This is a genomic window from Pseudomonas sp. NBRC 111131 (assembly GCF_001320525.1).
GTDB classification, from domain to species: Bacteria; Pseudomonadota; Gammaproteobacteria; order Pseudomonadales; family Pseudomonadaceae; genus Aquipseudomonas; species Aquipseudomonas ceruminis.
Genome location: NZ_BCBH01000025.1, coordinates 1 through 57,671, shown reverse-complemented (window position 1 = coordinate 57,671; position 57,671 = coordinate 1). Strand labels below are relative to the sequence as shown.

General features: G+C 59.6%; 47 protein-coding genes, 1 tRNA gene and 2 pseudogenes (1 of these 50 running past the window's edge). 15 read left to right on the top strand and 35 right to left on the bottom strand.

Annotation, left to right across the window (positions count from 1 at the left end; translation table 11 throughout):
* The 7 genes from APH34_RS20460 to APH34_RS20430 form a co-directional block, all read left to right on the top strand.
* Positions 1–722, top strand: the 3' end of a protein-coding gene (locus tag APH34_RS20460; protein WP_054902700.1) for a TonB-dependent siderophore receptor. The gene continues 1,690 nt to the left of window position 1, outside the view; 722 of the gene's 2,412 nt are visible here — the last part of the coding sequence; its start codon lies off the left edge, out of view; the stop codon is at positions 720–722.
* A gap of 61 nt (positions 723–783) precedes the next feature.
* Positions 784–2,127, top strand: coding sequence for an LLM class flavin-dependent oxidoreductase (locus APH34_RS20455; RefSeq protein ID WP_054902699.1), 1,344 nt, complete (start codon positions 784–786; stop codon positions 2,125–2,127).
* Positions 2,124–3,062, top strand: a complete 939-nt coding sequence (locus APH34_RS20450) for a 5'/3'-nucleotidase SurE (RefSeq protein ID WP_054902698.1) — start codon at positions 2,124–2,126, stop codon at positions 3,060–3,062. The genes APH34_RS20455 and APH34_RS20450 overlap by 4 nt, the downstream gene beginning before the upstream one ends.
* Positions 3,059–4,063, top strand: coding sequence for an LLM class flavin-dependent oxidoreductase (locus APH34_RS20445; RefSeq protein ID WP_054902697.1), 1,005 nt, complete (start codon positions 3,059–3,061; stop codon positions 4,061–4,063). Before APH34_RS20450 ends, APH34_RS20445 begins: the two co-directional genes overlap by 4 nt.
* Entirely contained in the window at positions 4,060–5,091 is a 1,032-nt protein-coding gene (locus APH34_RS20440; protein WP_054902696.1) for an LLM class flavin-dependent oxidoreductase, read from the top strand. The genes APH34_RS20445 and APH34_RS20440 overlap by 4 nt, the downstream gene beginning before the upstream one ends.
* A gap of 39 nt (positions 5,092–5,130) precedes the next feature.
* Complete coding sequence (locus tag APH34_RS20435; protein ID WP_054902695.1) at positions 5,131–6,129, top strand: LLM class flavin-dependent oxidoreductase; 999 nt, start codon at positions 5,131–5,133, stop codon at positions 6,127–6,129.
* Entirely contained in the window at positions 6,119–7,267 is a 1,149-nt protein-coding gene (locus APH34_RS20430) for an LLM class flavin-dependent oxidoreductase (protein ID WP_054902694.1), read from the top strand. Before APH34_RS20435 ends, APH34_RS20430 begins: the two co-directional genes overlap by 11 nt.
* On the opposite strand, the gene APH34_RS20425 is transcribed toward APH34_RS20430, so the two are convergent.
* Genes APH34_RS20425 through APH34_RS20395 form a run of 7 tightly spaced genes read right to left on the bottom strand, consistent with a single transcriptional unit; the run spans position 7,262 to position 16,416 of the window.
* Positions 7,262–8,449 (bottom strand): OmpA family protein, encoded by a 1,188-nt coding sequence (locus APH34_RS20425; RefSeq protein ID WP_054902693.1) that lies wholly within the window; start codon positions 8,447–8,449, stop codon positions 7,262–7,264. The two genes, APH34_RS20430 and APH34_RS20425, sit on opposite strands and share 6 nt — an antisense overlap.
* 21 nt (positions 8,450–8,470) lie before the next feature.
* The gene (gene tssE / locus APH34_RS20420; RefSeq protein ID WP_054902692.1) at positions 8,471–8,911 is read right to left on the bottom strand and encodes a type VI secretion system baseplate subunit TssE; all 441 of its coding nucleotides are present in this window, start codon (positions 8,909–8,911) and stop codon (positions 8,471–8,473) included.
* Positions 8,912–8,915: 4 nt separating this feature from the next.
* A complete protein-coding gene (gene tssJ, locus APH34_RS20415; RefSeq protein ID WP_054902691.1) occupies positions 8,916–9,452 on the bottom strand; it encodes a type VI secretion system lipoprotein TssJ in 537 nt (178 codons plus the stop codon).
* The gene (tssG, locus tag APH34_RS20410) at positions 9,433–10,530 is read right to left on the bottom strand and encodes a type VI secretion system baseplate subunit TssG (protein WP_054902690.1); all 1,098 of its coding nucleotides are present in this window, start codon (positions 10,528–10,530) and stop codon (positions 9,433–9,435) included. Before tssG ends, tssJ begins: the two co-directional genes overlap by 20 nt.
* Positions 10,494–12,263, bottom strand: coding sequence for a type VI secretion system baseplate subunit TssF (tssF, locus tag APH34_RS20405; RefSeq protein WP_082422854.1), 1,770 nt, complete (start codon positions 12,261–12,263; stop codon positions 10,494–10,496). The genes tssG and tssF overlap by 37 nt, the downstream gene beginning before the upstream one ends.
* 23 nt (positions 12,264–12,286) lie before the next feature.
* A complete protein-coding gene (gene tssA, locus APH34_RS20400; RefSeq protein WP_054902689.1) occupies positions 12,287–13,873 on the bottom strand; it encodes a type VI secretion system protein TssA in 1,587 nt (528 codons plus the stop codon).
* On the bottom strand, positions 13,870–16,416 hold the full coding sequence (locus APH34_RS20395) for an ImcF-related family protein (RefSeq protein WP_236183033.1): 2,547 nt from the start codon (positions 16,414–16,416) through the stop codon (positions 13,870–13,872). The genes tssA and APH34_RS20395 overlap by 4 nt, the downstream gene beginning before the upstream one ends.
* 276 nt (positions 16,417–16,692) lie before the next feature.
* On the opposite strand from APH34_RS20395, the gene APH34_RS30045 reads away from it, so the two are divergent.
* On the top strand, positions 16,693–17,223 hold the full coding sequence (locus APH34_RS30045; RefSeq protein ID WP_256215782.1) for a hypothetical protein: 531 nt from the start codon (positions 16,693–16,695) through the stop codon (positions 17,221–17,223).
* On the opposite strand, the gene APH34_RS29305 is transcribed toward APH34_RS30045, so the two are convergent.
* From APH34_RS29305 to APH34_RS20310, 20 genes and pseudogenes are all read right to left on the bottom strand, one after another.
* On the bottom strand, positions 17,204–18,298 hold the full coding sequence (locus APH34_RS29305) for a hypothetical protein (protein WP_156358100.1): 1,095 nt from the start codon (positions 18,296–18,298) through the stop codon (positions 17,204–17,206). The genes APH34_RS30045 and APH34_RS29305 overlap by 20 nt on opposite strands.
* Positions 18,299–18,410: 112 nt before the next feature.
* On the bottom strand, positions 18,411–18,674 hold the full coding sequence (locus APH34_RS28840; protein ID WP_082422857.1) for a PAAR domain-containing protein: 264 nt from the start codon (positions 18,672–18,674) through the stop codon (positions 18,411–18,413).
* Positions 18,675–18,759: 85 nt separating this feature from the next.
* On the bottom strand, positions 18,760–19,776 hold the full coding sequence (locus APH34_RS20390; protein WP_082422853.1) for an SUMF1/EgtB/PvdO family nonheme iron enzyme: 1,017 nt from the start codon (positions 19,774–19,776) through the stop codon (positions 18,760–18,762).
* Between the two features lie 21 nt (positions 19,777–19,797).
* Positions 19,798–22,065, bottom strand: coding sequence for an ATPase (locus APH34_RS20385; RefSeq protein ID WP_156358099.1), 2,268 nt, complete (start codon positions 22,063–22,065; stop codon positions 19,798–19,800).
* A gap of 17 nt (positions 22,066–22,082) precedes the next feature.
* Positions 22,083–24,590, bottom strand: coding sequence for a type VI secretion system Vgr family protein (locus APH34_RS20380; RefSeq protein ID WP_054902686.1), 2,508 nt, complete (start codon positions 24,588–24,590; stop codon positions 22,083–22,085).
* 2 nt (positions 24,591–24,592) lie between these two features.
* On the bottom strand, positions 24,593–27,247 hold the full coding sequence (tssH, locus tag APH34_RS20375) for a type VI secretion system ATPase TssH (RefSeq protein ID WP_054902685.1): 2,655 nt from the start codon (positions 27,245–27,247) through the stop codon (positions 24,593–24,595).
* A 148-nt stretch (positions 27,248–27,395) separates the two neighbouring features.
* Positions 27,396–27,887 carry an Hcp family type VI secretion system effector gene (locus tag APH34_RS20370; protein ID WP_054902684.1) on the bottom strand — a complete coding sequence of 164 codons (492 nt, stop codon included), beginning with the start codon at positions 27,885–27,887 and terminating at the stop codon, positions 27,396–27,398.
* Between the two features lie 13 nt (positions 27,888–27,900).
* Positions 27,901–29,580: an OmpA family protein gene (locus tag APH34_RS20365; protein ID WP_232964099.1), complete on the bottom strand. Its 1,680-nt coding sequence runs from the start codon at positions 29,578–29,580 to the stop codon at positions 27,901–27,903.
* Between the two features lie 56 nt (positions 29,581–29,636).
* Entirely contained in the window at positions 29,637–30,317 is a 681-nt protein-coding gene (gene tssL, locus APH34_RS20360; protein ID WP_054902683.1) for a type VI secretion system protein TssL, short form, read from the bottom strand.
* Positions 30,314–31,669 carry a type VI secretion system baseplate subunit TssK gene (gene tssK / locus APH34_RS20355; protein WP_054902682.1) on the bottom strand — a complete coding sequence of 452 codons (1,356 nt, stop codon included), beginning with the start codon at positions 31,667–31,669 and terminating at the stop codon, positions 30,314–30,316. Before tssK ends, tssL begins: the two co-directional genes overlap by 4 nt.
* A gap of 20 nt (positions 31,670–31,689) precedes the next feature.
* Entirely contained in the window at positions 31,690–33,228 is a 1,539-nt protein-coding gene (gene tssC, locus APH34_RS20350; protein ID WP_054902681.1) for a type VI secretion system contractile sheath large subunit, read from the bottom strand.
* A gap of 34 nt (positions 33,229–33,262) precedes the next feature.
* Positions 33,263–33,766 (bottom strand): type VI secretion system contractile sheath small subunit, encoded by a 504-nt coding sequence (tssB, locus tag APH34_RS20345; RefSeq protein ID WP_054902680.1) that lies wholly within the window; start codon positions 33,764–33,766, stop codon positions 33,263–33,265.
* Positions 33,767–34,287: 521 nt separating this feature from the next.
* Positions 34,288–34,603: pseudogene (locus APH34_RS29300) on the bottom strand (IS3 family transposase); the annotation flags it as partial.
* A 372-nt stretch (positions 34,604–34,975) separates the two neighbouring features.
* Positions 34,976–35,051: transfer RNA gene (locus APH34_RS20340), tRNA-Gly, on the bottom strand.
* 63 nt (positions 35,052–35,114) lie between these two features.
* A complete protein-coding gene (gene pgsA, locus APH34_RS20335) occupies positions 35,115–35,675 on the bottom strand; it encodes a CDP-diacylglycerol--glycerol-3-phosphate 3-phosphatidyltransferase (RefSeq protein WP_054902679.1) in 561 nt (186 codons plus the stop codon).
* A 33-nt stretch (positions 35,676–35,708) separates the two neighbouring features.
* The gene (uvrC, locus tag APH34_RS20330) at positions 35,709–37,532 is read right to left on the bottom strand and encodes an excinuclease ABC subunit UvrC (protein WP_054902678.1); all 1,824 of its coding nucleotides are present in this window, start codon (positions 37,530–37,532) and stop codon (positions 35,709–35,711) included.
* A 5-nt stretch (positions 37,533–37,537) separates the two neighbouring features.
* The gene (uvrY, locus tag APH34_RS20325; RefSeq protein ID WP_054902677.1) at positions 37,538–38,176 is read right to left on the bottom strand and encodes a UvrY/SirA/GacA family response regulator transcription factor; all 639 of its coding nucleotides are present in this window, start codon (positions 38,174–38,176) and stop codon (positions 37,538–37,540) included.
* A 63-nt stretch (positions 38,177–38,239) separates the two neighbouring features.
* Positions 38,240–38,629, bottom strand: coding sequence for a helix-turn-helix domain-containing protein (locus tag APH34_RS20320; RefSeq protein ID WP_054902676.1), 390 nt, complete (start codon positions 38,627–38,629; stop codon positions 38,240–38,242).
* A 158-nt stretch (positions 38,630–38,787) separates the two neighbouring features.
* Entirely contained in the window at positions 38,788–39,219 is a 432-nt protein-coding gene (locus APH34_RS20315) for a GNAT family N-acetyltransferase (protein ID WP_054902675.1), read from the bottom strand.
* On the bottom strand, positions 39,209–39,595 hold the full coding sequence (locus APH34_RS20310) for a DUF488 domain-containing protein (RefSeq protein WP_054902674.1): 387 nt from the start codon (positions 39,593–39,595) through the stop codon (positions 39,209–39,211). The genes APH34_RS20315 and APH34_RS20310 overlap by 11 nt, the downstream gene beginning before the upstream one ends.
* Positions 39,596–39,722: 127 nt before the next feature.
* Here APH34_RS20310 and APH34_RS20305 point away from each other — a divergent pair, with 127 nt between their 5' ends.
* Positions 39,723–41,339: an inorganic phosphate transporter gene (locus APH34_RS20305; RefSeq protein ID WP_054902673.1), complete on the top strand. Its 1,617-nt coding sequence runs from the start codon at positions 39,723–39,725 to the stop codon at positions 41,337–41,339.
* A 47-nt stretch (positions 41,340–41,386) separates the two neighbouring features.
* Here APH34_RS20305 and APH34_RS20300 read toward each other — a convergent pair whose 3' ends face one another.
* The 3 genes from APH34_RS20300 to APH34_RS20290 all read right to left on the bottom strand — a co-directional run bounded on the left by APH34_RS20300 (position 41,387) and on the right by APH34_RS20290 (position 44,163).
* The gene (locus APH34_RS20300) at positions 41,387–42,082 is read right to left on the bottom strand and encodes a glutathione S-transferase N-terminal domain-containing protein (RefSeq protein ID WP_054902672.1); all 696 of its coding nucleotides are present in this window, start codon (positions 42,080–42,082) and stop codon (positions 41,387–41,389) included.
* A gap of 88 nt (positions 42,083–42,170) precedes the next feature.
* Positions 42,171–42,671: a PaaI family thioesterase gene (locus APH34_RS20295; protein ID WP_054902671.1), complete on the bottom strand. Its 501-nt coding sequence runs from the start codon at positions 42,669–42,671 to the stop codon at positions 42,171–42,173.
* 109 nt (positions 42,672–42,780) lie between these two features.
* On the bottom strand, positions 42,781–44,163 hold the full coding sequence (locus APH34_RS20290; RefSeq protein ID WP_054902670.1) for an amino acid permease: 1,383 nt from the start codon (positions 44,161–44,163) through the stop codon (positions 42,781–42,783).
* A 253-nt stretch (positions 44,164–44,416) separates the two neighbouring features.
* Here APH34_RS20290 and gcvA point away from each other — a divergent pair, with 253 nt between their 5' ends.
* Both gcvA and APH34_RS20280 read left to right on the top strand, forming a co-directional pair.
* Positions 44,417–45,313, top strand: coding sequence for a transcriptional regulator GcvA (gcvA, locus tag APH34_RS20285; protein WP_054902669.1), 897 nt, complete (start codon positions 44,417–44,419; stop codon positions 45,311–45,313).
* Positions 45,314–45,445: 132 nt separating this feature from the next.
* Positions 45,446–46,690, top strand: coding sequence for an aspartate aminotransferase family protein (locus APH34_RS20280; RefSeq protein ID WP_054902668.1), 1,245 nt, complete (start codon positions 45,446–45,448; stop codon positions 46,688–46,690).
* Between the two features lie 2 nt (positions 46,691–46,692).
* On the opposite strand, the gene APH34_RS20275 is transcribed toward APH34_RS20280, so the two are convergent.
* Positions 46,693–46,995, bottom strand: a complete 303-nt coding sequence (locus APH34_RS20275; RefSeq protein ID WP_054902667.1) for a hypothetical protein — start codon at positions 46,993–46,995, stop codon at positions 46,693–46,695.
* Between the two features lie 195 nt (positions 46,996–47,190).
* Here APH34_RS20275 and APH34_RS20270 point away from each other — a divergent pair, with 195 nt between their 5' ends.
* Together APH34_RS20270 and fusA are read left to right on the top strand one after the other, a co-directional pair.
* On the top strand, positions 47,191–47,616 hold the full coding sequence (locus APH34_RS20270; RefSeq protein WP_054902666.1) for a hypothetical protein: 426 nt from the start codon (positions 47,191–47,193) through the stop codon (positions 47,614–47,616).
* 73 nt (positions 47,617–47,689) lie between these two features.
* Positions 47,690–49,801 (top strand): elongation factor G, encoded by a 2,112-nt coding sequence (gene fusA / locus APH34_RS20265; RefSeq protein ID WP_054902665.1) that lies wholly within the window; start codon positions 47,690–47,692, stop codon positions 49,799–49,801.
* 32 nt (positions 49,802–49,833) lie between these two features.
* On the opposite strand, the gene APH34_RS20260 is transcribed toward fusA, so the two are convergent.
* The 3 genes from APH34_RS20260 to APH34_RS20250 form a co-directional block, all read right to left on the bottom strand.
* Positions 49,834–51,276: a SulP family inorganic anion transporter gene (locus tag APH34_RS20260; RefSeq protein WP_054902664.1), complete on the bottom strand. Its 1,443-nt coding sequence runs from the start codon at positions 51,274–51,276 to the stop codon at positions 49,834–49,836.
* An 87-nt stretch (positions 51,277–51,363) separates the two neighbouring features.
* On the bottom strand, positions 51,364–53,085 hold the full coding sequence (locus tag APH34_RS20255; RefSeq protein WP_054902663.1) for a S8/S53 family peptidase: 1,722 nt from the start codon (positions 53,083–53,085) through the stop codon (positions 51,364–51,366).
* Between the two features lie 52 nt (positions 53,086–53,137).
* The gene (locus APH34_RS20250) at positions 53,138–54,313 is read right to left on the bottom strand and encodes a hypothetical protein (protein WP_054902662.1); all 1,176 of its coding nucleotides are present in this window, start codon (positions 54,311–54,313) and stop codon (positions 53,138–53,140) included.
* A 141-nt stretch (positions 54,314–54,454) separates the two neighbouring features.
* On the opposite strand from APH34_RS20250, the gene APH34_RS20245 reads away from it, so the two are divergent.
* Both APH34_RS20245 and aceA read left to right on the top strand, forming a co-directional pair.
* Positions 54,455–55,189 (top strand): secretin N-terminal domain-containing protein, encoded by a 735-nt coding sequence (locus APH34_RS20245; protein WP_054902716.1) that lies wholly within the window; start codon positions 54,455–54,457, stop codon positions 55,187–55,189.
* A 493-nt stretch (positions 55,190–55,682) separates the two neighbouring features.
* The gene (gene aceA / locus APH34_RS20240; RefSeq protein ID WP_054902661.1) at positions 55,683–57,008 is read left to right on the top strand and encodes an isocitrate lyase; all 1,326 of its coding nucleotides are present in this window, start codon (positions 55,683–55,685) and stop codon (positions 57,006–57,008) included.
* A 124-nt stretch (positions 57,009–57,132) separates the two neighbouring features.
* Here aceA and APH34_RS20235 read toward each other — a convergent pair.
* A pseudogene (locus tag APH34_RS20235) lies at positions 57,133–57,363 on the bottom strand (DUF3077 domain-containing protein); the annotation flags it as partial.
* Positions 57,364–57,671: the final 308 nt, after the last annotated feature.

Sequence of the window (57,671 nt, the reverse complement as noted above, 5' to 3'; positions counted from 1 at the left end):
CCACCAACATCAGCGTCGGCCTGACCCTGCAACCGAGCGACAACACCTCGGTCACCCTCGACGCCTACCAGATCAAGATCAAGGACCGTATCGCCCAGACCGGTTACCTCGGCGGCACCCCGCAGATCGACGCCATCCTCGCCGCTGCGGGCTTGGCCACCAATCAGTCGGTGACCTACTTCACCAACGCCCTGGACACCACCACCCGTGGCATCGACCTGGTGGGCGATTACCGCCAGGACCTCCAGGCCTGGGGTGGCCTGCGCTATAGCCTGGGCTTCAACTGGAACACCACCCAGATCGATGACATCCATGCCTCCTCGGTTGCCCAGCAGGCCCTCGGCCCAACCGGCGGCTACGACCGCCAGCGCCAGGGCAACCTCAAGCACGGCCTGCCGGAATCCAAGCTGCTGCTGGGCGCCACCTGGACCTTCAAGCAACTGGAGCTGAGCCTGAACCTGACCCGCTACGGCGAGTACACCCAGTACGGCACGCTGCAAGCCTACGACCGCACCTTCTCGCCGGCCTGGATCACCGACCTCAACCTGGACTACCACCTGACCAAGGACCTGACCCTGACCGCCGGGGCCAACAACCTGTTCAACAAGTACCCGGAGCGCACCAACCTGCCGAGCAGTTCGGGTGCCTTCCCCTACGGCAACTTCTCGCCCTACGGCACCACGGGCGGCTACTGGTACACCGGCCTGACCTACAACTTCTGATCGCGGCCCTGCCCGCCGTGCGGTGGGCGGGGCATCAACCCAATCACGGGAGCCTGTACCCATGACCCGTCGCACCGACCAACTGAAGCTGGGGGCGTTTCTCGCCAACAGCGGACACCATGTCACCGCCTGGCGTCACCCGCTCGCCCAGGCCGATGCCAGCCTGGATTTCGACCATTTCAAAGCCATCGCCCGCAGTGCCGAACGGGGCCGGTTCGATGCACTGTTCGTCGCCGATGTGGTAGCGCTATGGGGGCATCACCTGGACGCACTGAGCCGCACTGCCCGCGGTGAGCACTTCGAGCCGTTGACATTGATGGCCGCGCTGGCAGCGGTCACCGACAACATCGGCCTGATCGCCACCGCCACTACCAGCTATAACGAGCCGTACCATATCGCCCGCAAGTTCGCCTCGCTCGATCACCTTTCCAAAGGCCGCGCCGCTTGGAACCTTGTCACCTCGGTGGTCTCCGACGAGGCCTGGAACTTCGGCAGGGAAACCCACATCGAGCACACTGACCGCTACCAGCGCGCCGAAGAGTTTCATGACGTGGTCAAGGGCCTGTGGGACAGCTGGGACGACGATGCCTTTGTCCGCAACAAAGCCAGCGGCCAGTATTTCGATCCGAACAAGCTCCACACCCTCAACCACCGTGGTGAACACTTCTCGGTCCGCGGGCCGCTGAACGTTGCGCGGCCGCCCCAAGGCCACCCGGTCCTGGTCCAAGCCGGTGCCTCGGAGTCCGGCAAAGCCCTGGCTGCGCGGGTCGCCGAGGTGATCTTCGCCGCCCATCATCAACTGCCGGCAGCGCAGGCGTTCTACCAGGACATCAAGGCGCGTGCCGCCGCGCTGGGCCGCGACCCCGACCACATCAAGATCCTGCCCGGTGTCACCCCGTTCATTGGCCAAACCCGCGAGCAGGCCCAGGCGCTATTCGAAGAGTTCCAGGCGCTGATAGATCCGGTTCTCGGCCTGCGCCTGCTGGCCGACACCCTGGGTGAGGACATCGACCTGTCCGGGTTCGACCTAGACGGCCCACTGCCCGATACCCCGCCCGGCCAGCGCGGCAGCCGCCGCGAGCAAGTGCTGGACCTGGCCCGAAACGAGAACCTGACGATTCGCCAGTTGTACTTGCGCCTGGCCGGTGGTAACCCGGTGATCGGCACCGCCGAAGACATCGCCGACAGTTTCGAAACCTGGTTTCAGGCACGTGCCTGCGATGGCTTCAATGTGTTCTTCCCGTATTTCCCAGGTTCCATCGATGTCTTCGTCGACAAGGTGATCCCGCTGTTGCAGGCACGTGGGCTGTTTCGCCACGAATACGAAGGCCGCACCCTGCGGGAAAACCTCGGCCTGCCACGGCCGACCAACCGCTTCAGCCGCCCGGCGCAGGTGCCGGCATGAAGAGGCTGCCCTGCCTGCTGCTGGCCCTGTGCGGCCTGGCCGCCAGCCCGGCCTTCGCCCTGAATATTCTGTTGAGCAACGACGACGGTTACCGCCATCCGAATATTCGCGCGCTGTACACCGCCCTGAAGGCCGCCGGGCATCACGTGAAGATCGCTGCGCCGCAAAGCGAACAGAGCGCTCGGGGTGGCGCTTTTCTCTATGGCCGCGAGGTCACCGTGGGCCGCGACAACGATCCCGCCTACCCGGACAGCTACTACATCAGTACCCACGAAACCGGCCTGTGCAGCAGCGAGGCCTGCGCCGGCCAGCAGGTTCAGATCGAGATCAGCGGCACGCCCGTCATGGCGCTGTTGATGGGTTTGAAAAAGATACTACCGGCGCCGGACCTGGTGATCGTTGGGCCGAACCCCGGCAACAACGTGGGCGCCATCAACGCAGCTTCCGGCACCTTCAACGCCGCCAGCGTCGCCGTCCGTTCGGGCTATCCGGCGCTGGCGGTGAGCACCGACCTCAAGGACAAGGACCCGCAGCGGATCGCTGCCCTCGTGGTCAAGCTGGTGGACGCCCTGGACCGCCATCGCCAGCCCGACGGCAAGCTGCTGCCGAGCGGGCTGGGGCTGAACGTCAACGTCCCCGCCGACAGCGCGATCAAGGGCGTGCGCCTGACGCGCATCGGTAGCTATGTCGGCTTCGACCCCCTGTACACCGACGACCTCGCGCCGCTCTTTCCCGCCCTCGCCGGCAAACCTGGCATCAGCTTTCAGTACAGCCCGCCAGCCACCTCGGCACAGCAGGATGATGAAGCGGTCTGGCTGGCCAGGGGGTATCTGACCATCAGCCCGTTCAACGGCCTGTTGGAGTCCACCGACCTCGCCGGGGCGGCGCAAGCGCTGACCGCTCTGCCCCTCATTCCACAGGAGAAGCAGCCATGAGTGGCGGATTTTCCCTCGGCTTTCTCAGCCGGGTGTACCAGCCCGAATACCACCCGCGGGTCTACCGTGAAACCATCGAATTGTTCCAGGCCGCCGAGGCGCTGGGCTTCGACAGCGGCTGGTTGGCCCAGCATCATTTTGCCAGTGAACAGGGGCGTTTACCGTCGCCGCTGGTGCTACTGTCGGCGGTCGCCCAGCGCACCCGACGCATCAGCCTGGGCACCGGGATCATCGTGTTGCCGCAGGAGCCAGCGCTTCGGCTGGCCGAAGACGCCGCCGTGCTCGACCTGCTGAGCAACGGGCGGCTGGAGCTGGGGCTGGGCGCAGGCTTCGACCCGGACACCTTCAGTGCCTTCGGCCGCGAGCACGAACAGCGCCACCGCGATTACGAAAACAACCTCAAACAGCTACAAACGGCCTTGGGCAACGGCCCCCTGAATGCCGAGGGGCTGCGCCTGCAGCCTCAGCCGGCCGGCCTTGGCGGGCGCCTGTGGGAAGCCACCTCGCGGGTGGAACTGGTCTCGGCCCGCGGCAACGGCCTGATCATGGCACCCAATCCACACCTGCCTGCGCACGCCGGAATCGAAGCAGTGCAACGCTATCGCGACGCCTGGACCGGCGACAACGGCACCCCGCCACGCATCGCCCGGGTGCAGGGCGTCTTCCCCCTGGCCCACAGCGATGCGCTGCGTCAGGACATTCACACCTACCTCAAGCGCCAGCAGCTTATCGGCGTCTATCAAGGCCCGCTGGACGGCGACTTCAATGAAACGCTGCACCGCCTCGGCGTCCTCCATGGCTCGGCGCAGGCCATCGTGGAGGGCCTCCAGGCCGGGCCGCAACTGGGCAGCCACGATCACCTGATCGTCCAGGTACAGACCGCCAGCACGCCACTGCGCGAGGCCATTCGCGCCCTGCAAGTCATCGCCGAACAGATTGCGCCGGCCCTCGGCTGGCGCCCCGGCGTTGCCCGTCCTACCAAGGAGCTGTCCCTGTCATGACTGCCGCCACTCCCCGCCCACCGTTCAAGCTGGGCTTTCTTACCCATGCCTTTGGGGAAGACCCGCATCAGGTCTACCAGGACCTGCTGGAGCAATTCGACGTTGCCCAAACCCTCGGCTTCGATGGGGGCTGGATCGCCCAGCATCACCTGAGCAACGGCTTTGGCCGCTTACCTTCGCCGCTGCTGGCACTTGCTGCAGTGGCCGAACGTACCCGGCATATCGAGCTGGGTACCGCCGTCACCGTACTGCCCTTCGAAGACCCGGTGCGGCTGGCCGAGGACGCCAGTGTGCTCGACCAGCTCAGCGGGGGGCGCGTGCAACTGGGGCTGGGCAGCGGCGGCGCCAACCTGGACAGTTTCAGCGCCTTCGCGCGTGATCCCGAACAGCGCCAGGCACGCTTTGCCGAAGATCAACAACGGTTGCAGGCGCTGCTCGGTGGCCAGGCACTGCGCACCGGCAGCGAACTGACCCTGCAGCCGCCAGCGCCCGGCCTGGCGCGACGGCTGTGGCACTCCCACGCCAGCCTGGAAGGTGCCCGTTATACTGCAAGCCAAGGCAACGGCTTTCTGCTCGGCACGGCGACCCATGACCCGCTGACCGTGCAGAAACCCTTGGCCGATGCGTACCTGGCCGCCTGGGACCACCCCACCGAGAAGCCCCGCATCGGCGTGGTCCGCGCGGTCTTCCCGGCCGTCGACCAGGCCACCGCCCAAGCCGAGCTGGCGGTGGATATCGAGCGCCATGTGCCGCGGCTGCAACGTGAGGGCCTGATTGACCAGGCCATCGACCTGCAAGAGCACCTGCGCCTGCTCAACGTCCATCACGGGCATCCCGACGAGGTCATCCACAGCCTGCGTAACGACCCTGCGTTACTACCCTATGCCGATTACCTGATCGTCGTGGTCCAGGCCGAAAGTTCCACCCAGGCCCAGGTGCTCGAGCGTTTGCAGATCATCGCCCAGCAAATCGCCCCGGCTTTGGGTTGGCAACCGCGGTCTACCCAGGCCAGGGCGACGGTGGGATGATGACCCGTCCTTCGTCTTTCTCTGTCCCGGAGCCCGCGCATGGCCCTTGAATTCAGTTGGCAGATGCCATTTTGCAGCCCGGTGCCAACGCCTGGGCAATGGATTCAACTGGCGCAGGCGGTGGAATATGCAGGCATCGACGGCCTGTGGATCCCGGGTGGCGCGCCCTGCGCCGACAGCCTCGGCGTGGCGGCTGCGCTGTGTGCCCATACCCGCCATGTGCAACTAACCGTCAGCGTGCCGGCAGAAGTAATGCTGCCGGCTGCACTGGCCAGCACGCTGCAGAGCCTGCAGTCCATCAGTGCCAACCGGATTCGCCTGCACCTGCCGGACAGCGAACAGCACAGCCTGCGCAAGACCTTCGGCGAATGGCTCAACCGCGATCAGCGCAGCGAGCGGATTGGCGAATACCTGGAGATCCTCGAGCGCCTGCTGAGCCCCAATGAAGGGGGGTTCAACTACAGCGGCCGTTACTTCCAGCTGGAGAACGCTGGCTTCGCCAAGCGCCCGCTGCCCGCGCCGACATTGATACTCGATGGCAGCCAGAATGCCGCGCTGATCGCCGCCCATGCTCACCTGTGCCTGCTGCCGTCCGCGCCACCGGGTTGGCTGGAACAGGAAATTTCCCGGCTCCGGGAGGGTTCCACCGGGCGCCTGGGCTTTGCCAGCTCATTCGGCCTGATCCAGGGTGACAGCGAAGAGCAGGCCTGGGACGCTGCCGCCCGGCAACTGGCGGCTGACCTCCAGGCCCAACCCTGCGGCGCGCCGATGCGCCGGTTGACGCGCAACCGGCATCCACTGCGGCAGTTTGAAATTCACCCAAATTTGCTGCAGCTGCGGCCCGGTCAGCCACTGTACCTGGTGGGCACCGCGCAGCAAATCGCCACGCGCCTGCAGGAACTGCACGGCGTGGGCATCGAACAGATCATCATCCAGGACCAGCCGGCCGTCAGTGAAGTGCTGCGCTTCGGCGAGCGTATCCTCCCCCTCCTGCATGGCCAGGGCTTGCGCAAGGAGGGCCAACGACATGGCCACTGAACCCCGCGGCCCGATCGAGCTGGACTGGTTTCTGCCCACCAATGGCGACGGCCGTCACCTGACCAGCAGCGGCCTGCCCAAGGTCGGGCTATTCCAGCAGGGCGAGCGCGAGCCCAACCTCGACTACCTGCGCCAGATCGTGCGCGCCGCCGAGCTGTCGGGCTTCGACGGCATCATGGTGCCCACCGCCAGCGGGTTCGAGGACCCCTGGCTGATCACCGCGGTGCTGGCCCAGGAAGTGCGCCGGTTGCGCTTTCTCCTGACCCTGCGCCCAGGGCTGGAACTGCCCGCCTGGAGCGCGCACCGCGCCGCCACCCTGCAACTGCTCAGCGACAACCGCCTGGACCTGCATGTGGTCAGTGGCTCCAGCCGCTTTGAACAGCGCTCACTTGGCGACTACCTGGAACATGACGAACGCTACGCCCGTACCGACGAATTCCTCGACGCCTTCCAGGCCATCTGGTCCGGTCGCCGACCGCCTCATCACGGGCGCTACTACCGCGGCGGCGGTGACCACCCCATCGACCCAAGGGCGCAGATGCCGGCCATCTATTTTGGTGGCGCCTCCGGTGCCGCAGAGCACGTCGGCGCCGCCCATGCCCAGACCTACCTGATGTGGTGCGAGCCGCCGGCGATGATTGCCGAGCGCATCCTGCGCATGCGCGAACTGGCAGCCACGCGGGGTCGCACCCTGCGCTTCGGATTGCGCGTGCATGTGTTTGCCGCCGCCACTGACGAGGCAGCCTGGAGCCATGTGGAGCGCTTGCTGGAGGAAATTCCCAAGGACGCCATCGACCGGGCGCAATCGCAACTGGCGGCTTATGAATCGGTAGGTCAGTCGCGCCAGACCGGGCTGGTCAAGGGCCGTGGACGCGGTGCACGGGAGCTGGAAGTGTCCGCCAACCTCTGGGCGGGCGTCGGCCTGGTCCGCGGCGGCGCAGGCACGGCACTGGTGGGAAGTTATGAGCAGGTGGCGGAGCGGATTGAGCAGTACCATCAAATTGGGGTGGACTGCTTCATCCTGTCCGGTTTTCCCCACCTGGAGGAAGCGATCCATCTCGGGGCAGAGTTGTTGCCATCGTTGCGGCGCCTGGGCGGACAGGTCTTGAGCCCGGCGGGTAACCGCTACCGCTCATAAGGCCCCGCCACCGTCTGGCGCAGCCCCGCCACCTCTCACCGAACGCCCCCCGGCCTCCAGCTCGCCACATGCAGTGCCTTGTGGCACCAGACGAATGTCCACACGACGATTCTCCGCCCGCCCATCGAAGGTGTCGTTGCTGCTGACCGGCTGGCTGGCCGCGACACCTTGAACAGCAAAACAACTGTCCGGGATGTTCCCCATGCGCTGCATCCAGTCGCGCACGGCTGAAGCACGGGCACGGGACAGGTCGAGATTCCTGGCCGCCTCACCCCGCGCATCCGCATGCCCGGAAATAACGATCAGCCAACCCGGTTGAGCCTTGATGCCAACCAGTGCGTTTATCAGCAGTTTGGTTGAACCGGGCTTCAGTTCGGCACTGCCCGGATCGAACAGATTCAGACTGTCGAGTTGGATCGGCTCAGGCGTGGGGGGTTCGTTGACTCGCCTGGATGCCCATTCTTGCCAGCCCAGCCACCCCACAAAGACACTGGTGACCGTCAGTGTCAGCAACCACGGCAACACCGCGCGCTTCTGCGCCGCTGGCTCGACGACAAAGGTGTACGTCGGTGGTGCTGAGACAACCGCAGCGATCGGAGGGCTAGGCGCTGGCTCGGGTGGTGATGCCCATGATTGCAACGGAAGCGGCATCGGCACGTCCCTGCTGCCCGACATCCGCTGCATCACGTTGCTAATCTGCTGTCGAAACACCTTCAGCGAAGCCAAGGGGGCTTGGCCAAGCCGCTCCAGACGGTGCTCCAGCCGCCCCAACTCAACGGTCAATTCCCTCAGCGTCGCCAGACTCGATCTGCCCCATTCCAGCATTCGAACCAGGGGATGCAGCTGAGCAAACAACCAGGCGATGAGATCCATCCGAGCTGAAGCCTGCAACGGCCACAAGCGCGGCCACTCGTTCGTGAGGGTAGAGAGAAGTGCCACCCCCTCGGTCAAACCAGCGAGCCCGGTACGGTAGCTACGCGCCAGGATAAAGGACACTGCCGTCTGCAGCTCCACCCCGTTCCGTTCGAAGAGCCTCAAGCACAACGCTTCAACTTTTGCCCAGTCAACGTCAGGACACGCGGGATGATCAAGCTTGGCCAACTCGCCGCGCAACACGTTGAACTCATCAAAACTGCCTGGGTCGCCTCCCAGGCGAATTCGCATTTCAAAAAGCGCCGTCATCTGGCCTCCTTGTCCGTAGGTCTATGGCTTGGTGAGATAGCCTTGCTGCTTCAGGTGACGCACAACCACCCTCCCGTCAGGTGCAAGCGTGGTCCCAAAGGTGGCCCGGCTACCGCCCTTGATGTGTACGTCGAGTGCGTATTCCAGATGGCCTGGCCGTCGCTGAGGCAGCAACCCGATGCGTACCTCTGCGAGCCGCGGCTCATACCTGCGCAAGGTGCCTACGATGTCGTTCATCAAATCATGGGCCGAGGCCGGCAACCCCTGTAGAACCGTGCCCATATCCGGCAAGCCATAGTCCGGAAGGTGGGCGAGTGTTCCGGCCCGGCTGTTTAGAATGCGCTGAAGATTGTCCAGCACCGAAAGCGTCAGCTGATCATCATCACTGACCCGATCCAGCTCCAACTCGCCGCTGAAATTCTGCAGCAGCGTTTCGTAAAGCGAAGGGCTTGGTTCGATCATGCGTTCAGTCCTCGCTGCGCGGGCGCAACATCAAGCGGTTGTCACCCAACTCGACGACCCTGGGCTGGTCCGGGTCGAGGTCATCACGCTGCAAAGTCAGGCGCCACGTGTTTTCCTCCATGTCCGGGTTTCGGAACAAGGCAATCACGACAATGTACTGAGCCTGCCTGTGCAAAGGCGTGCTGAGCTGAGCCGCCGCACCAGGTTTGACCACTACGGCCTTTTCGTTCAACAAGTCGCCACCCAGCACGCGCTCGCCGTGGCTGACCAGATCGTCGTAGGTTGCCTTGTCCAGTGCCTGGTGATCACGCAACTGGTAGACACGCACCAGGACCGGAACGGACAACCCGCTCATCTCGATGCTGTCGGTATTCATCGCTGACCGGCCGGTGAAATCCAGATGCAGTGTTTTGACTTGCTTGTAGAAAACCGCACGGGCCGTAGAAGCGGTACCATCCACAACCTTCTGGGTGAGGCCGCAGCCGCCCAGCAGGGCGGCCAGCGCCACGACCGTGAAGCGTTTAGAAGCGGTACGCCACATGCGCTACCTCCCTGTTGCAAGGATTCAGTTGCAAGCCTTGATAGCGGCCCAGGTTGACTGTGATGGTGGCGGTGTGGGCTGTAGCCTCTTCGCCCGTCGGCAAGCCCAGTACTGCCGTCATTCCCAACCTGACTTGCGTACGGCCCAGTGCCTGCACGGGCAGCAGACGCAGCGGAATCGACAGCTGTAGCTTGGCCGTACAGCGCCACCCCAGGTACACCTCCAGCAGCACCCGCAAGTCGAGCAGCAACTGCCCCCCAGGAAGCCACTCGCGCGCCTCTTCCGGATCATTGGTGTGCAGCAACAGGCGCAACTGGCTGTTCGCATCCGTTCCGACAGCGCCTAGCGGCATGCCTTGGGAAAGACTTACCGGGCTTTTCGTTTCCAGGCTGGCTGGTCGCTCAAGCACGACACGTTGCGGCCAATGCCCGGTGACATGTGCCTCCGTGCTCGGCGCCAGCAGCTTGACCAACGCGCCAATGCCCTCAGCGTTGCGGGTCGGCAAGCGCATCACGCTGAGCAATGCCAAAAAGCGAGACATGGGCGTGGCGATACGCTCGGCCGTACCCGGTATCCCTAACCCGATCAAGCCCAACAGGCACTGTGAGGTCGCATCGTGCCCGCCCGCCTCAAAAGTCGCGGGATACGAGTATTTGCGCCAGATCCGATAGAACTGGGTGAACACCCGATGGTTGAAGATATCGAGAAACGCCTCTACAGCTTCGTGGCCCTCACGGCGCTGGGCGATGTCGTCCAGATAGGCGGTGGGCAGCGGCGAATCGACGCCGTACAAGCCCAGTAGCCGCGTTCGTATCGTTATAGGGCGTTCGGGACAGGCGTCGTCGAACTCTATGGCCTTCAGCTCACTGGCGGGAAAGCCCATGCCTGGGTCGGGCCGAAAGCGGACCCCATCATCAACCGGGTGTGTGGTACTGCCCAGCGGTGGATGATCGGCCAGTACCTGCTCCACCAACTGGCAGACGCGATACACGTTGGCCGAGGCAACCTGCCCCTCCAGTACCTGCAAAAGCCCTTCTGCCTTCAGCCTGGAATACGCTGACTGTGATGTTCGCTCCATCGCAGGCACCTCCCCGTCGGTTGCAGGATCAACGTCAGTTGCGTGCACAAGTGAATGTCGGCATACAGCGCGAAGAACCGGCTGAGCATTTCACCGAACAGGCAGATGTCCCCCTCCCCCGAAAAACCATTGCTGTCGAGCGTCACCTCGATATCCACGCCGCGCAGCAGGAACCCTTTTTCGAACCGCTGGATAAGGTGATGCCTGACTTCAACGATGGCCTCCAAGCGACGGCGATTGGTTTCACTCCCCGTCCACTCGTACAACGCCAGCGTGCCACGCAGCACTTCGGCACTGTTGAGCATGGGCAAGAAGTTCGAGCCCAGGTGGCTCAGTACCCGCCAGTGGAACCGATCACGATTCGGCGGATAACATGGAAGCGTGGGTGAGGTCAGGTTGCGCACCTGCAGCCCGGCCTGGGTAGATTGCGCGGCAGTGTCGAGCAATGTACTGCGCAGGGCCTTGCGCGGCAGTTGGCCATTGGTCCCGGTAAGGCGCAGTGACAGGCTTTTGCGCTTGAGCAGCACATCGTTGTCAAAGCCTTCCCCGCCCAGGATCAGCCAGGTGTCATGAAGACCATTGGCGCCCTGCCTGAGGCGGGTATGAAAATACCGCTCCGGGGCTTCATCGCGGAGCATGCCACCCTTGTGGCGAAAGCTGCTGAAAGGCACGTAGTCCTGACGGACACTGTTTTTCGAACCGAAGACCCTGTCTACGGAATAGATTTCCGTGTGCCCGTCCTGCAGCCGCATGGGGCGAAGCAGGTATTCGTTCTGCAGTGGGTCCAGGTTGAGCGGGTCCGCATCCAGGGGGAATAAATTGATCACGGGGACCGCATGTAAACGCATGTGCTCCTCGTTGGGCGTGAAGGTATGCGACCAGGCTTCACACAGCACGACATCAAGCTCGAACCCAGTAGCGCCCAGTGGCAATGACAACGATTGCAAACCGCACAGCGTCACGAACATGAATTTTTCGCGGAAGGTGAAGTACTCAAGCAGCAGCTGATAGCCACTGAACGCACTATCACCTTTGGGCCAAAGACGGTCATCGTCAGCGAAGCCCTTGGGCTTGAAGTGGCCTTCAAGTACTTGGCGTTCTGCCTCGCCCGGCATTCGCACATACAGCGCCTGTACCTTCAAGGTCAGTGCTTGATGCAGTGCACTGGCCAATGCAGCATCGGCGTTCAGGTACAGCGGTATCTGAGCAAGATCCAGCCGGCTCCAATCTGCCATCTCCCCGCACAAGAAGCGCAAACGCAGCACCGCACGCCCATCAGGCTCGTGATCAAGCCGCACGGTGTCGAGCGTGAGCGGCTGAAGTGGCAGATCCTGTGTCGTGGAATAGCGGCAGCGGGTACGTTGCGGACCCACTGGCTGAGACAGCACCTGAAACCCCCTGGCAATGGATTCGGTGCCCTTCATCTGGCTGATATCAGGCATAAGCTCAACGATGGCCAGCGAGGGGATGGTGCGCAGGTAGTGAGGCCACAGCAGGCTGACCAGCCCCTCGGTCAGTTCGGGCAAATCGTCGTCCAGTTTTTCGCGCAGGCGCCCCATCAAGAACGCGAAGCCCTCGAACAGGCGCTCCACATAAGGGTCCTGCGCCCCAGGTTTATCCAGATTCAGTTGCGCCGCGCGGTCCGGAAACGCCTGGGCAAATTCTTTACCCGCTTCGCGCAGGTAGCGCATCTCGGCATCGAAGTACCGTAGGGTTGGGTTGTCCTTACTCAAAACAGGATCCTGATCAATGTGAGTTAGCTGCACAGCACCGCAGCGCGTACCGGGTCAATGGCTACCAGCGCCGCCAGCTGTTGCTCCATCTGCCGCGCCAGTGCTGGCCGGTCGGCATCGTTGCGCTGTGCCTTCAAGCGCAAGAGCTTGAGCAAGCGCGCCTTGACCTCGAAAATCAGCTCAGGCTCCCAGAGGGTCAGTGCGTGGTGGTGCGCGGTGGTATCCAGCTCAGTGAACAAATGAATGGCCAGTTCGGCCTTGCCGTACTGCTCGGCCACCCGGGCCATCAGCAGGCGCAGTAACCAGCGTTGCCGCCCGGCCTGCGTATCAGGCCGGTTTGCAAGCCACGCCAGCGCTTGCTCGACACCCTCAGCATCGGCTTGTGCCAGCGCCTCAGGTTCCAGCGCGAGGATTTCGCAGGTTGCCGTGGTGGTTGCCGAGGCTGCAGCAGGCAGCCATTGCGCGGCGCGGCTGTCGCTGACGTGCTGGTTGATCCACTCGCGTGTGGTCTCATCCGCGAAGGCCGAGCCATCGTTCCAATACAGCATGTCCAGCCCAGGCAAGCGCTGCAGCAGCATGTTCAGGTCATGTTTGACGATGGCTGCCCAGCTATCCTGCGGTTGGGGTGATTTGCTCAAGGCTTGATGCAGATGCCATTGCAGGTCCAACCAGAAATGGTTGACGCCCTCGGCATACATCCGCTCGGCCTGGTCGATCAACTCACTCCAGCGTTGCTGCACGTGCAGGCGTTTTAACTGGGCACGGTATTCACCGCGCGGGGGCGCCAGCCGGGTAATACCCTGTGCGTCTTGCGGTGGTACCTGATGCACGGTGTCCCAACGCAAGCTCTTCATCAGCCTATGCGCTGCCAGCCAACCTTCTGGTTGTTCACGCAGGTAGCTGGCCAAGCCCCGGCCACTGTCCAGCAAATCGCGACCGGACTTGATGGGTGATGCGCTCGGGCCAGGGGCGCTACTTCTCGGCGGTGAGTCACTGCTGGTCTGCGGGACGATTGCATCAACACCTCCCGACATAGCGAGTCTATTGCTGAGGGCGCCGTACAAGGCGTCCAGCCCCGGGCGCTGGTCTGCGGGCCAGTTGCTGCAGCCGTGCTCCAACCACACCAGCGCAGCCACCGTTCGCTCAGTTTCAGCCTTGACCACCTGAGGGTACAGCGACAGGCTTGCCAGGACCCTGCTGCCGGCAAGCCACTCCAGGGCCATTTTGCGGCTATTGGGACGCGCCGGCAGGATGTCGCAGGCATAGCGCTCCATCAGCGCCGCCAGCAAACTCAGGCCATCTGCCAAGCCGGACTCACCGTCCCTATGCAAGCGTGCCCACAGGTAGTAGGTGGCAACACGAAGGTCTTTGCAGGACTGCTGGAGCAGCTTCTGCGCCAGTTGGGCCACAAGGTCGACATCCGCCCCGGAGAGTTTGTTGACCTCTTCGCGCATGCGCTGGAAATCGTCGTCGTAGCCCGGGTCCTCTCCCACCGGTGCATCACCGCTGATGGGCGTTAGCCAAGGCTCCCAGGATTCGCTGTGTTTGCGGGCAATGACCAGTGGCTCGCTGGTGGACAAACAGCTTTCGATCAGGCTTTTCAGGCTCATTCGAAGCCCCCATTGTGCGTGTACTGCGGGGTATCACGGCCCTCTACCAGAAAGATCTCTCGCGGCAGGCTGAACCCGCGTAACTTGAGCAGCGCCAGCGGCCCTTCGCCCAACTCCGTGCGCAAATGCCAAGTCAGGCCCAGGCCATCTGGCGCATCCAGCACGACCCGAAAGCGACTGTCGCCGTCATCCAACGCCGTGACGTTGGCCTGCTCCAACAAACGAATCAGCCCCCAGGTGCCCTGGTAGTCCGCAAACAGACGTTCGCCGGTATGAACACTGCTCCACGTCAGGCTGATACCCGGATGATCACCCTGCCCGGGCCAGCGAAAGCGTTGCCAGCTTTCTCGCTGGTTGAAGTAGTGGTGCTTTTCACCGTTGAGTACGAAGGTGGTCTGCACCACATCACGCACAGGCTTGCCTTGCAGCTCGAAGCTCAAGCCCATACCGCCATCGGTGTACAGCACATCGGCCAACTGGCTCAGCTGGTTGATCGCGGTGAGAAAGTCCGGGTTGAAACGCAGCCCCTGGCTCTGCCCCGCGTCGGCCACCCAGCGGCTGCCTTCCTTGCGCAGAAGCCCCGTGAGTTGCTGTGCCAGAAACTGTTCGATCCGCCCGGAGTCGGCGCGGATCATCTGCCCCAGCATGGGCAATGAGGCGTCACTGCTGGTGACGGCGAAGGGATAGCGGCCGCTGAAAGCGCCCTGCCACTCATCGACGATCGCGCGCTGCCAGGTCCGGTTGAGGCCGGCCGACGACGGCTGCAGAATCTGTTGCCACGCCTGATCCAGCGGCTGCACGAACAGCGTATTGGCCGCTGGCCCCCAGTCGGCGCCGAGGCTGGCGGCGATCAGGTTGCCATAGGCCTGGGTGTCGGTCAGGTCCGCGCCTTTACCTTGGAATACCGTCTGTGCCACGGCCTGCATCATCGCCTCGGGATCGGGCGCATTGACCACCTGCTGCAGCTTCAAGCGCACACCGGTGACCCGCGTGAGGAAGGCTTGCAGGCTCAGGCGGCCATCGACTGATCGCCCTTCAGTGTCCTTGCCCAGCAACGCCATCAAAGGGCCAAAGGTACTATCGAGCGGGCCGCTGGGTGTTTGGGGAAGTTGATCGACGATCGGTGCTGCTTTTTGCCCTACCAGCTTCTGCGCGGATTCGATCAGGGAATCGGCCAGGGCCTGGCCACGAACGCCGGCCTGGCCCTGGTAGCTCAACGTGTTCATCAAGGCGATCAATGGTGACTGGCGCACGTCACTCACCAGCGTCAACTGTGCAATCACATCGCGCAGGCCATGGCCCTGCTGCCAGCGCAGGCTGTTGAGGAAGGTTAGCCAGGCACTGCTGTAATCCTGGAAGTAGCGGGTGGTCAACCGCTCCCTAAGCTGGTCGGGGCTCAGCGCCTTGGCGATGTCGTTGGGGTGGTCGCTGAGTACCCAGTCGATCTCTTCGCGCCGGGCTTGCGCCGAGTCTTCAATGGCTGCACGAACCTGCCCTTCCCAGGCTTGGCGGGTGAATACACCGGGGACCTGTTCAGCACTGGCGAACAGAGCGCTTGCATCGGTGTCGCCGACCAGCTGTTGCAAACCCAACGCCGGGTAGTGGTTCGCCGCGGTGTCGAGGACCTGCTGGTACAGGCTGCTTTCAGCGTTTCGCTGACCCAGTTCACGCAGCAGCACCTGGCGTGTTTGGGCGATCAACCTGAGATTGGCCTTGATCGCCCAGTCAGGGTGCTCGGGCAGATGCTGGCCGTAGAATGTCCACAATGTCGGTTCGGCAGCGCCCAAGGTCTCGGCCAGGAAAGCAGCATCGGCTTTTTCTGGGCGCGCCAGCATCAGATAGGCTTTGAGGTAGATGTAAGCCTGCTGTGTCCGCTGAGAGCTCGCCGGAGGCAAGTTGACCAACGCCTTGAGCCGTTTTTCCAGCTCAGCGACGGCTGGGTCACGGAGCAGCTGGTTATTGGCCTGCGTATAGAGGGGCCACACCGCTTCACGCAGCTCGTGCGACCGGCTCAGGCCAAAGCGCTGATACCACGGTGCGCCGTGTTCTGATCGGTAGCCCAGGCGGGAGAGTTCGCGTACCAGCTCACCCAGTGCCTGTTTAGTGTCTGTACCTGCTACAGGCTGCTGCAAAGCGCTGTACGCCGCCGCTATCTGACCGACCTCGGCACGGTTGCTCGCAAACGACAACAGCAAGCCGATGCCCCAAATGAAAGCGAGGCCGAGCGCAGAAACGTAGGCGACTCTGGCTGGGTGCCAACCCAGTCGCCGGGCTCGGGCGGAGCGATCGTTGAGGATCCCTGACCATGCTGGGTCTTCAGGCCAGTGATGATCCACGCGAAGGTTGTTCTGGAGTCGCAGCGGTAAGCTGAACCACACTCCACGCAACCAAACGTCGCGTCGCCGGAACAGCGCGGACAATGCAGCGCACCATCCGGAGACACCCTCGGTCGCAACATCGCGTGACAATCGAAGCAAGAAATCATGATCAGAGTCTTTTTGAAGCTGCGATAGACCCTGCTCACGTAAGGGTTGTGCGAGCATGCCTAAGTGGTCGGCGAGCCGCACTGGCGATAATGGTACCGGGAGCATGCAGCCTACCGCTCCGATTTCGCGCGCGTGCTGCGGCCACATACTGTCGCAGACCTGCCACACATGCAGCAGCAATTGGCAGCGTAGGGTTTTGGCCAGATTCTGCAAACGACGAACGCTATCGTTCATCGCGCTTACGTTATTGCTTTGGTCTTTGTTCAACACCCAGACCACCCCATTGAGCGCACAGTTGCGGCATAGGCCGCGCCACTGCAAAAGCAACGCGTCTTGCGGTTCACCTTGGATGCTGCCGGCCCACAGCAGCACGGTGTTTTGCCCTTCCAGCCAACGCTGCTCGCTCAACCCAGGGGCAATCGCCTCGATCTGCTCAGACTCACCGACCACCAACAACAGTCGAATTTTGCGCCGCCAGAAGAAGCCGTAGCGTCCCTTCAAATGCGCCCTCAACTCGGGTACGCCGAAAGGATCCTCAGCATTAGAAACCACGTTACTGCCAGTCGAACGAGTCCGGTTGACTCCGAGCTTTTGTCCCATCAGAGCAATAAAATCTCTTGCGCCCAACATTCGGATAGCCAATTCGCCGACGCCATCGAGAAAGAGAAATATCAAACAGCCGATCAACAACACTGCTGTCCATTGCAAGCGTGCAGTCTCACTCCTCACCTGCACTACGGGATTATCGACCCAGATCAATACCCCACCCGCAACGAGCAAACACAGGATCACTATCCAGACGCTGATTCTCTTCTTTTTCACGATCAATCCCTATTTCAAGATCTCATGCAGGCCGGACAATAAAAATTTGAGCAGAGGCATCGTGTAGCAGGACCACCTGCGGACCGTCCTCCGCCTTGGCACACTCACTAGCAACGATTAATGCGACATTACCTACTGCACATCCAGGTAAACCAAACGAATCATCCAATCGATGACACCTGGCCACGTTAAAAGGGAAACGTGCTGCATTCACAGCGATACTTGTCTCACGTAAAACGTCACCAGGCACCTGAGCCTGCCAACTGAAGTACGTTTCTTCTCCGGCACGCAGTTGCCCCCAAAGAAATGCATCCGTAACTGCATCCTTGATAGAGCGACCAGCGCACTCAAGTTGGACAGGGCGATGAACCAGGGCGATCGAATCAATTTTTTGCGTGTTACACCACTGCGAAGACCCCAACAACACAGCTGTCACGGTCTCGGCCTGTTCAGCAACGGGGTTTAGAAAAAGATTAATTTCAACGGACATTAACAGTTGATGTCGTTCCGGCGCATCCAACCAAGTGTCCAGCCACATTACGCCATCATCGTCCATTGCAAAGACCACGTTATCAGTTAAACGGTGGTTGGTGGTAACTGCAGACCAAATAGACAGAAGCTCTTCATTGCAAAGCACTTGGTTATGCCTAATACGAACATCCACAGCAAGACTGCGCGCCCCGATCTCTAAATCAGATTCCAACCCACGTACAACTTTTTGTAAAAATCCACGTAAACGCTTAGCGTATTCGGACTTTGATTGATTTTGTACCGACGGTTTTAATTGGCTCAACCGCATTGTCAAGGCTTGTCCTTCCAGATAAATAGGTTGGAGAGGCTTACTACCCAAACGCAGGGCCTGAGCAAGTTTATTATTACCCGCCCCAGAACAATAGGATACGGCCAATACGGCAACCGTACGCTGGCCGCGCCGAATGAGTGACCGCTCCAACTCATCGCGACTCTCATTCCAGCTCTCTATATAATCTCGATGTTTCTCGTACGCCAACAAACGCAGTGCGTAGAACACTAACCCGGTAATCAAAACTCCTAATAATGCGCAGATCCAAAACCAAAATGATGTATGCCAACTGTCCACCCGCCAAAGCAGGGCCATCAACCCGCCAATTACGAGCGAACAAAGCAAGATGACCACACCCCACCGCCAGTGCCGAGGTTGCCGGGGTAGCAATCGCCTCTCGGGTAATGAGTTCAGGTCAACTGCCATCTCACAGCCTACCTGCTTGAGGAAGCGACGTGATTAACTCACAACCACAGGAACAGCAATGACCGTCTAAAGCAATGGGCCGACCTTTAACTTTCGAACCTGTATCCCCCTCTGCTATTTCATTCACGCCGTGCCCAGGTATTGGACAAAAAACAGCATCACCTACGCAAGCGACATCAAGCTGCATAAATTTCAATCCACGGGTGCCGGCAAGTACCTTGCCTCCCGAAGACAGTTTGTCGCCAACACGAATAACTCCGCGCATATCAATAAGCACCAAATAATAAAATCATTACCCGCCTTTCAGGCAGCCTATATTTAAACACCCCCCTGAAATATAGAGATCACCGTTACTCAATCCGATTGCCACTATTAACAACACACCTCGCCGTTTTGTCGCCCAACACGATCATTTTATGTTCAGATGCATAACCATGCGGATTCTTAGGGGTTCTGTGCACATTCACTCCTCCTCCCCAGCTGGGATTGGCATATGCCTGACCACGTGCAACTTTTGTATCCCGGCCATAGTAGTCCTTGGTCACTGGTGTCTCCGGCCCCTGGGGGTCAATTTCAGGGGAGTACTGATAATAATTTTCGTCATACCAATCTTTAACCCACTCCAGCCCATTATCCGACATGGCATAAAGGCCCAACGGATTGGGGGGAAACCTGTCTACCGGCAAGGGCGTAAGCCCCTCCGTGCTCCACCCCATTTGTCTAGCAAAATCCTCACGATCTCGATAAGTAGAAATGTTAATTCCTTTCGGCCCTCCCCCATATTTAGTAAAACCATCATTTGTCTGCTTATAAGTACCGTCATCAGTGGCCACCATCAAAAACTGCCCGCGGCTGCGTGCCGCGTACTCCCACTGGGCCTCAGTGGGTAATGAGAAAGGAAGATTGGACACTTTAGCCAGCCAGTTGCAATAGCGGTCGGCTTCATACCAGTCCATATGCGCTGGCAAATTAGGTAAAGAATGAATGTTCTTCCAATCCTCCTGTCTTTGCCCCTCCTCAAAAGAACGCAAATTAAGACCATTGCTCTTAAGATACATCTCAAACTCTTTATTTGAGATCTTAAATCTTGCAATAGAAAAGGTGCTCAACTTTACCTTATGTACTGGCCGACTGTCTTCATCACTATCATAAGACATTTGCTCCGGCCCATACTGTAAGCCATAATCCCCCATCAAATATTCACCACCCTCAACAAACACCAAGTCCCTTTTTACCTCTTCGATAAAATTCGTCATCTCTATCGGCGTTATCCCGAGTTCCTTATGATCAACTCCGTTCGCCAACTGGTCGCAGCCTGACAAACTCAAAAAAACCAAACAAGATAGAGACACCTTAAAATTTTTCACGACCACTCCAATTAGATTTACTTAAGCAACGCCCGCACCACAAGGACCAAACTTGCAGCGACGCGGGTAATTCGGATTACGACCAACGTTTAGCTTATAATAGACCGTATCATTCATAGCGAGCGCATAACCAGAAGAACCAAATTCCTTCAACCGATCATAAATTATGGCCAATTCGCTTCGCTTATATTTTATTTCATATAACTCTCTATCTCGATCCCTCCCTAACTTAAGAAATTCCACCAAGCTTCGCTCATGCCGCTCGACGGCGTCCAACTCATCGTACCCCTCTGATGGGCCATTCCCTTGCGCATTGACACGAGACAATACTTTACGCCACTCCGGCTTGCTCTGAATACTTCTAAGCACACAAAGCACCGCCTCTTTTCGTTCACCGTAGCGATCGAAAAACTCTATGTTTCCTGGATCTATATTGTCCCACTTACCATGACGCGTTAGAAGATAAAGCAATATACCCTTAGCTTCAGGTGTGTAGCGCAACAGATCTAACTGTCGAGTGATAACATTCTTAGCTAACTGATTCCGTCGTCTCGAAGCATCAACACTCCTCTTTGTCTCACCAGCCAATTCACCAACCTGGTTTTTGAAATCATCTGCAATTTTCTCAATCGATTCTTTTGCGGATGAGTAATACTCATATACATTAGCTTCAACGACCTCCATTTGCATAACACAATAGTTCGTATACACTCTAAATGCGGCCTTATCCATGACTCTAAAAAAACCATAATTCCTTTCATTCAATTGATAAATCAACCAAGCACCAAACTCCAGAAAGGTATTGCCATCCACCTCACAAATAAAGCCACCTTTGGCACCCGCCCCTTTGCATAGAGAGGCTGCAAAATGAAAACAAAACTTCCCATTAATAAAAGTACAATGAAAACTCAAGCCGGCACCCACCCCCGCCAACCCTGCAATACTGGGTCCTATTTTACAAAAATCGACGTACTCTCCAGTAGTCTCCAGTATACCGCCATTTGTTTCCCCTGCCGCCGTCGGCTTTAACCATTGCAGTGATCCCGTCAGTGTTCCTTCCGCCCTCGCACCTGCAAAAGCTTCTGCCGAAAGTTCTATCCCTTCATCTTCACTGTTCATCTGCTGATGAAAATCGTAAGCTCGGCTTCTTCTTTCACTGAAACGTCTCAAACGACCAGGTTGGCCCATGACGGTTTGCTGGTCACCACTACTGACCACCTGGAATTGAGCCTCCACCTGAAGCGTCGCTCCAATAAATGCGGCCAAGCGAACGTTCAAACTTAGGCGCATCATCCCTAAATCAAACGGGACCTCGTTCTCATCAGAGGGATTAACTGTAAGCGCCCATCCGATGCGATCCGGGGCGTAAATTGAAAAGGACGCTATGCCGGCAGCCGCAGTCAAGCTGCCGCCACCCTCTCCTTTGATGGAGAATTGTTGCTTACGTGGATCAATTTCAACATTTGCGCCGAAATTGGAAACAAAGCGCATAAACTGTGCTCCGCCCTCAAAGTCAATATGATCCCCCCACGTTGCCTCACCTTGTGCGGCAGCATTCCAGCTATCTGCCCAGTCAAAAAGTGAACAATCCATACTCAGCGCCTCAGGATCAAAACCAAGGTCTGCCCATTTAACAACATCCTTCAGATCAATTTTTATTTTTGGCCAATTCAATCCGGCAAGTTGCCGCTTAAGCTTCTTGTCGTCTATGCGTCGAATCTTTCCATCACTGCGTCGCTCAAAGATACATTCAGCGCCGCCTTTTTTGTCACTACTTTTCAACGACACAGTATGGAGTTTTCTGCCATCCTTGCCTTTACTGTAGTAACCTTTTTTTACATAAACTACAGGCGCTCGTTTCTTACCCGCTTTTCTTTTAGCAGACTGACCACTAACAGGAACAAGCTCCACAACATCATTATATTTCATGTCTTGGGTAGAAAACTCACCAATTTTTTCTTTTAACTTTTCTCGCTTCAGCTCCAAATTTTTCTCAGCTCGCACTACAGCGTCATGAAATGACGCCTCAGGCGCTGTTGTGGTTTCTGCAGCAATTCCATATTCTTCAATTGCAACGGAGTAATTAATTTTTTCCTGATGAAAATCATTTACGCACTGCTGCATTTCCTTCCAATGCGCCTCAAACTCTGCAGCCTCACTGTCAGCAATAAAAACCAACTCTTCGGTTTCCGGACAAAAATAACACTGTACCGATTGATGATGAGCCACTACAACGGGTTTACTTTTGCAAATCCTGTTTTCTGCTACTGAGATATCCGCACCGCTCATTTCCTATCACTCCGAAGTTACTCAAAGAATAACTTTATGCTTTGAAGATCAATTCCATAGTGGGATTGTGTATAACCATTCCCATCTGTCATACCTCTGAGCACGCTGCCATCGGCAGCTTCAATTCGATACCGTACGTAAGGTTTTGGCTGGTCACTGACTTTATCTCTAACTTGAAAGCCACCTTGCATGGGATTGATGTAAACAGGATCTTCCAGAATCATCGGCGCCAGGGCCTTCTCCAATGAGGCAGTGCCTCCCCAAGCGATATTGTCATTCTTGATATGCAGTTCACCCGGGGCACCGATCTCAACAGATCCGTCTTTTATCTTGATATAGGCACCTCTGCTAACCAGAGTGATGCCGTGTTGGGCATTGAGAACGATCTCGCCATTACTACTATTCAAAGCAAGTTCCTTGTCTGCTTGTAACGTCATCGCATCGCTTTGTGCCTGAATGTCCACAGGGCCACGAGCCGCAATTAACCTGAGCCCTAACTTTTGGGCGAACAGACTGATTGCCTCACCTGCGGCCACGCTAAAACGTTTGAATAGGCTGAAGTCAGCACTATCACCAGCCGTAGCTGTAATAGAGTTTTCTGCCGATAGTTGGATGTTTGCAGGTGTAACCATAGCTATCCCGGCAGGTGCCGAGGCAAGGAGTCCCGAATCTTTGAGCCGCGCCAATGCCTCCCGCAGGCTCTGTTGGGCCTGATTATCAGCTGGTAACGCTCCCGACACAGCTGCGCTTTGCGCCAGTGCGTTCACCAATGCCAGAGCGTTATTGAGCTGAGCCAACGCTGCTCCCATCTCTAGCATTGTCCCTTGGGCTTGAGGCTGAGCATCAGCACTGATGAAGATGCCACTGCCGCCACGGATCGCGGCATGCCCATCGGTGCGCAGTTCCGCGCCCTCCCCGCGAGGCCGGCGATCGGCATCGACCAGATGCCCCAGATTGAGCTGGCTCTTACCACTGTGTTCAGTACTGAGCTTGACGTGCTCCTGCCCCCGCGTATCGTCCATGCGCAACTTGTTGTTCGCGGGTGTGCGCAACACGTTGCGTTTGTAGTTGCGCAGCGTGACATGGTCGGGGTGCTGGCTATCGTGCAGGGCATGTGCGATGTAGGGCCGGTCCGGGTCGCCTTGCTCGAACGCCACCGCCACTTCGGTGCCGCAGATCAACGGCAGGTGCAGGCCATGGGTGTCCCCCGCATAAGGTCGCGCCAGCCTTAGCCAAACACTCTCCTCGCCCGCTCTCCAACTGTCCCGATCGAACAGGAAGCTCACTCGGTAGCGACCCTCCAGGTCGATATGGCCATAAGGATCGTTCTGCTGGGTACTGGTGACCCGCGCCGGCACCGTGCCCGCGATCTGTGGCTTGTTCGGCAGTGGGGGTCGAAAGCATATCGACTCTGAGTAGGGAATCGCCTCGAAGGTGACTTCCAGACTACGGTCCCGTGCAGCCTCGACGGTCAGATGCGTTATGACGACCCCAGGCTCAAAGACCTGCGGTGCCCCATCAGTGATTGTGACCACTTGCCCTGGGGCGAGTGTCACGCTGCTGCTGATGCCACTGCAGCGGGTTTGCCCGTTGAGGAAGCGTTCATGGTTCAAGCGCGCGTAGAAGTAGCCACTTTCACTCTCCAATTCCTCATCCTGGGCAATTGCGTCACCCAGCGCGGTGAAGGGTTCGCCGTAGTGGTAGCCCTCGCCGTACGTAGCGGTCGCACCCCGGCTATGATCCACGCCCCCCTCCAGGGAAGCCGCAGCATCGCGGTGGTGATAAGCACGAACATTGATGTGCTGCTCCACCACCTCATGGCTGACCTGCAGCGCCCAAACGCCATCCTGCCCGCTGCTGGTCAGGCCCGACAACGGCCGATAGGGCAGGCTGACATCGAACTGATAATGGCGTTGGTGATCGTGAAACTCGACAACATCAATCGACAGCTTGTCGTTGTGCGTGAAGCAGTACCACATGCCAACCTCTGCCAACAAACGGCTGATGAAGGCAAGGTCACTTTCACCGTACTGCATGACCTGTTCACGCTTGGGGTACTCGCGAACCAGGTCGAACAAAAAGTGCTGACCTTCGAACTGGTGGCGGCTACGCAAGATGCTTTCGACGATTTCCGGAACCGACTGATGTTGGTAAATCCGGTACTGTTTGCCACGGCTGAGCAGCGCCAGTCGTGCCTGCAGGGTCACCTCATAACGGGCTTCATCCTTGGAGCTGGAGATGCGCTTGAACCCTGTGATCACGCCATGCAACGTGCGTGACGCTGCGGCGGGGATCGGATTGGGCTGCGTCTGCCCTGACGAACCCATCTGAAAACTGGCATCCTTCCCGAGGACCTTGGCAGCATCGATGTCCTGCGTGGGGGAGGTAAACGCCACCGTATACTTGAACGGTTGGCTCAGCCATTCCTCGCCTTTGAAGGACAGTACATCGAGCTCAACCGCATCCAGTTCAGCGATTTCGAGCGTGTAGTGATTATGGGTGAAACTAAATACTGGCTTCGCCATGATCAAGCCCTCTCGGCAGCCTGCAACGCTGCATCGTTTTCATCCGAGAAGCTCAAACTGATGCCGGCGTCTTCGCAGTACCCTAGCGTTACCGTTTGAGTTGGCTGCCCCAGGGCTTGGCGCTGCAGCAGCTGTTGGCTCAAAATCGGTAGGATCTGCTGGTTCAGCAAGCTGTCGATATTGCGAGCGCCGGTATCAGGCAGCAGGCAGGCGGCGACCAAGGCTTCGTAGAGCGAGTGGTCCATCTCGCACTGCAAGCCGTAATGACGCTGCAAACGCCTGGCAACCTGATCGAGTTTGAACGCGACAATCCGTTTGAGCGCACGCGCATCCAGTGGGCGGAAGATCAATGTCTGGAAGCGCGCCAGCAGTGCCGGCTGGAAGTGCGCGCGCAGCACGGGCCGCAACAGGTCATGCAGTGCGGCGTCTTCGATATCTGGCTGTCGCTCCACCCAACCTTGCAGCAGATCACTGCCCAGGTTGGAGGTCATCAGGATGACGGTATTGCGAAAATCGATCTCCCGTCCTTCACCATCACGCATAAAGCCGCGATCGAACACCTGGTAGAACAGATTGAGCACATCACGGTGGGCCTTCTCGACTTCGTCCAGCAACACGACGCTGTAGGGGCGCTGGCGAACGGCCTCGGTGAGCACACCACCTTGGCCGTAGCCAACATAACCAGGCGGTGACCCTTTCAGTTGGCTGACGGTGTGCGCCTCTTGGTACTCGGACATGTTGAGGGTGATGAGCGACTTTTCTCCGCCGAACAGGCTACTGGCCAGAGCATGCGCCGTTTCCGTCTTGCCGATGCCACTGGTGCCGACCAGCAGGAAAACGCCCATCGGCGCGTTGTCGCTCGTCAACCCTGTTCGCGCGGCACGTAGGCGTTGAGCGAGTGCAAGCAGGGCCGAGGCCTGACCAACAACGCGTTCGGCCAGCTGATCTTCCAGGTTCAACAAGTTGGCTTGTTCGTCCTTGAGCAAGCTGCCAAGGGGCACCCCCGTCCAATCGGCGATCACTTCAGCCACACTGCGGGCGCAAACATCCAGCGATAGGAGCGGCCGACTCCCCTGTACGTAGCTCAGTTCTTTTTGTAACTGCGCGCAGCCCGCTGTATCGACCTGTTCGGCCTTACGGACATTGAGCAACTGCTTCGTAAGTTCAAGTTCTTGTTGGTACTGCAGCTCCAGCGCGGCCTGCTGGCTCTCCAGTTGAACCAACTGGGCGTTGATCTTCGCAAGGCGGGGTTCAATCACCGTGCCGGTAAGTTGTGCATCCCGCGCCAACGCAGTTCGCTCTGCAGTCAGGGCCGTCTTTTGCGACTTCAGCTGGACCAGCGCCTGCGGCTCACAATCGAGGCTCATGCGAACGCGTGCGCACGCGGTGTCTATCAGGTCAACCGCTTTGTCCGGCAGGCGGCGCCCCGTCAGAAAACGCCGAGACAAACTAACCGCCGCCTGCACGGCTACGTCTTGAACGTGCACACCGTGATAGGTGGCGTATCGCGCTTTTAGCCCACGCAGCATCAAGCAAGCATTGGCATCATCCGGCTCGTCCACCTTGATCAGCTGGAAGCGCCGCTCCAGCGCAGCATCGCGCTCGAAGTACTGCTTGTATTCGCTCCAGGTCGTGGCAGCGATGGTACGCAACTCGCCACGGGCCAAGGCAGGTTTCAGCAGGTTTGCAGCATCAGCGCCCCCAGCCTGGTTGCCAGCACCGATCAGGGTATGCGCTTCATCGATAAATAGCAGGATGGGTGTTTTCGATTGCTGGACGGCATCGATCACGTTCTTGAGCCGCTGCTCGAACTCACCTTTGACCCCGGCTCCAGCCTGAAGCAGCCCCAGGTCCAGCGTACGGATGCTCACCGGTTTCAGGCTATCTGGGACTTCGCCGCTGGCAATGCGCAAAGCAAGCCCCTCAACCAGGGCGGTTTTTCCGACACCAGGATCACCTACCAGGATGGGGTTGTTCTTGCGGCGACGGCTCAGTACGTCAATCACCTGACGGATTTCATCGTCACGTCCGAAGACCGGATCGATCTGCCCCGCTGCCGCCTTGGCGGTTACATCATGGCTGAACTGATCGAGTATCGCTGGCTGTGCCACATCACTATCTGCGGCGCTTGTTGGCTTGGCCCTGCGTCCTGTCGAGGGGTTGAACAACACGGTCTGCACCGACTGCCTTTCTTCCGAATCCGACTCAAGCAGGGCCTCCACCTGTTGCAGTTGTGTTGAACCTATACCCAATAGAGGCCAAGCGGCTGAGCATTTGAGTAAGTCGGGTGTCCCAACCAAGGCCGACAACAAATGCACGGAGCGCAATTGCTCACAGTCGCGATCCATCGATGCCAGAAGCCAGGCGCTGCTGATCAGTTGCTGTACTTCGGGACTTAGTTGGGGCTTGCTGAGTACGCTGCGCGGCAGGGTATCAAAGTACTCAAGCCATCCTTGCCACATGGCATCCACATCCCACCCGTAGCGACGGGCAATGACCACCAGATCGCCATCGCCTTGCTCAAACAACTTCAACAACCAGTGTTCAATACTGATATGACTGTGCCCGCGTGCCTGACACAACGACGCTGCCGCCGTCAGTGCCTGGGTGCAATAAGCGTTGAGACGGCGGAGCAAGCGGGTAGGATCATGTGCCATACAGGGCATCCTTGTCGTCAATGACCAACGTAACGTCGTGAGTGGACGTATTTGAAACCGAGGTGTACTTGGCTGAGCGCCCGCGCGCGGACGCTCAACCCAATACACTGGAGGCCATCAGCAAATGCTGACCGACGGCCGAGCTTTATCAGGCGGTGGTCCGTTCATTCCAAGAGTCAGCATGGATGATGTTTCCATCCTTGTAGGTCCAGGTAATTTTTTCGTAGCGAAGTTCGACCAACTCCAGATGGTTATGCTTTTCTTTTGCCGGGTCTTTTACGTCGTGCATCTTGGGTGCAACTTTCACGACCTTGACGTTCTCCAGCGTGGTGTTGAAGTACTCAACTTCCTGGCCAGCGTCATTGATTTTGTACCATTTGAACTCTGCTTCTTTGAGCGTCTGTCCGGTTGTCACGGCCTTGTACAGATAAGGGGAGGATGCATCGATTTCTTTTGTAAAAACAAACGGCGTATGAATGCGCGTGCCGGTCAACTTTCCAGTATTGTTATCGGTGGGAATATAAAGATCATGATCTTGACCGACCACTTCAATACTGCCCTCGCGGTCTTTGACATCGACCGATCCTTTGATATCGGCACCGCCATCGTCTTTCAGCCACAGGTAAACAGGAATAGCCATTTAGAAAGTCCTCTCAAATGTTGGAGGTCGCGGAATGCGACAGGGGTTGCAGCCCAGAGGCCGCAGTCGAGGACAGGCAGGCCCCCGCCTCCGGTACCAGGCGAATCTCAACTCGGCGATTGGCCGACCGTCCTTGTTCCGTGTCGTTGCTTGCAACTGGCTGGCTGGCTCCCAGACCTTGCACCGCGAAGCAGTTGCTGGGGATGTCACCCATGTGTTGAATCCAGTCGTGTACTGCAGCCGCACGTGCTCGTGACAAACGCAGGTTTTGTTCGTCGCTGCCCGTCGCGTCCGTATGCCCCGTGATCACAATCAGCCAACCTGGCTGGGCCTTGATGCCCGCCAATGCAGTGACCAGGGTCTTGGTTGAATCCGGTTTCAGCTGCGCACTGCCACTGCTGAAAAGCGAGAGGCTGTCCAAGCGAACCATTCGAGGCCTGTCGGGCGAAGCCTGAGGCATCGTCGGGATACGGTGGCCGTTGATGACCGCCAGCAATGACGGGCGTAGCTTTTCGCCCTGGTACAAGCCAAGGCCCAGCGACCAGGGCGCACCTTGGCGGTAATAGGTGTCCAGGCGTTGCGCATCTTGGTGAAGCACAGCCAGCGCGGCCTCTCGCTGGAGCCCCTTGTCAGGCTTAGCGCTCATCGAAGCAGTGGCATAGCGCCGTAAGTCTTCGGTGACCTGGCGTACCAGCAACGTGTTCTGCCATGCAGAACTGACCAAAGCGACGGAGGCTGCCAACACAAACAGCCAGACCCCCACCAGCGCCGTTTTGTGTTGCCTCCTTTTTCGAGCACCGCGAGGCAGCAAATGGAGCAGAGCATCAGGGAACGGCAATGCCGCATTGGCATCATCCGTCGCACCTTGGTCAAAGCTCAGCCCGGTCCGCTGCTGCAGCCAGCGGTGCCATAGGTTGTTGTCATGGCGCTTGCCGGAGTTGGGTGCCCATGCAACAGCAACGGTGGTGGCTGCGATCTCCTGACGAGAAGTCCGCACGCGCATTTGCGACATACACACGTCGTTCAACCAGCCAGCAGCAGCGTTCAATTGCACCGTGTCTCGTAGTCGAGCAGCCCGCAGATCAGGATCCGCGCTCCACCCCTGCCATTGCGCCAGGCTCATGCACACACCTGACTCATGCACTTGCACGCTCGATTTGGCCGCTGCCCAGGTAAACCAGGCCGAAGCCTGCGAAGTGCTCTGGAAATAGCCCACCACCAGCAGCGACAGTGGGCGACCACGTTCGCGCAACCTCACTACCTGGCGGTACACGCTGCGCAGCTCATTCGCCAACACTGCAACATCTGCATGGAGGGTAGGATCCACCACCCACATGACACTCAGCTGTTCATTCCATTCAGGCCTTTGCAGCAGCAAACTGGCAACCGTCGTGCGCAGCTTCTGCGCGTCGGGCCCCCGGACATAGCAACCCTCCCCGGTTACCCGCAACGCCCATTGCTCAGCGGGTAAAGGACCAAACAGCTCAGCCAGACAATCGCCTACCACCAGGACAACCGGATGCCGGTAGGACCCAGCAGGTAGGCTAGTGCCCTTGCACCACTGCAGTTCATGCCCCTCGCCGCCGGCAATACGCCTGCTTCGGCGCCACGCTGCCCATACTGCGCCCGTGACACCCACGGCGGTCGTGAGCTGCCACTCAACAGCAAGCGGGAGCATGGCAATGAGCAGCAAGGACAATGTTCCGGCCCATAGCCAGAGCCCCTGCTCCTGTCTCAGTTGCACCCCGCTCACCCCTGCACCGGCAGGAGCGAGGCCACTGCCTCACCCAGCGTATGGTCAAGCCCCCACCAGAGGCCTATCAGCAGGCCAGATGCGGCTACCACGTGGACCAGAGGAGACTGCAGCCAACCCCACATCGGGAGGTATGAAGCACGCCCTATCTGGGTGACCAGGGACTGACTTGAGTCAAGGGGCGGTACATGCGCATCGATTGCAGCGAACAGTTGCTGTCGCTCTGGGTGATTCACATCGCGGTAGCGCCCCCGAAAACCCAGCATCAGCACCCGCTGAAAGACCGTGAAGACATAAGGGTGTGCAGAGGCCTCCCGCAGCACGGTACGCATGTCTTCATAAAGCGATTCCCCCGCCTGATGACTGCTGAAAAACTTGGCCTGCAGGGTCTCCATTGCCCAGTCCTCATGGGCCTTACCTTCAGCGCACGCAAGCACTGTTTCATCCAGCAAGGCACATTGGGCATGGCTGATAAGCTCGATGCTATGGCGATCCAGGCCATCCTCCTGAAGGGAGGCCCGAACATGCTCGACATCCGCCACGCAACGCGGCCAAAGTTCCGGGCTACTATGTGCCCCGGTGCCGTGACGCAACTCGACGACTAGCAAGTAGGTATCCTGTAGCAGGGCGTCGATATCCGCCTTGGCTGCGCCGGGTATCTGCTGAACGAGACTCATGAGCGCAGCACCGCGAACAACTCAAGTGTGGCGTCCTGAAACACGCTCGGCACATAGAGCGCGCATACGCCGTCCGCCAACATGGCACGCCCTTTCTCATGCTCCAGGTCCAGTGCGAAGTACTGGTTCTCCAAACGCAAAGGTATCGCCGCAGGCACATGGCTGAGGGGTTTCAAGGGAACGCCATCGAGTGCTGCATTGACGAGATAGTCCACATCATCAGGCGAGCCGATCTTGCACAACCGTGGGAATTGGCTTTGCACTTGCACAGCGGGCAGCCGACAGCGCACCGACAGGTAAAAGTCAGCCCCGCCGGGCTCGAGCAAACGGGGATCGTTCAGGGCCACCTGCCATCGGTTGGCGCTGCGCGCTTGGAGTACCAACGCCAGCACCCGTGACGGCAGGCTCGCCTCCAGCAATGTGGAGAGCGTACGCATCAAGGGAGGGAAAACAGTCTCAAGGTGCGCATGCTGATAGGCAGGAAGATCCTCGACGCTCTGGTCCAACGAAAACGTCAACAGCGCCCCAGCACATTTCACCAACTGCTGGTACACCAGCTCCGGATGGCGAGCAGGGAGTGCTTTAAGGTCAGCCAACACCGGCTGATAGGTATTCAGCGCATTGAGCAGCCAGAATAACGTCACATCTGCGACAGCGAAATCTGCCATGCGCTGGTTGCTCTCCCGGCGCATCCCCATCAGCCGCTCACGCTTGGCGGACAGCTGGGTCAGCAAATTATCCAGTTGAAGCAACAATCCAGCATGCGCATCAAACTTCAGCAACGGGGGAATGTAGACCGGATCAATCTCCCAACCACCCCGCCCATCCCGTATCAGGCGCGCTACTGGGCAGGTGAGGTAGTCGGCATTGTCATCATCCTCCAGACGCAAGCTCAGGGCATGTTCGAGCACGCTGATGGACTGCACTTCATCGGTGTAGAGATCTTGAACATCCCGCCACACCTGACGGTATCTGACGGGGCGCTCAACTCTGCCACCCTCGAACAGGCAATTGTTGCCATTGGCCTGCTCCAGCGGCAAAGCGAGCACCACCGTTGCCGCTTGACGGGCGTCAGGCAACGCCCGGGACAGCTCCAGGGCACTGGGAAGCCGATCCAGCCGATCCGTGTCAATCAGTGTTCCATCGGGCATGCACACCTGCAGCCGAGTGGCTAGGAGTTTGCCCAGCTGCAGGGCATCCGCATCAAATGCGACTGCCCTGATACCCCATGGATGAACCCATGCCAATGAAGCAACAGCATGGTTGGTCCACGATTCAAAGCGGGCCTGCTGCTGAAACTGCTGCGCAGACAACACCACACCGGACGCCCACAGAGGCCGATCGATCACGATGAGAAGCTCCTGGGTTGTCGTTAGGATTTAGCTTTCGGCATCTGAGAAACCAACGACAGGTTGATGTCCATCCCCTCAACCTGGAAATGCGGCACAGCAAACAACTTGACCCTGAAGAAGCCTGGGTTGTCATCGATATCTTCGACAACCACCTTCGCCTCTCTCAGCGGATGAGACGCCTGCAAGTCATCACCGGGGTCCGTCATTTCAGTAACCAGGCCGCTAATCCACCTGTTCAATTCCAGTTCCAACAGGCGACGGTCCTTGGTGGTACCAATGTTTTCACGCTGAATGAGCTTCAAATAGTGCGCGATGCGAGAAAGCAGGAATACATAAGGCAGCCGAGAATTGATGCGACTGTTGGCGGTGGCCTCAGGCGTATCATAGATAGCTGGTTTATGAGCTGAGTTCGCCGAAAAGAAGCACGCATAGTCACGATTCTTGTAATACGACAACGGAATCAAACCAAGATTGGCAAACTCAAACTCGCGGGTTTCCGGAATCATAATTTCCGAAGGAATCTTGACCTGACTGCCCGTACCCATGTCATAGAGATGGATGGGCAGATTAGTTACAGCACCACCTGATTGCGGCCCTCGGATTTGTACGCACCAACCATTGGCGATAAAGCTTTTGACCATATTGGCTGCAAACGCGAACGTCGAGCTTACCCAGAGGTACTTGCTGTGGTCCGGCCCCTTGACCCGCTCTTCATAGTTAAACAGCCGAACCGGATTCGTACCAGGCCCATAAGGCAGGCGCCCCAAAGTACAGGGCAATGTACCGCCGACATAGCGGGCATCATCGCTTTCGGCGAAAGCGTGCCATTTAATATACTCAGCACGGTCCATGTAGTTGCCGATATCCTTGATCGCGGCGACCTCCTCCATGGTTTGCTTGCCAAAGAACGCAGGGCCCATCGAGCACAAGAATGGCATATGGGCGGAGGCCGCAACTTTCGAGATATTCCGCAACAGTGCAATGTCCTGCGCCCCACGGCCAAACTCGTAGTTTGAGACGGCTGCCGCGATAGGTTCACCACCTGGCGTATCGTATTCTTGAGTATACGTATGCAGGTACATGCCGCTTTGAGAAATCTCCGGCGCATCTTCAAAGTCCTGGGCCAGATGCGCTTTACTGATATCCAACAACTCGATGCGGACGTTCTGTCGGAAGTCCGTCTGGTCGATCAACGACTTCGCCCCACGCCAGATCGACTCTACCCGCTGAAAGTCAGGATGGTGCATCACTTCGTCCAGCTGACTGCTGATCTGGGCATCAATCGAGGCGATGTGCTCATCCAGCAGGGCCCTGTCCAGCCGCTCCACTTTCGGGGAGACTTGCTTGAGCCGCTCAAGAAAAACACTTACAGACGCGGTCACACGCTCATTGGGTGTTGCCTCAGACAGAACGTCCACACTCTGGTAGGCGTCGATACCGCCCATCTGCTCAAGGGGTTCGAGGTTTATTTTTTCAAACAAGGCGTGGTAGACATTCTGGCTGTCTTCCACCCGCACAATGGCACCACGCGATTGCGCAGAGGATTGCTCTTCGGACATGTGTTCGCTTCCCGTGAGTCGAAATGATGGTTATCTAGCATTCGCCTTGCGGGGCAAGGGCAGCCAGTTCCTTGCGCAACTCGTCACTCAATGCCTCATCTTTGAGTATTCGCTCCAGTTCGGAACGAAACGTTGCGTTATCCAGAAGATTGGCTTTCAACTCACGCAGCAGGTTTCGCATCGCCAGCAATGCACGTAGTTGCGGTATCTGTCGAGCAACCTGCTCGGGCTCGAAATCCTTCATCCGCTGGAAACTCAACTCCACAGGCGTCTCACCCTCTTCATTGGCGAGCGTATCTTTGACAATCAGTTTCAGATTTGGCGAAAGCTCAGAGAGCACATTGTCGAAATTATTCTTGTCGATGTTGATCTTGCTTCGCTCGGACAGCGGACGCTGCTCCTTACCGTTGCTGTAGTCCCCCATGAGCATGAGTTTTAGCGGCAGCTCTACTTTGCGCTGAGCACCACCGGTGTGCAGATCAAGCTTGATATTAACGCGCGCCTTGGGCACCTCATTCTGAAAACTGTTTGAAGCCATAATTCCTCCTGAAAGCGGGCCTCGACGACAGAGACATCACCGACAACGATCTATTTCAATCCCATCGGCAAACGCAATGGGACTCACCTTATAGCCAGCAACGCGACACCCGAAATATTTCCCAACCAAACATGTACCATTTTTTTATTTTTCGCCACCCCCTGCACAAAACTAGGAAACTTCCTACAATCAACAGAAAAACCTTCGGCTGGGTGCCTGGCTGCAAAGGCCCAATGGGGTTACGCCAAATAGAAGCAACCAATGCACCAGCATTGCATTGATCCATATCAATGATATTTAACCAGCAGACTATGGGAGGCACCGATGCACAAACACCCAACAATTTAAATCATCAAACTCAAAACCAGAAACGTCCCACAGACGGAAGTAAAAAAACTGCCAATCTTTTCGGAATCTCAATAGTACATACGTTCTAGTAAAAGAATTAAAAATGCCCTGCCCCAGCTCTTTTTCCTGCACAACATGCAGGATCCTTCAAGTAGAGTCGTAGGACCTCTTACCTATGCAGAACCAGCGCACTGAATCGCCGCTGGTTTCCTAGCACTCTCCAAGCTCAGAAAATAGCGTTTCTCATACTCCACCGGCGATAGCTGCATAGCACTGTTGTGTCGGCGTTTAGGGAATAGACCATCTCGATGCAATCGAAAGTATTACTGAGGGCTTCATCACGCGCTGCGTAGATGTTTCATCGGATTCGCTCACGCTTCAAAAGCTGGAAAAGCTGGAAAAGCTCTCGGCTATGGCATTGTCATGGCCGTTTCCTCGCCGGCTCATGCTGCTGACCAAATTGTTGGCCCTCAGGAAGCTTTGCCAATTTGGATGTGGGTGTGGTGCTGGTGCCGGCGGTGGGTGCAGGGGTTGGTACCCTGCGCGAGCAGCCGTCACGCCGAGTGACAAGCCATCGCTATCGCCGAGGGTGTAGTCCTTGGCCTGGCGAGCGGTTGCATCTGAGAGTGCCATGTACGAGCTCCTGAACCTGAAATTCAGGGCTAGATGCTCGTAACGCTCAACGCGCCTCTCCAGCAACGAACCGCCACGGGGAAAATGCGGATTTCATGGACTAATTTCTAGACTAGGAAAGTCTGGATGCCCATGGATAGGAGTGGATTTGCCTGGAACGAAAAAAGACGCCGAAGCGTCTATTTTCAATGATTTACAGACTTCAATGGAACTCTGTAGATCGATATTTGGAGCGGGAAACGAGACTCGAACTCGCGACCCCGACCTTGGCAAGGTCGTGCTCTACCAACTGAGCTATTCCCGCGTCGTGATGGGTGCCATTCTAGCGATATCTAAAACGGCGTCAACCCCTTGATTCAAAAAAGTTTTATTTTTGTTCCGAGCCTTCGCGCAGGTGCGGCCAGGCAGCTAGCAGGTAATGCGCCATGGACCACAACGTAAGTGCGGCAGCCACCAGCAGCAACGCATAGCCCAGAATCACCCAGAAACTCACCACCGGTGGGTTGGCCAGCAGAATAACCAGCGCCAGCATCTGCGCGGCGGTTTTCCACTTGCCGAGGTTGGACACCGCCACGTGCGCCCTCGCCCCCAGTTCAGCCATCCATTCGCGCAGGGCCGAGACAACGATCTCACGGCCGATGATCACGGCGGCCGGCAGGGTTAGCCAGAAGTTGGCGTGCACCTGCACCAGCAGCACCAGCGCCACGGCCACCATCAGCTTGTCGGCCACAGGGTCGAGGAAGGCGCCGAACGGCGTGCTCTGCTGCAGACGACGCGCCAGGTAGCCGTCCAGCCAGTCGGTGGCGGCGGCGATGGCGAACACCGTGCTGGCGGCCATGTAGCTCCAGTGATAGGGCACATAGAACAGCAGGATGAAGATCGGGATGAGCAGGACGCGTAGAACGGTGAGCAAGTTTGGAATATTCATCGGTACGACTGGCTGCGGGTTGAGCCCGGCATTCTACTCGCTATGCAGGCTGGCATAAATCGACTCGGCAAGCTTTTTACTAATGCCGGGCGCTTTGGCGATTTCGTCGATACTGGCGCGGTTGAGCTCCTGCAGGCCGCCGAAATGTTTCAGCAGGTCGCGACGGCGCTTGGGCCCTACCCCGGCAACGTCTTCCAGGCTGGACACTCGCCGGGCCTTGCCACGCCGGGCGCGGTGGCCTGTGATGGCGAAGCGGTGAGCTTCGTCACGGATCTGCTGGATCAGGTGCAGCGCCGGATTGTCGCCCTTGAGGGTGAATTCGTGGGCCACATCGTTGAGGTACAGGGTTTCGAAACCGGCCTTGCGGGTCACACCCTTGGCCACGCCCAACAGGGTCAGATCAGTGAAGGCCAGCTCCTGCATCACTTCGCGGGCCATGTTCAACTGGCCTTTGCCGCCGTCGACCAACAGCACGTCGGGCAGTTTGCCCTCGCCGTCCTTGATGCGCCCGTAACGGCGTGTCAGGGCCTGGTGCATGGCGGCGTAGTCGTCACCGGCGGTCACGCCTTCGATGTTGAAGCGCCGGTAATCGGACTTGATCGGGCCTTCCGGGCCGAATACCACACAGCTGGCCACCGTGGCTTCACCGCTGGAATGGCTGATGTCGTAGCACTCCAGGCGCTGCGGCACTTCATCCAACCCGAGCACCTGGGCCAGGGCCTCGAAGCGCGCGGCCATGTGCTGGCGGTTGGCCAGGCGGGCGTTGAGCGCCTGCTCGGCATTGGTCACCGCCAGTTGCTGCCAGCGGGCGCGGGTGCCACGCACCCGGTGGCTGATGGTCAGCTCGCGGCCGCGCAGGGTCTGCAGCGCTTCGCTGATGGCGGCGAAGTCCTCGTGCACCACGTTGACGATCAGCTCGCCGGGCAGTTCGCGTTCGGCATTACCCAGGTAGTACTGGGACAGGAACGCGGCCATGACCTCGGCCACCTCTTCCTCGATACCCACCTGAGGGAAGAAGTTCTTGCTGCCCAGCACTCGCCCGCCACGCACGCTGATCAGGTGCACGCAGGCGCCACCGGGGTTGACGAAAGCGGCAACGACGTCGACGTCGCCAGACCCGCCCTCGATGTACTGCTGGTCCTGCACGCGCCGCAGCAAGGCGATCTGATCGCGCAGCTCGGCGGCTTTCTCGAAATTCAAGGCCATGGCGGCCTTTTCCATCTCGGCATTGAGCTCGTTGCCCAACTGCTGGCTGCGGCCCTCCAGGAACATTACCGAGTGGCGCACGTCCTCGGCGTATTCCTCGGCCTCGACCAGGCCGACGCACGGCCCCTTGCAACGCTTGATCTGGTATTGCAGGCATGGCCGGGTGCGGTTGGCGTAATAACTGTCCTCACACTGGCGCACCGAAAAGGCCTTCTGCAACAGGCTGAGGCTCTCGCGGATGGCGCCCGCGCTGGGGTAGGGTCCGAAGTAACGACCCTTGGCTTTCTTCGCACCACGGTGAATACCCAGGCGCGGGAATTGGCCATCGGACAGAAACACGTACGGGTAGGATTTATCGTCGCGCAACAAAATGTTGTACGGCGGTCGCCACTGCTTGATCAGGTTCTGCTCGAGCAGCAGGGCCTCGGTCTCGTTGGCAGTGATGGTGGTCTCGACCTGGGCGATACGGCCCACCAGCGCGGCAGTTTTTGGCGCCAGGCCGGTCTTGCGAAAATAGCTGGTCAGGCGCTTTTTGAGGTTCTTGGCCTTGCCCACATAGAGCAGCCGAGCCTCCGCGTCGAACATTCGGTAGACGCCCGGACGACCGCTGCAGGTCGCCAGGAACGCGCTGGCATCAAAGGTGTTTGACATGAGGGTTACAGGCTTGCGTCGACCATACCGTGGCGAACGGCCAGTAACGTCAGTTCGACGTCACTGGTAACCGAGAGTTTTTCGAAGATCCGATAACGGTAAGTATTGACGGTCTTGGGGGACAGGCACAACTTGTCAGAGATGATCTGCACTTTTTGGCAACCGACGATCATCAGGGCGATCTGGATTTCCCGCTCCGACAACGCGTCGAACGGTGAGCCTTGCGGCTGGAACGACTTCAGCGCCAACTGCTGGGCTATCTGTGGGCTGATGTAGCGCTGGCCGGCAAAGGCCAGGCGGATGGCCTGGACCATTTCATCCAGGCCCGCACCTTTGGTCAGGTAACCGGCGGCGCCGGCTTGCATCAGCCTTGTAGGAAACGGGTCGTCTTCGCACACAGTGACGGCGACCACTTTGGTATCAGGGTGGCTGCGCAGCAGCTTGCGGGTCGCCTCCAGGCCGCCGATCCCAGGCATCTTCACGTCCATCAGCACGACATCCGGCTTGAGCTCTCGGGCCAGCTTGAGTGCCGACTCGCCCGAATCCGCCTCACCCACCACCTGCAAGCCATCGATGTCGGCGAGCATGCGTGTAATACCGGTTCGTACCAGATCGTGATCGTCGACCACTAGGACCCTAATCAAGCAGACACCTCGTCAACACGGCGATTGGATCCCGCCACCTTAACAAAATTTTTCACGGCGGACCTAGCGCAAAACTTCCTTCAGAAATGGCTGACGCTCAAGCCGCTGGGGCCACAGGGCTTCCCGGCTACCGCCCTCACCCACCAGACGCCCCAACAAATGCCGAAAAGCCGCCTGATCGGCTGCCGACAAGCCCCGGAAAGCACCGAGCACGCCGGTTTCATCGGTGGTCAGGCTTTCCAGTGGCGCAGGCGTGCGCACACCGCTTAGCACATACAGGGCATCCACCCCCTTGGCCGCCAAGGCCGCCAGGTAGTCGACCCGCGGCGTACGCTCGCCACTTTCGTATTTACCCTGGGCATTGGGTTCGACACCGCCTATATCGCCGAATACGCGCTGGGTCATCCCCAACCGTTCACGCTCTTCCCTCAGGCGTGGACCGAGTCCATTCATGTGACGCTTCTCCTTGTTCCTTTATCGTCATCGGGTAATGCTCACAACCCTGTGAGCAATTGCAGACTCTACGGTCACTATGCCCATCGCTTGCAACCGTCGCAAGCCAGCATTGCGCCACTACCCGGCGGCCTGGCAGCTCTCAGCGCCAGTGCGGCTCACCCAACGGCCCGCTGCATCCGTACGAAACACCCATCCTCACCCATTTCCACAAAACCGTGGCGCAAGTAGAGCTGCCGCGCCGGGTTGCTCTTGAATACCATCAGCCGCAGTAACGGCAACCGCCGCTGCGCTGCCCAGCCGACCAATTGTTCCAGTACCAGGCTACCCGCCCCTTGCCCGCGATGCTCGGGCAACAGGTGCAGCTCGCGGATGAACAACGCCTGGCGATCCTGGCTGAGGCTGCAGTAGCCCAACACGCGTTCGCCATCCACCACCAACCATTGCTCACGCCAGCCCCACGCCTGGTCGAATGCGTCCTCGACCCACAACAGGTCGAACTGCCGGTAATAGGGCAGCATGGCGCGACGCGTCAGGTCGCGGGCAAAGCTGCAGTGGGCATCGCTGGCGGGGGTCAGCTCAATGGGCATAACACACCGGCGAACTGCCCGGCCCGCGCCGCTCCAACTCATCCTTAAGCCAAGCGGCCAGCACCTGAGCGTTGTTGTGCTCGGTATCCTGGCCGGCAAAAAGGAGGGTCAGGTCACCCTTGGCCGCCAGGTCCAGCAACGGATACCAGTGCTCGGGGTGCGCCGCCAGCTCCAGGTGGTAGCGTTGGGTAAAGGTGGCGAAATCCACCTCGCCCTGGTGAAACGCCTTGCGCAAATCGGTTGACGGCGCCACTTCGCGCAACCACTGGCCATGCAGGGCTTCCCTACGAAGATTACGTGGCCACAGCCTGTCGACCAGCACGCGCTGGCCATCCTCCTTTTCGACTGCGCCATAGACGCGCTTGCAGCGGATCATGGGATTCTCCTGCTATGACCACCTGTCTTGAGCCTAGGTAATTCATTGATCGAGGTCACGTACCGGTAACCAATTGTTTCTATTCTCATAGCCTTCGGCCCCTTTGCCCGACGCCACCGGAGCCCCCATGGCAACCCCATCACTGGCCAGCCAGCCGCACCTGGCTCAACGCGATGCCCGCCCCCAGCTAACCCACAAACCGGGGCGCGCCACGCTCTTGCTGTTCTTCGGCCTGCTCATGGTCGGCCTCGCCTATACCGCCTGGAGTCTCAAGCAGGACGTCAGCGCCAGCGGCACGGTGATCACCACGGTCACGCCGTTTCTGCTGCTGGGCCTGGCACTGTTGATTGCTCTTGGTTTCGAGTTCGTCAATGGCTTCCACGATACCGCCAATGCCGTGGCCACGGTGATCTACACCCATTCATTACCGGCACCAGTGGCCGTGGTGTGGTCGGGGTTGTGCAATTTTCTGGGTGTGCTGCTTTCCAGCGGCGCGGTGGCGTTCGGCATCATCGCGTTGCTGCCGGTAGAGCTGATTCTGCAAGTGGGCTCGACGGCAGGCTTCGCCATGGTTTTCGCGTTGCTGCTGGCTGCGATTATCTGGAACCTGGGCACCTGGTGGTTAGGCCTGCCGGCGTCCTCGTCGCATACGCTGATTGGCTCAATCATCGGCGTTGGTGTGGCCAACGCACTGATGCACGGACGTGACGGTACCAGTGGAGTGGATTGGGGCCAAGCCAGCAAGGTCGGCTACGCCCTGCTGTTCTCGCCACTGATCGGCTTTGCCTGTGCGGCCTTGTTGCTGCTGGCCCTGCGTGCGCTGGTCAAGCGCAAGGAGCTGTACCAGGCCCCCGAAGGCCAGACACCGCCGCCCTGGTGGATCCGCGGCGTGTTGATCCTGACCTGCACCGGCGTCTCATTCGCCCATGGCTCCAACGACGGGCAAAAGGGCATGGGCCTGATCATGCTGATTCTGGTGGGCACCCTGCCGATGGCCTATGCGCTGAACAAAACCATGCCCAGCGAACAGGCACTGCAGTTCTCCGCCGTCGCCGAGGTAACCCGCCAGGCGCTGGTGCGCAGCAACCCGCAGCCAACCCCGGCAGACCCGCGACAGGTACTGACCACGTTCATCACCGAACCCAAGGCCAACCCTCAACTGGTACCCGCACTCGCCGCCCTGACCGGCATGATCGGCGAGGAGGTGAAAGGTTACGGGTCACTCAAACGTGTACCTGCCGAAGCCATGGCCAACGTGCGCAATGACATGTACCTGACCAGCGAAGCCATCCGCCTGATCGAGAAAAACCAGCTGGTAGCCTTCGACGCCGACACCCGCAGCCATGTGCAACTGTTCAAGACGCAACTGGACGACGCCACCCGCTACATCCCGCTGTGGGTCAAGGTCGCCGTGGCCATCGCCTTGGGCCTGGGCACCATGGTCGGTTGGCGGCGTATCGTGGTCACGGTCGGCGAGAAGATCGGCAAGACGCACTTGAGCTATGCCCAGGGCGCATCGGCAGAGGTGGTTGCAATGTGTACCATCGGTGCCGCGGATATGTTCGGGCTGCCCGTTTCGACGACCCATGTGCTGAGCTCAGGGGTAGCTGGCACCATGGTCGCCAACGGCTCGGGCATCCAGAGACGCACGTTGATCAACCTGCTGATGGCATGGGTACTGACCTTGCCAGCGGCAATGCTGTTGGCCGGGTGCCTTTACTGGCTGTTGACCCACGTGTTCTGAATGGAAACGGCCTGGCTCACCGACGACAGGGGCCAGGCCTGCCAACATCACGCGGGGACTTTCAGGCCGCGCTGTACCGCTGGCCGCTCAAGGAAGGTGGCCAGCACCCGTTGCACGTCCTTGAATGCGTCGAACCCCACCAGGTCACGGGCGTTGTAGCGCTCCACCAGGTTGCGCACCCAGGGGAAGATGGCGATGTCGGCGATGCTGTACTCATCGACCATCCACTCGCGCCCCTGCAGATGCCGGTCGAGCACACCCAGCAAGCGTTTCGATTCGTTGACGTAACGGTCCCGTGGGCGCTTGTCTTCGTATTCCTTGCCTGCGAAGAAATGGAAGAACCCGACCTGGCCGAACATCGGCCCGATGCCGCCCATCTGGAACATCAGCCACTGAAGGGTCTGGTAACGGGTTGCCGGATCCTGGCTGAGCAACTGCCCGCTCTTTTCCGCCAGGTACTGCAGGATCGCCCCAGACTCGAACAGCGGTAACGGCTTGCCGCCAGGGCCGTTGGGGTCGAGGATCGCCGGGATCTTGTTGTTGGCGCTAAGGGAGATGAACTCGGGGCTCAGCTGGTCATCGGTGTCGAAGCTGACCTTGTGCGGCTCGTACGCCAGGCCGATCTCCTCCAGCATGATCGATACCTTCACGCCGTTGGGCGTGGGCAAGGAGTACAGCTGCAGGCGCTCGGGGTGTTGCGCGGGCCATTTGCGGGTGATGGGGAATGCGCTGAGATCGGTCATGGTCAACCTGTGCCAGGGGATTGGGCCTATCACTGTAGTGCCATCCCGTTTGGCTGACCATCACCTGTACGTCATTCGTTCGTTGCCCTCAGCTCGCTTGGCCATGCGCCCTCAGCTTGAGCTGCTCGGTGTCGACACGCACGAACACCGAGTCGGCGCTGACAGTCAGCACATCACCGGCCCATACCTCGCACAGCACGCGGGTCTTGCGCCCTACTTCGCCTTCGATTCGTGCCTTGAGCAACAGCTCCACGCCCATGGGGGTGGGCTTTAGATAGTTCAGGCCAAGGCTGCCGGTAACGCAATCGATGCGTGGCAGGCTGCCAGGTTCGCGTCCCTCGGCACGGTAGTGGTGGGCCATTGCAGTCCAGTTGGAATGGCAGTCGACCAACATCGCCAGCAAACCGCCATAGACCAGCCCTGGCCAGCCGATGAAGGTACTGTCGGGCGTGTGCCGGCACAGTAGGTGGACACCTTCGGCGTCCCAGTAGCTTTGCAGGTGCAGGCCGCTGGGATGGGCGCAGCCGCAGCCGTAGCAGGTGCCTTCGGGGGCCGCCAGGGCCTGAAGAGAGAGAGCTTGATCGTTCATGCGCTTCCTGTGCTTGTTGGAATGGGAAGGGATGCAAGCTGCGAGGGTAGCGCCCAGGTTTGGCGACGCCAATGAAAATGTCGGGGGCGCACAGTGCGCCCCCGTTTGTTCAAGCGGTCTGTGCGAGCGTCTTGCCGCGCCGCTGGGTCAGCGAAACCAGCAGAATGAACGCGGTCACCCCGGCGGTCATCAGCGTCTCGTAACGGTAGGCGTCACTGAACAACATGTAGCCCAGCACCATCACGATGGTGCCGATCACCAGCCAGGTCAGCCAAGGGAACAGCCACATTTTCAGCTCCAGCGGGCGGCCTTCTCGGTCGGCACGGGCACGCATGCGCAACTGCGAAACGGCAATCACCAAGTACACCAGCAAGGCGATCGCGCCAGTGGTGGACAGCAGGAAGCCAAACACCTTGCCTGGGAAGACATAGTTGACGAAGCAACCGGCAAAGCCTGCCAAGGTCGAAAGAATGACTGCCACGGTGGGTACGCCAGCTCCGGAGATACGCTTGGTCATGCTCAGCGCCTGGCCCCGTGCACCCAGGGAATACAGCATCCGCGAGGCGGTGTAGAGGCCGGAGTTCATGCAACTGGTGACGGCCACCAGGACCACCAGGTCGACCAGCAGTTTGGCGCCTGGCACGTTGAGCACTTCCAGCACGCGCTGGAACGAGCCCACGGCCTTCAGCCCCGGGTCGTTCCAGGCGACCAGGGACACCACGAGGAAGATCGAGGCCAGATAGAAGATCGCAATACGGTACACCACCAGGTTGGTCGCACGGCGGATCTTGTCTTTCGGGTTGGCGGTCTCGTCGGCAGCAATGGTGACGATCTCGGCCCCGAAGAACGAGAAGATGGTGATCAGCACACCGCCAAGTACAGTGCCAAAGCCATTGGGCATGAACCCGCCGTTCTCCCACAGGCGGCTGACACCGGACACCTCTGCCAGCGGCCAGAAGCCGAACACCGCCAGGCTGCAGACCACGATGAAGGCGATGATGGCAATTACCTTGATCAGGGCAAACCAATACTCGAACGCACCAAAGTTCTTCACGCTCACCAGGTTGGTGCCCGACAGCACGATCATGATCAAAAAGGCGAACAGCCAGGACGGCACGCCTGGGAAATAGGCATGCAGGATATCGGCGCCAGCGATGGCTTCGACCGGAATGATCAATACCCAGAACCACCAGTACAGCCAGCCAATGGTAAAGCCGGCCCATGGGCCGATCGCCTCGGAGGCGTAGGTGGAAAACGACCCGCTGTTGGGGTTGGCAATGGCCATTTCACCCAACATGCGCATGACCAGCAACACCAGCAGGCCGGTCATGGCGTAGGAGATGAGAATGGCCGGGCCAGCCGTGGCAATGGCGTTGGATGAGCCAATGAACAGGCCGGCACCAATGATGCCCGCAATGGAAATCATCGACACCTGACGGGACGTCAGACCGTGCTGCAGGGAACGCTGTTTCTTGTTTTCTAGCGAAGCCATGGAGAACCCTCGAATGGGTCGGCCGCCGCTGGGACGGCTGAAAGTTGGAGCAGAATTCTTGTAGGTCGTGTTGCGCGTTGTTGTTCTTGTTAAGTCGCCGGCCGTGCAGTTCCCTCCTCTTCGCATCACCGGTTGTAATCGTTGATACAGGTCAGTATTAATCTATAGGGCGAGGTCAACAAACGACCTTTTCGAAGCACATGATTCCTATCAGGAATGAACTTCTTCCTTTTTTGCTCGGTATGCCGCTGCCATGTCCAAACGCTTGATGCCCTCGACCACCGCCCTGCAGTGCTTCGAAGCCGCCGCCCGCCACCTGAGCTTCACCCGCGCGGCGCAGGAGCTGCACCTGACCCAGAGCGCCGTGAGCAAACAGGTCGCGCAGCTTGAGGAGATGCTCTCGCACTCGCTGTTCCAGCGTATTCGTCGGCGCCTGCACCTGACCCCAGCGGGTGCGCTTTACCTGACCGAGGTGAACAAGATCCTCACCCAGATCGACATTTCCAGCCGCTACATCCTCAGCTACGGCGACGAAACCGAGGTGCTGCGCATCGCCACCCAGCCAACCTTCGGCGCGCGCTGGCTGGTACCCAGGCTCAAGGGGTTCGGTGACCGCTACCCGCGCATTCACCTGGACATCCGTAACGAACTGGAGCCGTTCGACCTGGTGCAGGCCAAGGCTGACATCGCCTTTTTCTTCGGCCAGGGCACCTGGCCGGGCGCCACCTGCATCGAACTGTTCAGCGAGGAAGTGGTACCTGTGTGCGCGCCGCAATTGCTGGCCCAACACCGTTTCGATAGCGCCGAAACGCTCACCGAGCACCGCCTGCTGCAGTGCGCCTCTCGGCCGGAAGCCTGGCACGAGTGGTTTCTGGGGCTCGGGTTGCACAGCCAGAACAGCTACCACGGGCCACGGTTCGATACCTTCTACTTGTGCATCCGTGCCGCCATCGCCGGGTGTGGCATCGCCCTGATTCCGCGGTACCTGGTGGCCGAAGAGCTGAGCGAGGGCAAGCTGGTAGTGGCCTGGGACCACCCGGTGGCGAGTAATGGCCGGCATTTCATCGCCCATGCCGAACATGCGGCAGAGGTGCCCAAGATCAGGGCCTTCGTGCAGTGGATTCGTGAGCGGGTGGCCGAGGGGAGCTGAGCGCCGCTCTCGAAGTGGCCCTCAGCGCATGTTCGAGAATCCATGGAATGATCGCAATCGAATAATTCGTTTGCGGAACACCACTTCGGCGCGCTTCGATAATAAGAAAATCGAACAAGGTCCGCGTGCCCCATGAACCAGGAAAGTATCAGCCAGTCCATCGCCATCGTTCATCCGATCACACTTTCCCATGGCCGCAATGCCGAAGTCTGGGACACCGACGGCAAACGTTATATCGACTTCGTCGGCGGTATCGGCGTACTCAATTTGGGCCATTGCAACCCGGCAGTGGTCGAGGCGATTCAGGCTCAAGCCACACGCCTGACCCACTATGCTTTCAATGCGGCCCCTCACGGCCCGTACCTGGAATTGATGGAGCGCCTGAGTGCGTTCGTACCGGTCAGCTACCCCGTGGCCGGCATGCTCACCAACAGTGGCGCCGAAGCGGCAGAGAACGCCTTGAAAGTTGCCCGCGGCGCCACTGGCAAGCGTGCCATCATCGCCTTCGATGGCGGCTTCCATGGCCGTACCCTGGCAACCCTGAACCTCAACGGCAAGGTGGCCCCCTACAAGCAACGGGTAGGTGAATTGCCAGGCCCGGTGTACCACCTGCCCTACCCCAGCGCCGACACCGGTGTCACCTGCGAACAAGCCCTCAAGGCGATGGACCGCCTGTTCAGCGTCGAGCTGGCAGTAGAGGATGTGGCTGCCTTCATCTTCGAGCCAGTGCAAGGCGAAGGCGGCTTTCTCGCCCTCGACCCGGCGTTCGCCCAGGCACTGCGCCGCTTCTGCGACGAACGCGGCATCCTGATCATCATCGACGAGATTCAGTCCGGCTTCGGCCGCACCGGCCAGCGCTTCGCCTTCCCACGCCTGGGCATCGAACCAGACCTGCTGCTGCTGGCCAAGAGCATCGCCGGCGGCATGCCGTTGGGGGCGGTGGTGGGGCGACAGGACCTGATGGCGGCGCTGCCCAAAGGCGGCCTGGGCGGCACCTATTCAGGCAACCCAATTGCCTGTGCGGCGGCGCTGGCCAGCCTGGCGCAAATGAGCGATGAAAACCTCGCCACCTGGGGCGAGCGCCAGGCGCAGGCAATCGTCAGCCGTGTCGAGCGCTGGAAAGCTCAGTACCCGTTTATCGGGCGCCTGACCGGTGTCGGTGCGATGCGCGGCATCGAGTTCGTCAATACTGACGGCAGCCCGGCACCTGCGTATCTGGCCAAGGTGCTGGAAGCTGCGCGGAACAAGGGCTTGTTGCTGATGCCTAGCGGCAAGGCGCGGCACATCATTCGGCTGCTGGCACCCTTGACCATAGAGGCCGAGGTGCTCGAAGAAGGCCTGGACCTCCTCGAGCAGTGCCTGGCAGCGCTGAACTGAGGTTAAAGGCCCAATTCATCAGGGGTGAGCATGTCGGACTCGAACGCGATCCAGCCGCCTTCCAGTTCGGCATGGCCATTGACGATCGGGCCGTAGTAGGTCAGGCCGTTCTCCAGCGTGACGCAAATGTGCGTGGCCGACTTCTCCGGGGCTGCGAGCGTACCGACGAAATGCACCTTCTTCAGTGTTTCGGTTACCGCTTCAAGACCTACGCGCATGCTCGGGTTTTCCGAGGCCTCGGTGTCGCCCCCACGGTCTTCGGCGCTGATGGTCACGGTGGCGGTGTACGGGTACTTGGTGCTCAAGCGAGATTACCTCGGTATCAGATGTAGGCTTGCGGGCGCGTAGAGTACGGCAGCGGCGCTCGGTTGTCTCTACCGGCCTCCTCGCCGGCAAGCCGACCGTCAGGCCGTGCCTGCAGGTGGAGAACCACATGGCCTCCCCCGCCTTGATCTGTTAGGGTGCCCGCCGATGCACGCCACACCACACGAGGACACCGAGTGAGCGCCGAAGAACCCCTGATCGCCGACCTGTTCGAGGTCGACAAACGCCTGACCCTCAAGCCCGTCGTGGACTTCAACAGTTACCTGCGCAATGCCTTCGGCGAAGGCCCGTGCCGCTGCCACCGCTGCGCCGAAGGTGGCGACGAGAGCACCTACAGCCACGCCCACAGCTTCACGTTCGATGGCCGCCAGTGGCACCGCCGGTTCGCCAGCACCGCTGGCAGCGATGTGGCACAGGTGCTGAAAAAAGCCTGGTTGTCGTACACCAAGACCGACCTGAACCTGGTCGGCGCGCTGGACCTGACCACCCTCAAGACCTTCACCGAAGCCACTCTGCACGAGCGCCTGCTGGCCCTGCTGCCCGCCAGCGGCCTGGCCCGCGAAGTGGATGGCCAGTGGATGCTGCAGGCCCTGGCCGACTGACAGCCCGGCGGTACAGCAGGATTCTCCCGGTCTGCTAACGTGGGAGAATCCGCTCATCCACAGGTAGTCCGCCATGGCCCGTACAACGCCCATCGAGCTGTACCGCAACATCGGCATCGTTGCTCATGTGGATGCCGGCAAGACCACGACCACCGAGCGCATCCTGTTCTATACCGGGGTCAACCACAAGATGGGCGAGGTCCACGATGGCGCTGCGACCATGGACTGGATGGCGCAGGAACAGGAACGCGGCATCACCATCACCTCTGCAGCCACCACAGCCTTCTGGCAGGGCTCGACCAAGCAGTTCGCCAACAAATACCGCTTCAACATCATCGACACCCCCGGCCACGTCGACTTCACCATCGAAGTGGAGCGTTCGCTGCGCGTGCTCGACGGCGCTGTGGTGGTATTCAGCGGCGCCGACGGCGTCGAGCCGCAATCGGAGACCGTCTGGCGCCAGGCCAACAAATACCATGTGCCGCGCCTGGCCTATATCAACAAGATGGACCGTCAGGGCGCCGACTTCCTGCGCGTGGTCAAACAGATCGATAAGCGCCTGGGGCACCACCCGGTGCCCATCCAGCTGGCGATCGGCAGCGAAGAAAACTTCATTGGCCAGATCGACCTGGTGAAGATGAAAGCCATCTACTGGAATGATGCCGACCACGGCACCACCTACCGCGAAGAAGAGATCCCTGCACAGCTCAAGGCACTGGCTGACGAATGGCGCGCGCACATGATCGAAGCTGCAGCGGAAGCCAACGACGAACTGACCTTGAAGTTCCTCGATGGCGAGGAACTGAGCATCGACGAGATCAAGGCCGCCCTGCGCCAGCGCACCATTGCCAACGAAATCGTGCCGACCATCCTGGGTTCGTCATTCAAGAACAAGGGCGTACCGCTGATGCTCGATGCGGTGATCGACTACCTGCCCGCCCCATCGGAAATCCCGCCCATCAAAGGTACCCACCCGGACGACGACGCCAAACACCTGGAACGCCATGCCGACGACAACGAACCGTTCTCGGCACTGGCCTTCAAGATTGCCACCGACCCGTTCGTCGGCACACTGACCTTCGCCCGGGTGTATTCCGGCGTACTGAGCTCCGGCCATGCGGTGCTCAACTCGGTGAAAGGCAAGAAAGAGCGCATCGGCCGCATGGTACAAATGCATGCCAACCAGCGCGCCGAGATCAAGGACGTGTGCGCCGGCGACATCGCTGCCCTGATCGGCATGAAGGACGTGACGACTGGCGACACCCTGTGCGACATCGACAAACCGATCATCCTCGAACGCATGGACTTCCCCGACCCGGTGATTTCCGTTGCTGTGGAGCCCAAGACCAAGGCCGACCAGGAGAAAATGGGCATCGCCCTGGGCAAGCTGGCCCAGGAAGACCCTTCGTTCCGCGTGCGTACCGACGAGGAGACTGGCCAAACCATCATCTCGGGCATGGGGGAGCTGCACCTGGACATCATCGTCGATCGAATGCGGCGCGAGTTCAATGTCGAGGCCAACATCGGCAAGCCGCAAGTGGCCTACCGCGAGAAGATCCGCAACACCTGCGAAATCGAAGGCCGCTTCGTTCGCCAGTCGGGTGGGCGCGGCCAGTACGGCCATTGCTGGATACGCTTTGCGCCGGGTGACGAGGGCAAGGAGGGCCTGGAGTTCATCAACGAAATCGTCGGTGGCGTAGTGCCGCGTGAGTACATCCCGGCCATCCAGAAAGGCATCGAGGAGCAGATGAAGAACGGCGTGTTGGCCGGCTACCCGCTGATCAGCCTGAAGGCGGCCGTGTTCGACGGCTCCTACCATGACGTCGACTCCAACGAGATGGCCTACAAGATCGCCGCTTCCATGGCCACCAAGCAGTTGTCACACAAAGGCGGTGCGGTGCTGCTGGAGCCGGTGATGAAGGTCGAAGTGGTCACGCCCGAGGAGTACCAGGGCGACATCATGGGTGACCTCAGCCGGCGCCGCGGGATGATCCAGGACGGCGACGAGACACCCGCCGGCAAGGTGATCCGCGCCGAAGTGCCGTTGGGTGAGATGTTCGGCTATGCCACCTCGATGCGCTCGATGACCCAGGGGCGGGCCAGCTACACCATGGAGTTCATACGTTATGCCGAAGCGCCGGCGAGCATTGCCGATGGCATCGTGAAGAAAAATCGCGGGGAATGATTCCTTCGCCCGCGAAACAGAGGGTCACGCGCTCAGTGCTGTTCGCCGGCTCGCTTCAGCAGCGTCTTGCACCGCTCTGAAAGATGTACCACGCGCAGCTGCTTGCCGGCCTTGGCATACCGCTCACGCAAGGTTTTCAACGCGGCAACCGCCGAGTAATCGACGAAGCTCAAGTGCTGGCAGTGCAGAACGACCTTGGCCGGGTCATTGGCGGGGTCGAACTGGTTCAGAAACGGTGTGGTCGAGGCAAAGAACAGCGTGCCGTGCACTTGGTAATGCCGGGTGCCCTCCCCGTCTTCATAGCGGTCGGCATAGAGCTCCCGCGCATGCTGCCAGGCGAAATTCACCGCAGCGATGATGATGCCGAACAGCACGGCAGTGGCAAGATCGGTGAACACTGTCACCACCGTGACAGCAATGATCGCCAGCACATCGCTCACCGGCACCTTGTGCAGAACCCGCAAGGAGGCCCAGGCGAACGTCTGCTGAGCTACCACGAACATCACCCCCACCAGCGCCGCCAGGGGAATACGCTCGATCAGCGGCGACAGGAACAGCACGAACAACAGGATCATCACCCCCGCAACCACGCCCGAGAGCCGGCCACGGCCATTGGAACTGAGGTTGATCACGGTCTGGCCGATCATCGCGCAACCGCCCATACCACCGCACAGGCCCGATACCATGTTGGCCGCGCCCAGGGCCACACATTCACGGTCCGGGTAGCCGCGGCTCTCGGTGATTTCATCGGTGAGGTTGAGGGTCAGCAGGGTTTCCAGCAGACCGACCATCGCCATCAACAGCGCATAGGGGGCGATGATCTTCAGGGTCTCCAGGTTCCATGGCACATCGGGCAGGGCCAGGTGCGGCAGGCCCCCGGCGATGTGCGCCATGTCACCGAGGGTGCGCGTTGGCAAGCCAAGCAGGTACACCAACAGGCCCACGCCCAGAATGGCCACCAGTGCCGGCGGCACCGCGCGCGTGAGCTTCGGCAGGCCATAGACCACGAGCATTGTCAGCGCCACCAGGCCCACCATCAGGTACAGCGGCGCGCCGCTGAGCCAGTGCCCGGCGTCCTTGAAATGTTCCAGCTGGGCCAGGGCGATGACGATCGCCAACCCGTTCACAAAGCCGAGCATCACCGGGTAGGGCACCAGGCGCACCAGCTTGCCCAGGCGCAGCACCCCGAAGAGGATCATTACCACCCCGCCCAGCAGCACCGTTGCCAGCAGGTATTGCGCGCCGTGTTGCACCACCAGGGCGACAATCACCACCGCCATCGAGCCAGCGGCGCCAGAAATCATGCCTGGGCGTCCACCAAACAGTGCAGTCAGGGTGCAGATGATGAAGGCGCCATACAAACCCATCAGCGGGTTGAGGTGGGCCACCAGCGCGAAGGCGATGCACTCGGGCACCAGGGCGAACGAAGTGGTGAGGCCGGCGAGCACGTCGGCGCGGAGTCGGGCGAGTTTCATGAAGGTCCTGTGATACGGCCCGGGCGGCCGGTACTAAAGCAATCGAGGGGCGCGATGTTACGGAATTTGTCAAACAGCAGCCACCGCTTAGCGCACCCGATCACGGCTCTGTACCGCCAGGTCCAGCGCCCGTTGCATGTCCAGCCGTGCCGAGCGTCCCAGGTCTGGATGGTTGAGCGTGGCATCGCGCTCGGAGGGCAGAATAGGCGCAGTCAGGTCCTCGGCATCCATGGCTTCGAAGTCCTGTTCATGGCCCAGCGTCAAGGCACTGCGCCGCAGTAGCATGCGCACCTGTTCCGGGGTCAGGGCTGGGTTGATCGAGAGCATCGCTGCCACCGTCGCTGTTACCAGGGGCGTGGCATAAGACGTGCCGCAGTGCGCCTCACTCGAAGCCGCAGGGCGGATACAGGCAGCGGCGCTGACATCGACGCGCCTGTCGATATTGGAGCTGTGCCGCTTGCGCACATGCTCGGGGCTTTCCACCGCCACGGCCTTGTCGCCACGTTGGTGGCCGCCGACCACCAGCAGCTGTTCGGTGACGAACGACGAAGGCAGGCGGTATTCGTCGGTGCCGGACCATGACGCACCATTGCCCGCCGAATTGACCACCACGACGTCCGGGTGCTTGGCGCGTAGCCACAGGAAGAACTCCTCGAGCAGCTCTTCGTAGCCATTCATGGCCAAACCCGACCTCACCAGCGAATCCACCTCGTCGCCCTGGATGTTACGCGCGCCAGTACGGTGGATCCCCCAGCTCCAGTTGAGCACCCGCACACCATCCTCCACCAGGTTGACCGACGCAGCGATGTTGGCAGTGATGCCGGCATCCGAGTTGCGCTCGACGATCACCTCGAACCCTGGACTGGGCTGGCCCAGGCCGGACAGGAAGCCACCGGCAACGCCTTCCCCTTGCGCAGCCAGAATGCCGGCCACATGTGTGCCATGGCTTTCGGCGCTGCCGCCATCGCGCGCATAGAGGCACGCCCGGCCCTGTTCGCAGCCGCCGCGATAGCCCTTGAATGCCGGCGCATCGAAATCCACTTCCCGTTCGATGACACCCACGCGAACGGGCTGTACAGGCACCTTCGACGCCGGAATGTGCCGCTGGTAGAAATACAATGCATCGATGAAGCGGTTGGCAGCCCATTCGTCTGCCTGGTCAATGACCTGGGTGCTACGCGCGCCCCCCTCCTCACCGCGCTCGGGTGCAGACTCTTCGACAATGACCGCATCGACACTGACTTCAGCCCCCATACGCAGGATCATCGCATCGCGCTGTACCAGATCCGTCACGGGCAGGCGCAACTGATAGACATTCAGTGCAGGGATCGCACCCACGACCTTGGCGCCATACTTGTCGGCTATACGCCCTGCTTCTTCAAGGCCGTCGTGCTTTTCTTCGATCAGCAGGCTGACCAGGTCAAGGTAGGTGGTCAGGCCGTCCATGTTTCTTGCCACCTCGCGCGGGCCCGCGGCTACCACATGGCTGCGCTGTCGGGTAAGCCAGACCGGGTTGCTGGTTCGGCCATCGGTTTCGAGCCACAACGGCGCGCTCCGTTGCTCGGCTCGCTGTAGCGTGAACCGCAGCGTGTCCCCCTGCCTTTCGATGCCATTCTGCGCAAGGCGGTGACCGCCCAGCCAAAGCGCCGGCATGCGTGGTCCCAGGCCCTCGCTGCGCAGGCACCACTGCTGGCTGCCATCGCCGAGCAGGTCGCCGCAACGCTGCAACGCCTTGATGCGCAGCGTATCCTCGGCCGATTGGACAGGCGCCCCCAACAGGCAACACAGCAAGATGATGTAACGCTTCATGCGATCGACCCCGTGTCTACTGTGGTTGCGACTACCGGGGTAAATCAAAGGTTCACCTGTTGCTGGCAGCGGCGCCCTGGCGCGTCAGCCATTGAGCCATCGCCACATCCTCCAGGGCGTACTCACCGCGATTGGCCTTCCACACCAACTCCTTATCGCGCAAGGCATCCAGCGCTTTTTGCACATTGGGCGTAGTGGCATTGGCCGTCGCGCCGGTCTGCTCCAACTTACGGTTGACCTGGGTAAACGTTTGTTCAGTGAAGGGAGAGAACGCCCGCTTGCCGAGTGCGCATTCGGCCATGACTGCCAGTACCGCCTGTTGCAAGTCGGAAAGCGCGTTCCAGGCGCTTTCGTAGTCGCTCCAGACCCCGGCCTGATGGTTCAGCGCGCCGGTACGCAAAAGCTCGCCCAGGTTGCCCGCTTCGCCCAGGCCGATGCTCACCTCGGTGAGTAGCTTGCCGAGCATTTCCGGGCGCCTGCCGACCCGCTCGAAGGCGTATTCCAGGTCCTCTGCCTTGAACTGATTGCTGGCCGCCAAGCGACCGTTCCACGTGCGGGTGACGAACTCGACGAAGTCCAGCCCCAGCAGCGGAAACGGTGTGATGCTGGCTCCGTAGAACGGCTGCTTACTTTTGAGCACCAGATTGGCCAGTTTGTCACGGCTGGAGCCGGTGAAGACCAGGCGCAGGCCGTCAGGACGGTCGCCACGGTTGAGCTGGTCCCGCGCAGCCTTGAGCGCGAACATGGCATTGAGCCCGCCCTCGCTGTTCAAGGCATGCTGCGCCTCGTCGACCACCAGCACCACCATCTGCCCGGACACTTGATGCAGCACCGTCAGGGCCTGGGCCAGTGTGGTACCGGCGGGAAGTTGGGGCCGGGTGAAATCCCAACTCAGGGTGCGTAGCAGATTGATTTTATCGATACCGGCCTTCTTCGCGGTCCGGGTCAAGGCGCTTTCAAAACTGGCCAGGGCTGTGCCGATGGCACCGCTGATCAACTGCGCAGGGTCGGTATCACGGTCAGACCAGAGGTCGACATAGACCGGCAGCCAACCACGCCGCACGCATTCAGGAATGAAATCGTTGTTGAGGAAGGTGCTTTTGCCTGTACGGCGCGGTGCGGCGAGGAACATGCCAGAGCTGTAGTCGACAAACGATTCGCCGGCCAGGTCCCGGGCCAGCGCTTGTGCCAATTGTTCGCGGCGAAAGATTGGGCGGGAAGGCTGCATGCCATTATCCTTAATTATCACTGTTACTATAGTTTATAGCTTAAAAAATAAATTCAGAATAAATGACAGGCTTTGATGTGTGCCCGGCACAATGCCCACAATTTTGCCATCATGTGGGTTCCACCTGCGGAGATCATGGACATGCCGCTACGCCCCTTTTTCGCCTCGCTGCTGCTGGCAGCGAGCCTGACTACCCACGCTGCCACCGAAGTGCTGCCGCTACAACACCGCAGCAGCGCCGAACTGTTGCCCGCCGCTCAATCGCTCATCGGCAAGGACGGCAGTGTCAGCGCCTTTGAGAACAAACTGATCGTAAACGCCAGCCCCGAGCGCATTGACGACCTGCGCGCGCTGCTGCAGCAATTGGACACAGCACCCAAGCGCCTGCTGATCAGCGTCGATAACACCGACAGCAACTACCAGGACAACCGGGGCAATGCGCGCATCATTCAGTACGGCACCAGTAACCGTGACGGCGGCCTGCAACAGGTCCAGGCCAGCGAGGGTCAGCCAGCGCTGATTCAGGTGGGCCAGAGTATCCCTGTCACCAGCAGCAGCACCGACGGTTACGGACGCATCCAGAGCAACACCGAATACCGCAACGTGACCCAAGGTTTCTATGTAACGCCCAGCCTGAGCGGTGAGACTGTTCGTCTGCAAATCAGCACCAATAATGGCCGAATGAGCCAGGAACGTGCTGATGTAGTGAAAGTGCAAAGCACCGACACAACGGTCACGGGCAAGCTTGGGGAGTGGATCACGCTGGCGGGTTTCAACCAGCAGAGCCAGGCTGACCGCAACGCGTCAACCCTCACATACAGCACTCAACGGGGGGAAAACATGACTTTGCGTGTCAAAGTCGACCTGATTGACTGATCCCAGGTAATTCAAGGCCTCGACCAAAGGCCTTGAAACTGACCAGCAAGTCGCATTAGACCAAAGATGTAGTAAGCGAAAAAAACCACTACAAAACATTTGACAGGCACTTTTTCCCAAGGGCATGATGGCCTCGCTCCCGCTAATCAGGGGCCCTGGCAAGGGCCTTCGAGATGCACTCCTCCCACCCTTGGAGGCACCTCGTGTCTATACAGCCCACAAGGCGGTTCGACGGGATTGCGACTGCAACGAAGAAGTTGTCCCGAGGGACGGAAGCGCATCACCGCAGTACTGGCAATCGCGTAGCACCGCAGCAAGGCAACCACGAGCCGACCTGCCGACGCACACCTTCGCCTGGCCTGCTCTCCCTTCCCCTTCGAGCCTTCGCGTTCGCCGCCGCTTATCCCCTGAACAAGACAGCCGCCACACCCCTGATTCGCTTCGTGAGCATCAGCACAATTACCCCAAGATCGATGCGACGAGGTTTATTTCCATGGCACTGACACGCGAACAGCAAATTGCAGCCCTCGAGAAAGACTGGGCCGAGAACCCGCGCTGGAAAGGCGTGACCCGTACCTACACCGCCGCCGATGTCGTTCGCCTGCGTGGTTCCCTGCAGCCGGAGCACACCCTGGCCCGTCAGGGTGCAGAAAAACTGTGGAGGCTGGTCACCCAAGGTGCCCACCCGTCCTTCCGCCCTGAAAAAGATTTCGTCAACTGCATGGGCGCCCTCACCGGCGGCCAGGCAGTGCAGCAGGTCAAAGCCGGCATCCAGGCCATCTACCTGTCCGGCTGGCAAGTCGCCGCCGACAACAACTCGGCCGAGTCGATGTACCCTGACCAGTCGCTGTACCCAGTGGACTCGGTACCGACCGTGGTCAAGCGCATCAACAACTCGTTCCGTCGCGCCGACCAGATCCAGTGGAAAGCGGGCAAGAACCCAGGCGACGAGGGCTACATCGACTACTTCGCGCCGATCGTGGCTGACGCCGAAGCTGGTTTCGGTGGCGTGCTGAACGCCTACGAACTGATGAAGAACATGATCGAAGCAGGCGCTGCCGGCGTGCACTTCGAAGACCAGCTGGCCTCGGTGAAAAAATGCGGCCACATGGGTGGCAAGGTCCTGGTACCAACCCAGGAAGCTGTACAGAAGCTGGTGGCCGCGCGCCTGGCGGCTGACGTCTCGGGCGTGCCAACGATCATCCTGGCCCGTACCGACGCAAACGCCGCCGACCTGCTGACCAGCGACTGCGACCCGTATGACCAGCCATTCGTGATTGGCGAACGCACCCGCGAAGGCTTCTACAAGGTCCGCGCCGGCCTCGACCAGGCTATCGCTCGCGGCCTGGCCTATGCGCCATACGCCGACTTGATCTGGTGCGAAACCGCCAAGCCCGACCTGGACGAAGCCCGCCGCTTCGCCGAGGCGATCAAGAAGGAATATCCGGACCAGATCCTGTCCTACAACTGCTCGCCTTCCTTCAACTGGAAGAAGAACCTGGACGATGCCACCATCGCCAAGTTCCAGCGCGAACTGTCGGCCATGGGCTACAAGCACCAGTTCATCACCCTGGCGGGTATCCACAACATGTGGCACGGCATGTTCAACCTGGCGCACGACTACGCCCGCAACGACATGACCGCCTACGTGAAGCTGCAGGAGCAGGAATTCGCCGACGCCAGCAAGGGCTACACCTTCGTGGCACACCAGCAGGAGGTGGGCACTGGCTACTTCGACGACATGACCACCGTGATCCAGGGTGGCGCTTCGTCGGTGACCGCGCTGACCGGCTCGACCGAGGAAGAGCAGTTCCACTGATAGCGGCTTGCCGCTGAAGAAAGGCCCAAGGCTGCGAAAGCCCTGGGCCTTTCTTTTTGCCGATACCAGACCGGCTAGAAATGCACGGAACCTGTAGGAGGTGATCGTGCAGGCCTGCGGTATGTCAGTGCTTCATGCCAAGCTCTGCATCATCCATCAGTGCCTTGGCCATCGCGCTCAGGTAGTGAGCGGCCCAGATCATCATCGGTTTCTCGTCCATCAGGCCGATGATGGTCAGCTCACGGACATAGCCCATCACATCCGACGACTGCTCGCGGGCGTCCCGACAAGGAATGCCTGGCTCGATGCGGAACAGTGGATGGGTGCCGTTTTCGCCCTGATAGAAAGTGGTCTTCTGTGATCATTTGTCTGTTCCCCTGATAAGTCTCGACTGCCAGGACAGGCCCTTTCGCGGGTAAACCCGCTCCCACAGTTACTGTGCAAGTCTTGGAGCCCGTGGTGATCCTGTGGGAGCGGGTTTACCCGCGAAGAGGCCCATCCAGGCGATACATCGCTCAAGCCTTAGTGCAACGGCCGAGGTTCAGCGGGTATCTGCACCTGAATCAATGGCGACTCAAGCAAAGCCCGTAGCGCCTCCAACTCATGCATCGAGGTCATCATTTTAAATCCGACATTTCAGGTGTTCTGCGCCCGATAGCATCA

What these genes read in the sequence shown, in the direction of transcription:
- APH34_RS20455 (WP_054902699.1), top strand. Translation starts at nt 784, where the DNA reads ATGACCCGTCGCACCGACCAACTGAAGCTGGGGGCGTTTCTCGCCAAC.
- APH34_RS20450 (WP_054902698.1), top strand. Translation starts at nt 2,124, where the DNA reads ATGAAGAGGCTGCCCTGCCTGCTGCTGGCCCTGTGCGGCCTGGCCGCC.
- APH34_RS20445 (WP_054902697.1), top strand. Translation starts at nt 3,059, where the DNA reads ATGAGTGGCGGATTTTCCCTCGGCTTTCTCAGCCGGGTGTACCAGCCC.
- APH34_RS20440 (WP_054902696.1), top strand. Translation starts at nt 4,060, where the DNA reads ATGACTGCCGCCACTCCCCGCCCACCGTTCAAGCTGGGCTTTCTTACC.
- APH34_RS20435 (WP_054902695.1), top strand. Translation starts at nt 5,131, where the DNA reads ATGGCCCTTGAATTCAGTTGGCAGATGCCATTTTGCAGCCCGGTGCCA.
- APH34_RS20430 (WP_054902694.1), top strand. Translation starts at nt 6,119, where the DNA reads ATGGCCACTGAACCCCGCGGCCCGATCGAGCTGGACTGGTTTCTGCCC.
- APH34_RS20425 (WP_054902693.1), bottom strand. Translation starts at nt 8,449, where the DNA reads ATGACGGCGCTTTTTGAAATGCGAATTCGCCTGGGAGGCGACCCAGGC.
- tssE (WP_054902692.1), bottom strand. Translation starts at nt 8,911, where the DNA reads ATGATCGAACCAAGCCCTTCGCTTTACGAAACGCTGCTGCAGAATTTC.
- tssJ (WP_054902691.1), bottom strand. Translation starts at nt 9,452, where the DNA reads ATGTGGCGTACCGCTTCTAAACGCTTCACGGTCGTGGCGCTGGCCGCC.
- tssG (WP_054902690.1), bottom strand. Translation starts at nt 10,530, where the DNA reads ATGGAGCGAACATCACAGTCAGCGTATTCCAGGCTGAAGGCAGAAGGG.
- tssA (WP_054902689.1), bottom strand. Translation starts at nt 13,873, where the DNA reads ATGAGCCTGAAAAGCCTGATCGAAAGCTGTTTGTCCACCAGCGAGCCA.
- APH34_RS20395 (WP_236183033.1), bottom strand. Translation starts at nt 16,416, where the DNA reads ATGCTCGCACAACCCTTACGTGAGCAGGGTCTATCGCAGCTTCAAAAA.
- APH34_RS29305 (WP_156358100.1), bottom strand. Translation starts at nt 18,298, where the DNA reads ATGGCCCTGCTTTGGCGGGTGGACAGTTGGCATACATCATTTTGGTTT.
- APH34_RS28840 (WP_082422857.1), bottom strand. Translation starts at nt 18,674, where the DNA reads ATGCGCGGAGTTATTCGTGTTGGCGACAAACTGTCTTCGGGAGGCAAG.
- APH34_RS20385 (WP_156358099.1), bottom strand. Translation starts at nt 22,065, where the DNA reads ATGAGCGGTGCGGATATCTCAGTAGCAGAAAACAGGATTTGCAAAAGT.
- APH34_RS20380 (WP_054902686.1), bottom strand. Translation starts at nt 24,590, where the DNA reads ATGGCGAAGCCAGTATTTAGTTTCACCCATAATCACTACACGCTCGAA.
- tssH (WP_054902685.1), bottom strand. Translation starts at nt 27,247, where the DNA reads ATGGCACATGATCCTACCCGCTTGCTCCGCCGTCTCAACGCTTATTGC.
- APH34_RS20370 (WP_054902684.1), bottom strand. Translation starts at nt 27,887, where the DNA reads ATGGCTATTCCTGTTTACCTGTGGCTGAAAGACGATGGCGGTGCCGAT.
- tssL (WP_054902683.1), bottom strand. Translation starts at nt 30,317, where the DNA reads ATGAGTCTCGTTCAGCAGATACCCGGCGCAGCCAAGGCGGATATCGAC.
- tssC (WP_054902681.1), bottom strand. Translation starts at nt 33,228, where the DNA reads ATGTCCGAAGAGCAATCCTCTGCGCAATCGCGTGGTGCCATTGTGCGG.
- tssB (WP_054902680.1), bottom strand. Translation starts at nt 33,766, where the DNA reads ATGGCTTCAAACAGTTTTCAGAATGAGGTGCCCAAGGCGCGCGTTAAT.
- pgsA (WP_054902679.1), bottom strand. Translation starts at nt 35,675, where the DNA reads ATGAATATTCCAAACTTGCTCACCGTTCTACGCGTCCTGCTCATCCCG.
- uvrC (WP_054902678.1), bottom strand. Translation starts at nt 37,532, where the DNA reads ATGTCAAACACCTTTGATGCCAGCGCGTTCCTGGCGACCTGCAGCGGT.
- APH34_RS20320 (WP_054902676.1), bottom strand. Translation starts at nt 38,629, where the DNA reads ATGAATGGACTCGGTCCACGCCTGAGGGAAGAGCGTGAACGGTTGGGG.
- APH34_RS20315 (WP_054902675.1), bottom strand. Translation starts at nt 39,219, where the DNA reads ATGCCCATTGAGCTGACCCCCGCCAGCGATGCCCACTGCAGCTTTGCC.
- APH34_RS20310 (WP_054902674.1), bottom strand. Translation starts at nt 39,595, where the DNA reads ATGATCCGCTGCAAGCGCGTCTATGGCGCAGTCGAAAAGGAGGATGGC.
- APH34_RS20305 (WP_054902673.1), top strand. Translation starts at nt 39,723, where the DNA reads ATGGCAACCCCATCACTGGCCAGCCAGCCGCACCTGGCTCAACGCGAT.
- APH34_RS20300 (WP_054902672.1), bottom strand. Translation starts at nt 42,082, where the DNA reads ATGACCGATCTCAGCGCATTCCCCATCACCCGCAAATGGCCCGCGCAA.
- APH34_RS20295 (WP_054902671.1), bottom strand. Translation starts at nt 42,671, where the DNA reads ATGAACGATCAAGCTCTCTCTCTTCAGGCCCTGGCGGCCCCCGAAGGC.
- APH34_RS20290 (WP_054902670.1), bottom strand. Translation starts at nt 44,163, where the DNA reads ATGGCTTCGCTAGAAAACAAGAAACAGCGTTCCCTGCAGCACGGTCTG.
- gcvA (WP_054902669.1), top strand. Translation starts at nt 44,417, where the DNA reads ATGTCCAAACGCTTGATGCCCTCGACCACCGCCCTGCAGTGCTTCGAA.
- APH34_RS20280 (WP_054902668.1), top strand. Translation starts at nt 45,446, where the DNA reads ATGAACCAGGAAAGTATCAGCCAGTCCATCGCCATCGTTCATCCGATC.
- fusA (WP_054902665.1), top strand. Translation starts at nt 47,690, where the DNA reads ATGGCCCGTACAACGCCCATCGAGCTGTACCGCAACATCGGCATCGTT.
- APH34_RS20260 (WP_054902664.1), bottom strand. Translation starts at nt 51,276, where the DNA reads ATGAAACTCGCCCGACTCCGCGCCGACGTGCTCGCCGGCCTCACCACT.
- APH34_RS20255 (WP_054902663.1), bottom strand. Translation starts at nt 53,085, where the DNA reads ATGAAGCGTTACATCATCTTGCTGTGTTGCCTGTTGGGGGCGCCTGTC.
- APH34_RS20250 (WP_054902662.1), bottom strand. Translation starts at nt 54,313, where the DNA reads ATGCAGCCTTCCCGCCCAATCTTTCGCCGCGAACAATTGGCACAAGCG.
- APH34_RS20245 (WP_054902716.1), top strand. Translation starts at nt 54,455, where the DNA reads ATGCCGCTACGCCCCTTTTTCGCCTCGCTGCTGCTGGCAGCGAGCCTG.
- aceA (WP_054902661.1), top strand. Translation starts at nt 55,683, where the DNA reads ATGGCACTGACACGCGAACAGCAAATTGCAGCCCTCGAGAAAGACTGG.